Annotated in this window: 26 protein-coding genes and 6 pseudogenes (1 of these 32 cut by a window edge); 22 read left to right on the top strand and 10 right to left on the bottom strand. The window is 70.8% G+C overall.

Annotated elements, in window-relative coordinates; translation table 11 throughout:
- Positions 1 to 975 (top strand): helix-turn-helix transcriptional regulator (locus tag ACFXKZ_RS35255; RefSeq protein WP_380006085.1); only part of this gene is annotated, 975 nt, incomplete at its 5' end.
- Positions 976 to 1,405: 430 nt separating this feature from the next.
- On the opposite strand, the pseudogene ACFXKZ_RS35250 reads toward ACFXKZ_RS35255, so the two are convergent.
- Positions 1,406 to 1,608 (bottom strand): annotated as a pseudogene (locus ACFXKZ_RS35250) (CGNR zinc finger domain-containing protein); the annotation flags it as partial.
- A gap of 104 nt (positions 1,609 to 1,712) precedes the next feature.
- Positions 1,713 to 1,832: pseudogene (locus tag ACFXKZ_RS35245) on the bottom strand (transposase); the annotation flags it as partial.
- A 100-nt stretch (positions 1,833 to 1,932) separates the two neighbouring features.
- On the opposite strand from ACFXKZ_RS35245, the gene ACFXKZ_RS35240 reads away from it, so the two are divergent.
- From ACFXKZ_RS35240 to ACFXKZ_RS35210, 7 genes and pseudogenes are all read left to right on the top strand, one after another.
- Positions 1,933 to 2,610: a response regulator transcription factor gene (locus ACFXKZ_RS35240; protein ID WP_380006121.1), complete on the top strand. Its 678-nt coding sequence runs from the start codon at positions 1,933 to 1,935 to the stop codon at positions 2,608 to 2,610.
- A gap of 116 nt (positions 2,611 to 2,726) precedes the next feature.
- Positions 2,727 to 3,938, top strand: coding sequence for a sensor histidine kinase (locus ACFXKZ_RS35235; RefSeq protein WP_380006083.1), 1,212 nt, complete (start codon positions 2,727 to 2,729; stop codon positions 3,936 to 3,938).
- A 97-nt stretch (positions 3,939 to 4,035) separates the two neighbouring features.
- On the top strand, positions 4,036 to 5,670 hold the full coding sequence (locus ACFXKZ_RS35230) for a S41 family peptidase (protein ID WP_380006081.1): 1,635 nt from the start codon (positions 4,036 to 4,038) through the stop codon (positions 5,668 to 5,670).
- Between the two features lie 39 nt (positions 5,671 to 5,709).
- Positions 5,710 to 5,952, top strand: a complete 243-nt coding sequence (locus ACFXKZ_RS35225; protein ID WP_380006079.1) for a hypothetical protein — start codon at positions 5,710 to 5,712, stop codon at positions 5,950 to 5,952.
- Positions 5,953 to 5,967: 15 nt separating this feature from the next.
- Positions 5,968 to 6,042 (top strand): annotated as a pseudogene (locus tag ACFXKZ_RS35220) (hypothetical protein); the annotation flags it as partial.
- A 134-nt stretch (positions 6,043 to 6,176) separates the two neighbouring features.
- Positions 6,177 to 6,482: pseudogene (locus tag ACFXKZ_RS35215) on the top strand (DJ-1/PfpI family protein); the annotation flags it as partial.
- A pseudogene (locus ACFXKZ_RS35210) lies at positions 6,400 to 6,621 on the top strand (hypothetical protein); the annotation flags it as partial. The pseudogenes ACFXKZ_RS35215 and ACFXKZ_RS35210, both read left to right, overlap by 83 nt.
- Positions 6,622 to 6,898: 277 nt before the next feature.
- Here ACFXKZ_RS35210 and ACFXKZ_RS35205 read toward each other — a convergent pair.
- Positions 6,899 to 7,993, bottom strand: coding sequence for a Gfo/Idh/MocA family protein (locus ACFXKZ_RS35205; RefSeq protein WP_380006077.1), 1,095 nt, complete (start codon positions 7,991 to 7,993; stop codon positions 6,899 to 6,901).
- A gap of 142 nt (positions 7,994 to 8,135) precedes the next feature.
- Here ACFXKZ_RS35205 and ACFXKZ_RS35200 point away from each other — a divergent pair, with 142 nt between their 5' ends.
- The 3 genes and pseudogenes from ACFXKZ_RS35200 to ACFXKZ_RS35190 form a co-directional block, all read left to right on the top strand.
- On the top strand, positions 8,136 to 8,762 hold the full coding sequence (locus ACFXKZ_RS35200) for a TetR/AcrR family transcriptional regulator (RefSeq protein ID WP_380006075.1): 627 nt from the start codon (positions 8,136 to 8,138) through the stop codon (positions 8,760 to 8,762).
- A gap of 344 nt (positions 8,763 to 9,106) precedes the next feature.
- The gene (locus tag ACFXKZ_RS35195) at positions 9,107 to 11,140 is read left to right on the top strand and encodes a hypothetical protein (protein WP_380006073.1); all 2,034 of its coding nucleotides are present in this window, start codon (positions 9,107 to 9,109) and stop codon (positions 11,138 to 11,140) included.
- 119 nt (positions 11,141 to 11,259) lie between these two features.
- A pseudogene (locus ACFXKZ_RS35190) lies at positions 11,260 to 11,379 on the top strand (IS481 family transposase); the annotation flags it as partial.
- Between the two features lie 55 nt (positions 11,380 to 11,434).
- Here the strand turns inward: ACFXKZ_RS35190 and ACFXKZ_RS35185 are convergent.
- The 6 genes from ACFXKZ_RS35185 to ACFXKZ_RS35160 are packed head-to-tail and all read right to left on the bottom strand — an operon-like array spanning position 11,435 to position 30,253.
- A complete protein-coding gene (locus ACFXKZ_RS35185; RefSeq protein ID WP_380006071.1) occupies positions 11,435 to 13,291 on the bottom strand; it encodes a hypothetical protein in 1,857 nt (618 codons plus the stop codon).
- Positions 13,284 to 18,548 carry a hypothetical protein gene (locus ACFXKZ_RS35180; RefSeq protein WP_380006069.1) on the bottom strand — a complete coding sequence of 1,755 codons (5,265 nt, stop codon included), beginning with the start codon at positions 18,546 to 18,548 and terminating at the stop codon, positions 13,284 to 13,286. Before ACFXKZ_RS35180 ends, ACFXKZ_RS35185 begins: the two co-directional genes overlap by 8 nt.
- Positions 18,529 to 21,813 (bottom strand): hypothetical protein, encoded by a 3,285-nt coding sequence (locus ACFXKZ_RS35175; protein WP_380006067.1) that lies wholly within the window; start codon positions 21,811 to 21,813, stop codon positions 18,529 to 18,531. Before ACFXKZ_RS35175 ends, ACFXKZ_RS35180 begins: the two co-directional genes overlap by 20 nt.
- Complete coding sequence (locus ACFXKZ_RS35170; RefSeq protein ID WP_380006065.1) at positions 21,810 to 22,967, bottom strand: Kelch repeat-containing protein; 1,158 nt, start codon at positions 22,965 to 22,967, stop codon at positions 21,810 to 21,812. The genes ACFXKZ_RS35175 and ACFXKZ_RS35170 overlap by 4 nt, the downstream gene beginning before the upstream one ends.
- Positions 22,968 to 22,995: 28 nt before the next feature.
- Positions 22,996 to 27,609, bottom strand: coding sequence for a DUF6603 domain-containing protein (locus tag ACFXKZ_RS35165; protein ID WP_380006063.1), 4,614 nt, complete (start codon positions 27,607 to 27,609; stop codon positions 22,996 to 22,998).
- Position 27,610: 1 nt separating this feature from the next.
- Positions 27,611 to 30,253, bottom strand: a complete 2,643-nt coding sequence (locus ACFXKZ_RS35160; RefSeq protein ID WP_380006061.1) for a S8 family serine peptidase — start codon at positions 30,251 to 30,253, stop codon at positions 27,611 to 27,613.
- Positions 30,254 to 30,999: 746 nt separating this feature from the next.
- On the opposite strand from ACFXKZ_RS35160, the gene ACFXKZ_RS35155 reads away from it, so the two are divergent.
- Together ACFXKZ_RS35155 and ACFXKZ_RS35150 are read left to right on the top strand one after the other, a co-directional pair.
- Complete coding sequence (locus ACFXKZ_RS35155) at positions 31,000 to 32,022, top strand: helix-turn-helix domain-containing protein (protein WP_380006059.1); 1,023 nt, start codon at positions 31,000 to 31,002, stop codon at positions 32,020 to 32,022.
- A 275-nt stretch (positions 32,023 to 32,297) separates the two neighbouring features.
- Positions 32,298 to 32,837: a GNAT family N-acetyltransferase gene (locus ACFXKZ_RS35150; protein ID WP_380006057.1), complete on the top strand. Its 540-nt coding sequence runs from the start codon at positions 32,298 to 32,300 to the stop codon at positions 32,835 to 32,837.
- Here ACFXKZ_RS35150 and ACFXKZ_RS35145 read toward each other — a convergent pair.
- The gene (locus ACFXKZ_RS35145; protein ID WP_380006055.1) at positions 32,831 to 33,478 is read right to left on the bottom strand and encodes a helix-turn-helix domain-containing protein; all 648 of its coding nucleotides are present in this window, start codon (positions 33,476 to 33,478) and stop codon (positions 32,831 to 32,833) included. The genes ACFXKZ_RS35150 and ACFXKZ_RS35145 overlap by 7 nt on opposite strands.
- A 548-nt stretch (positions 33,479 to 34,026) precedes the next feature.
- Between ACFXKZ_RS35145 and ACFXKZ_RS35140 the strand changes: the two genes are divergently transcribed.
- The 9 genes from ACFXKZ_RS35140 to ACFXKZ_RS35100 all read left to right on the top strand — a co-directional run.
- Positions 34,027 to 34,662: a hypothetical protein gene (locus ACFXKZ_RS35140; RefSeq protein WP_380006053.1), complete on the top strand. Its 636-nt coding sequence runs from the start codon at positions 34,027 to 34,029 to the stop codon at positions 34,660 to 34,662.
- 1,015 nt (positions 34,663 to 35,677) lie between these two features.
- Positions 35,678 to 40,945: a type I polyketide synthase gene (locus tag ACFXKZ_RS35135; RefSeq protein WP_380006051.1), complete on the top strand. Its 5,268-nt coding sequence runs from the start codon at positions 35,678 to 35,680 to the stop codon at positions 40,943 to 40,945.
- Positions 40,946 to 41,168: 223 nt separating this feature from the next.
- Complete coding sequence (locus tag ACFXKZ_RS35130) at positions 41,169 to 42,101, top strand: hypothetical protein (protein ID WP_380006049.1); 933 nt, start codon at positions 41,169 to 41,171, stop codon at positions 42,099 to 42,101.
- Positions 42,076 to 43,425: an NAD(P)/FAD-dependent oxidoreductase gene (locus tag ACFXKZ_RS35125; RefSeq protein WP_380006047.1), complete on the top strand. Its 1,350-nt coding sequence runs from the start codon at positions 42,076 to 42,078 to the stop codon at positions 43,423 to 43,425. Before ACFXKZ_RS35130 ends, ACFXKZ_RS35125 begins: the two co-directional genes overlap by 26 nt.
- Positions 43,426 to 43,698: 273 nt before the next feature.
- Positions 43,699 to 44,019, top strand: a complete 321-nt coding sequence (locus tag ACFXKZ_RS35120; protein WP_380006045.1) for a hypothetical protein — start codon at positions 43,699 to 43,701, stop codon at positions 44,017 to 44,019.
- A gap of 460 nt (positions 44,020 to 44,479) precedes the next feature.
- The gene (locus tag ACFXKZ_RS35115) at positions 44,480 to 44,839 is read left to right on the top strand and encodes a hypothetical protein (protein ID WP_380006043.1); all 360 of its coding nucleotides are present in this window, start codon (positions 44,480 to 44,482) and stop codon (positions 44,837 to 44,839) included.
- Entirely contained in the window at positions 44,836 to 44,970 is a 135-nt protein-coding gene (locus tag ACFXKZ_RS35110) for a hypothetical protein (protein WP_380006041.1), read from the top strand. Before ACFXKZ_RS35115 ends, ACFXKZ_RS35110 begins: the two co-directional genes overlap by 4 nt.
- Positions 44,971 to 45,149: 179 nt before the next feature.
- Positions 45,150 to 45,725 (top strand): hypothetical protein, encoded by a 576-nt coding sequence (locus ACFXKZ_RS35105; protein WP_380006039.1) that lies wholly within the window; start codon positions 45,150 to 45,152, stop codon positions 45,723 to 45,725.
- Between the two features lie 37 nt (positions 45,726 to 45,762).
- A protein-coding gene (locus ACFXKZ_RS35100; protein WP_380006037.1) for a LuxR C-terminal-related transcriptional regulator crosses the window boundary here: on the top strand, positions 45,763 to 45,893 show its beginning. The gene runs 379 nt beyond the window's last position; 131 of the gene's 510 nt are visible here — the first part of the coding sequence; the start codon lies at positions 45,763 to 45,765; its stop codon lies off the right edge, out of view.

The following is a 45,893-nucleotide window of genomic DNA, read 5'->3' as shown; positions in this document are numbered from 1 at the left end:
TCGACGACGACCTCCAGCCGGCTGCTGGCGCTGCTGTCCATGCTTCAGGCCCGCCGCGACTGGCCGGGCGGCGTGCTCGCCGAGCGGCTGGGCGTCAGCGAGCGAACCGTGCGCCGCGACGTCGACCGGCTGCGCGAGCTGGGGTACCGCGTGCAGGCGGTCAAGGGCCCCGACGGCGGCTACCGGCTCGAAGCGGGCAGCCAGGTGCCGCCGCTGCTGTTCGACGAGGAGCAGGCGGTTGCGCTGGCTGTGGCGTTGCGGATCGCCGTCGGGACGGGCGCGGGCATCGAGGAGGCGGCCGCGCGGGCGCTGGCCGGCGTGCGACAGGTGTTGCCGTCGCGGTTGCGGCAGCGAGTCGACGCCCTCGAGATCAGCGCGGCCGGGCACGGTGTCGATGCGCAGGTCGATACCGGGATCCTGCTGACGCTGAGTTCCGCGGTCCGCGCGGGGGAGGAGCTGCGGTTCGACTACCGCTCACCGGGGCGCACCGAGGATGCCGAGCCGCGCCCGCCTCGCCGGGTGCAGCCGCATCACCTGGTGGCGCGGGCCGGCCGCTGGTACGTCGTCGGCTGGGACCCCGACCGCGGCGACTGGCGGACCTTCCGGGTCGATCGGATGACACCGCGGGTTCCGCATGGGCCGCGGTTCGTTCCCCGTGAAGTGCCGGGCGGCGACGTGATCGCCTTCCTGTCGGCCCGGTTCAAGGGTTCCGAGAGCGCGGACGCCTGGCCGTGCCGTGGCGAGGTGATCCTCGGCCTGCCGGTGGCGGAGGTGGCCCCGTTCGCCGGCGACGGTGTCGTCGAGGAACTCGGCGCCGGCCGGACCAGGCTGACGACGGGATCCTGGTCCTGGGCCGCTCTCGCGGCGGCGTTGGCCCGCTTCGACACCGAGATCGAGGTGGTTGCCCCACCGGAACTGCGCGCGGCGTTCGCGGAGTTGTCCCGTCGCGCCGGCCGCGCCGCAGGGACCGGATAGCACGGCAGCCCACATGCCGGCGCACTCCACGGCCGCGAGGACGGCCGGCCTCGGGACGTTCGGCCGGACCACGACCCCGGAGACGGGTCGGCCTTCCTCTCTCCTCCCGCCGCCTCGCGCCGCCCCCACCCGTCGCCGCGCCTCAGGCGTTCGCGCAGGTCAGGGGCTGTCCTGCGCGAGCAGCCGGGTAACCACGTCGTCGAGGACGGCGAGCAGGTCCGGCAGGGGGTACGTGCAGTCGCCGAGTGCGTGGTGGAGCTCGATGCCGTCGACGGCCGCGTAGACGAACTCGCCGATGACACGCAGGCGTTCGGGATCCGGCAGCGGATGTTCGTCCGAAGTGGCGTCGCCCTGGACGGTGTCGGCGAACGCGCGGACCGTCCAGGCGTTCAGTTTGACGAGCCGGGCGCGCAACGCGTCGTCGTGGAGTCCGAGTACGGCGATGGCGGCGTGTCTTTGCGCGGTTGCCGCAGACGGCCATCGAGCACCAGCGGGCGCGGTGGGCGCGGCTGCGGTCGAGCAGGAACAGCCGGCACTCGTCGTTGGCGCAGGGGCGTAGCCGGCCGGGCAGTTGCGCTCGGTGGCGGCCCAGGCGAGAACCGCCTCGACGGCCGGCCGGACATGCGGCAGCGTCTCGACCTGGGACTGCCGGGCCACGGGCGCCGCGATCGTCCCGCCCGGACCGTCCCGTGATCCGCCTCCAGGCCGACGGCAGCGCCGTGTACACCCTCTCTGCCCTGTGGAGCCACGCCCGCGAACATGCGACCGTCCTTGGGAAAGGGCACGTCGTCGATTGCCCACGCGTTCGGACGCACCAGGGGAAGCAGCCGCTCGGCGATCCGCCGCCGCACCGGCAGTTGGCGCGAGCAGGAGGGCTCCGTGATCGGCCCGGTCGACCCGATGGCCCGGTTAGGCTGCGGGACGCTGGGTCGCCGAGTGTGGGGTGGAGGCGGGGCGTTGCGGGTGCTTGTGGTCGAGGATGACGAGGAGATGGCGCAGGTCGTGGCGGTGGGTCTGCGGCGTGCGCAGATGGCCGTCGATCTCGCGTACGACGGCGAGGCGGCGTTGGAGCGGGTGTTGGGGCCCGATCGCGACGCGTACGATGTGGTGGTCTTGGACCGGGACTTGCCCGGCACGCACGGGGACGATGTCTGTGCGGCGCTGATCGCCGCCGGTGGCCGCAGTCGCGTGCTGATGCTGACGGCCGCGGCCACGGCGGACGACATTGTGGACGGGTTGGGGCTTGGGGCCGATGACTACCTGCCGAAGCCCTTCGATTTTCCGGTGCTCGTCGCCCGGATCGCCGCGTTGGCGCGCCGCTCCCATCCGGCCGTGCCGCCTGTGGTCCGGTGCGGCGATCTGGTCGTCGACACCGGCCGGCGCACCGCCGTCCGGGGCGGTCGGCCGCTGGTGCTCACGCCGAAGGAGTTCGGCGTGCTCGAACTGCTCCTGGCCGCAAGGGGTCGCGCGGTCTCCGCCGAGGAACTGCTCGAGCGTGTCTGGGATGAGACGGCCGACCCCTTCACCAGCGCGGTGAAGATCACCGTGAGCCGGCTGCGGGCCAAGCTCGGGGCGCCGCCGGTCGTCGAAACGGTCGCCGGCCGGGGCTATCGGATGCTGGGAGAAGTCGCCTGAGCGGGATGGCGGGCCGGGCCGGCCGGCCGATCCCGCGGACGTTCCTCCGTGGGCTCGGTCGCCTCACCGCCGGGATCGTGCGCTCCGGTCGGCCCCGCGGTACCGTGCGGTTGCGGTTGACCGCCCTGTACGGCGGGCTGTTCCTGGTTTGCGGTGCGGCGCTGTTGGCGATCACCTACGCGCTGGTGGCCGGCGCCCTGGAACGTCCGCCCGCGGTGGTCAAGCGTGAGGTGAGTGCCGGCGCTCCGACCGGCGGCGCTCCGACTGTCAACGCTCCGGCGCCCGGCGACGGAGCGGGGCCGAACGCAGGGCCCGGTGACCCGGCCGCCGCGGACTCCCTTCAGCAGGAGGTCCGGCGGACCGTCGACCACCAAAAGTCGGCCATGCTGCACACCCTGATCGTCCAGTCCGGATTCGCACTGGGGCTGATGGTGGTGACATCCGTGCTGCTCGGATGGGTGGTGGCCGGTCGCATTTTGCGCCCGCTGCGGACCATCACCTCCACCGTGCGGGACATCTCCGCCACCAGCCTGCAACGGCGTCTTGCCCTGGACGGACCGCGGGACGAACTCCGGGAGCTGGGCGACACGTTCGACGCGTTGCTGGCCCGGCTCGAGGGATCATTCCAGGCGCAGCGGCAGTTCGTCGCCAACGCCTCCCACGAGCTGCGTACGCCGCTGGCCCGGCAGCGTGCGCTGGGCCAGGTCGCGCTGGCCGACCCCGAGCCGAGCATCGCGTCGCTGCGTACCGCCCACGAGCGCATACTCGTTGCGGGGGAGCAGCAGGAGCGGCTCATCGAAGCGCTGCTCACCCTCGCCCGCGGCCAAGCGGGCGTCGACGTGCGCCGCCCGGTCGACCTGGCCCGGCTCGTCGCCGAGAGCGTGGTCGGATGCGGCACGGACGCCGCGGCCCGGCTCGTCACGCTGCGCCCGTCGCTCGACGTGGCCGTCACCGCAGGTCATCGGGCGCTCGTCGAACGGCTGGTCGCCAATCTGCTCGACAACGCGATCCGTTACAACACGCCCGGCGGACACGTCGACATCGGCACCGCCACGGAGAACGGCCGCGCCGTGGTCACCGTCGCCAACACCGGGCCTGTCGTACCCGCGGACGCCGTCGAACGGATCATCCGGCCGTTCCAACGCCTCGACGCGACCCGCCCGGCCCGCAACGTGCGCACCGCCGACGCCGCGGGCCTCGGCCTGGGCTTGTCCATCGTCGCGGCAATCGCGTCCGCCCACGACGCCGCGTTCACCGCCGCCGCGCGCCCCGACGGCGGCTTGGCGGTCACCATCGCCTTCCCCGCGGCGGCGACGAAACCGCCGTGAAACCGGCCGCTCGGTAGAACTTCCGTCAGCGCGGCAGGCGCACCGACAGCGGTGCCGCCGCGTCCGCAGGACTGACGCGAGTTCGGGAGCAGCCCAGATGAGCAACGACATGCCCACCATCGACACAATCGCCCAAGCCGTTGCGGCCGAATCCGCTCCGGCAGCGCCGACCGGGATCGACGAATGTGCACCTGCGGAAGCCGAGGGCGGGCGGCGCCAGGACCCGGCGCCCGACGCCGGGCCGGTCGGCCGAGGGCGCGGGGACCGGCGCCGGGCGCTGACCCGAAAGCGGCGCCTGCCGGCAGCCACGGGCGTGACCGTACTGGTTGGCGGCCTGGTCGCCGGGGGCATCCTCGTTCCGGACTTCACCGCCTCGGCCGACTCGGCGGGCCGGCCCGCCGCCTGCGTCGCACAGGATCCGACCCGACCCCAACCGCCCGCGCAGGCACCGATCCCCACGTCCGTCGCTACCGTGCAGCAGGCGTACTACTGCCTGTTCGACAACTACTACGGCGGCTCGCGACTCGACGACCGCATACTGCTCCAGTACGCCTTCCAGGCCGTCGTCCGCGAACTACGCAAGCGCGGTTGGGACCAGCCGAACGCCGTGCTGCCCGCCCTGACCGGTCACCGCGACAAGGACTGGGCGCGCTTCGGCAAGCGCCTCCAAGAGATACTGGACGCGGTGCCGAACGACCGGGCGCTGCGCTCGTCCCTCGCCGTCGTCGCGATCCAGGGCATGCTCGCCGCCCTCCACGACAATCACGCGGGTTACCAGGCGTCCGGCGCCGTCCCGGGCCCGGGCGTTCCCCGATGGGGCCTCGGCGTCAGCCTGAACTACGCACTGCCACGCCCCGAGACCGCGCCGGACTTCACCGGACCGCTGTTCGCCACCGCGGTCGCCGCGGGCAGCCCCGCCGCCGTGGCCGGACTCGCGCCCGGCGACATCATCGAGTCGGTGAACGGCGTCCCGGCCTTCACCAGCGGCAAACTCAACCCGGGAGTCTTGGACCTGCTGCGCCCGCCCGCTCCGCAACGCACCCCGGTGACGCTGGCAATAAGCCGTCCCGCGACCGGTGAGACGCGGCAACTGACGGTCACCCCTGGCGAGTTGCCCCCACCGCCGCAACCGCGCGTGGACGCCGCGGTGTTGGACGGCGGCATAGCTCGGATCCGCTTCGACGCCTTCTACCCGGGCGTCGCCCAAGAGATCCTCAAGGCCATCGCCGATCTCCGGGCGACGACGACGCTCACCGGCGTGATCTTCGACGTACGCGGCAACCGCGGCGGCGTCGCCGACGAAGGCAACATACTGCTGGGTGCCTTCATCCACGACGCGACGGTCCTCTCCTTCTGCGACGCCAACGGCCGCTGCGACGCCCAGCGCGTCGACGACAGCACCCCGCTGCTGCACCTGCCGATGGTCACCCTCACCGACGACGGCTGCGCCTCCGCCTGCGAGGCGTTCGCGACCGGCGTCAAGGACCTGCGCCTGGGCACCCTGATCGGCACCCGCACCGCGGGCGTGAACTCCGGTCCCGCCCGGTTGTACGCGCTCGCCGACAACACGAGCGCGATCCGCTTCCCCTCGCAGCGCGCCATCGGCGCCAACGGCGAGATCGTCGACGGCATCGGCGTACCCCCCGACATCTACGCGCCGCTGACCGCCGCGGACCGCTCCACCGGCAAGGACCCGGCCCTCGCCCAGGCGATAGCGTTCCTCAAACACTAGTCACCTGGGCCGCGCGTAGCCCCCCACCGCCTGCCCGAGATGGAACGCCCAACGAACGAAGCCTTCCAACTCGCCGCCCAGACCGCCCAGTTGGTCCCGATCCAGGGCCGGCTGACGGTATGGGCAGGCGAGGTGGAAGTCGAACGCCGCCCCGACCTCCTCACCCGCCGCCACACGGCCGAACAAACCCTGCAAACCCTGCAACGCCACGGCCCCGCCTGGCAGGCCGCCCGCGCGGAACTCCTCGCCGTCCTCACCGAGGCGCGCGAGGCCACCGCGTGACCTGGGCCCGGGAGTGTGCGCGACCTCCTCATGGAATGCGGCCGGCGAGGTCCGGTCGGCGGCCGGGAGGACATGATCGGCGACATCGCGCCGGCCCTGTCCGCGTGGGCGACCCGTGCCCGCGCCGGTGCCGAATCCGTCGGGGCGGGCCGTGGCGTGATGTGTGGGTTGTCCGTCGTTGATGCCGTTCGTGCAGGTCAGGCAGCCTTGCGGGCATACGTCGGGTGGTTTTTGTGGTGTACGAGGGGTTCCAGGCGGTCGACCTGGTCGGTCCGCATGCGGTGTTCGATTACACGCGGCAGGCGGCCGGCGGCTACGACTGCCGATTGGTGGCGCCACGCGCCGGTGTGGTCCGCTTCTCCAGCGGCCTGCCGATGCTCGCCGAGTGTGGCATCGACGAGTTCGCCCCCGAGGGATTGGACACCCTTGTCGTGGTGGGAGGACCGGGTGTCGACGACGCGCGCCGCGACCCCGAACCGGTCGCGTGGATCGCCGCGGCCGGGGCCAGGCGGGTGGCGTCGGTGTGCAGCGGGGACGCTCCTGCTCGCCGCCACGGGATTCCTCACCGGGCGACGGGTCACCACGCACTGGGCCCGCGCGCGGCAACTCGCCGACGAGCATCCCGAGTCGACGGTGGACTGCGACCCGATCTTCGTCCGGGACGGTCCGGTGTGGACCTCGGCCGGGGTCGGCGCCGGCATGGACCTCGCGCTCGCCCTGGTGGAGGACGACCACGGCCCGGAACTCGCGTCGGCCGCCGCGCACGCGTGGCCGAACAGGGCCCGGCCCCATCGCAGCCGGGGTGCCGAGTGGCCGATCCCGGGATGCCTCGGTGCGGAGGGTTCGCCGTTGCCGGGCCCTCGACCGGGACACGCCTTCGAGTATCGAGGGGACGTCGAGCGGGTGGCGGCCGAACCGAATCCGGGGGCGGAATCAGCGGCCGGGATCAGGCCCGGAGGCGGGGTCGGGGTGCCTGCTCGAGGAGCGTGTGCAGTTCCCGGGCGGCGTGGAAGTCGGGTGTGGTGTGCGTGCCTTCGCGAAGGTCGGCGGCGAGCCGCTCGTACACCCGCGCGACGTTGGCCGCCTCGATCGGCAACGCGTCGGCGGGGTCCCGGTCGAGCGCGACGGGCGTCCACTCCGGCCGTTCGGCTCGGGATTCGTACAGGTCGAGTCGGCCGATCTGGATCTGCGCGGCCCACGGGTCGCGTTCGGGCGCGGAGGTCAGGAGAAGGTTCGACGCGGTGCCGGCGATCTCGACACGCGTCCCTGGAATGGCCGTGGCGCCGTCCCGCAGGTGGACGGACACGACCGCGCCGCCGTCGACTTCGGCGTGGGTGAGGAACTGGTCGGGCGCGGTGACGGTGATCGGCGCGCCGGTTTCGGCGACACGATGCCCTTCGGTACGTATGGCCGTACGCATCGATGGGTCGCGGATCGGTCCGAGCAGGAACCGCACGAGATCGAGGGCGTGTCCGCCGAGGACCTCGACCAGACCGGCGCCGTTGCGGTGGTCGTAGGTGTAGGCCGTCCAGTCGGGGACGTCGCGCGTGTTGCCCTTGGCGCGGGAGCTGTACACGGTCGCCGACTGCACGGTGCCGAGTCGGCCTTCGGCGATCGTCGCCCGCGCCCTGAGTACGGCCGGCGAGAACCGGGCCTGCAGGCCGACGGTGGCGTGGACGCCCGCCCGCCGCGCGGCGGCGGCCAGGGTGGCGGCCTCGTCGGCCGTGGTGGCCAGGGGCCATTCGCAGTACACGTGTTTGCCGGCGTCGAGCGCGGCGGTGACCAGCTCGACGTGTGCCGGCACCTTCACCGCGACCACCACGAGGTCGACGTCGGGATGCACGGCGAGCCGGCGCGCGTCGGTGAACGCGTGGCGGGCGCCGAATCGCACGCGCGCGGCCTCCGCGCTGTCCTCGCGGGTGGTGGCGACGGCCGCGAGTGTGAAGTGCGCCGACGCGGTGATCGCGGGGATGTGCGCGCGGGCGGCCCACCCTCGATCCGGGTTCGCGCCGAGGATTCCGACGCCGATCGGCTCGCGCATGCTCGTACCTCCATAATCGGGTCATGATGTTCCGTTTACTCACGATAGCAGAACCGGAACATGATGACCCGCTTGCCTGCCTCGCCCGGGTCGGACCGGACCGGACCGGACCGATCCACGGCATACGGCCTAAGCTGCGGTCGTGCACGAATCCGCAGTCACCGCGCTGCTCGCAGAGGGCGAGACCCGCCCGCGCGCGGACGCACGACGCAACGTCGAGCGCCTTGTCGCCGCGACCCGCCGGGCCTTGGACGAACAGGGACTCGCCATCACCACCCGCGACATCGCGCAACGCGCGGGCGTGGGCCTGGGCACGCTGTATCGCCGGATCCCGTCATTGGACGCCCTGCTCGCCGCCATCCTCACCGACACCATCGACGAGATGACCGAACGGGCCCGGACCGCGCTCGACGCCCCCGACGCGTGGCAGGGGTTCGTCGAGTTCGCCGAGGCGTACGTACGACTACGCACGTCGAGCTGCGGCCTGCACGACGTGTTGTCCGGCCGCGGCGAGGACCGCCTGGACCTGGAGCCGCACATCGCCCGCCTCGGAGCGGCGGTCCGTCACCTGGTCCGACGGGGCCAACGAACCCGCGTCATCCGCGACGACATCGACTGGCGCGACGTCCCCTTCGTACTCGCCACGGCCATCCCCACCGATCACACCATCGGCCTCGAACCGAGCGCCGACCAATGGCGCCGAAACCTGCGCATCATCCTGACCGGCCTGCGCGCACCGACCGACGCCGAGCCCCGCGGCACGGGGTAAGTGACCGTCGCCCGGGGAGCGTCGGCGGTGGCGAGGGTGTTCCAGTGCGGGTCGGGCCACAACGTCGCCAATACGAGAACGGGGCGACGCGCCGGGTCGGTAGCAAGCCGTCGCCGTCGTGTGGACCGGCGCTGCCGACCGGGTGATGTGGGTCGGATGACATGAATAGGGCGATACCGATTGTGCGATGCCGATTCGTTGTATGACTCGCGTCGTCGGTTTGGCCGAACATGCCCTCGGATCGAGGCTGTTCCGCGCATGATCGACGGATGCGCGCTCGTGGGGGGCGCGGCGGATGCGTCCGGTGGAGCCGTGACGGGCGTGAAGTGGGGATGGTGGGGGACATGACGGCGTGGTCGTGGGCCGCGGCGCGCGTTCGGACGGCGGTGGTGCTCGCGGTGGTTGTGGCCGTGGTCGCCGGATGCACGTCGGGCGGCGGAGGCGATGGCGACGGCAAGGGCTCCGTCGAGGCGGCCAACCCCCAAGGGGGCGTGTCCGTTTCGGCACCTGCCAAGGCGTTCAAGGGGGCTTCGCCGGTCCTGCACCTGAGTACCGTCGACGACGCGCCGCCGCCGAGCGGCCCGTACAAGCTCTTCGGCAAGCCGACCAGGATCGAGGTACGGGGCGGCGAACTCGCCAAGGGACGGGCCGTGGTGACCCTGGACTATCCGGCCGAGGCCACGCCGCAACAGGTCGAAAACCTAAGGGTGTTGCGCTACGAGGGCGACGAATGGCAGGCACTGACGCCGGAACATGTGGACACGGCACGGCATCGGGTCTCGGTGGGCACGGACCGCTTCTCGCTCTGGGGAATCGGCTGGTGGGACGTCGAAAGCGCGATCGCGACGACCGTGACCAAGGCGAGGAACCTGCTGAGCACCGACGGCGTCCTGGGCATCGGCAAGCGCGTGGCGAATCCGCCCACCGTCGAGTGCGCGTACCCGGCGCTCACCCTCGCCCTCGACGTCGAGAAGTTCGTACCGGGCGCCATCACGTGCACCGGATTCGATGTCACCGACGCGTCGCGACGAACCCTCGATCTGTACGTGAGCAATCCGCACTTCACACCCTTCCTGCTTGATCTGCCCACCGGCGTCCGGTTCGTCGAGGCCAAGCCGGACCCCGACAATCCGTATACGCTCCTGGCCCGGACCATGGCTGCGGCCCAGAACCTGCCCGTCGCGTTTCTGCCCGCCGGCGGCATGATCCGACTCAAGGTCGACCTGTCGAAGCTGACGCCCGGCGCCGCGATCACCGCAACCCTGGACGCCGCGACCCCGCTGTTGGATCTGGCCACGGCCACCTTCAAGGGCATGCTGCCCGCCGAACCGACCGATCCCGTGGTCCGGGCGGTGGCGGTGAGCCACGAGGCCGCCGAGGCGTTCGCCTGCCTGTACAAGCACGGGACGGAGATCTCCAAGCTGGCGAACCCCTCCGCCGCCGACATCACCGGTCGACTCGTCGCGGGCGCACGCGAGTGCGGTGACGCGATGCGCAAACTCGGCACCCGACTCGCCGTCGCCGTCAGCCACCAGGGCTGGAGCCCGGAACAGGTCGCATCGGCCGCCGGCAAGGAGATCGAGGAGTTGTGCGAGAAGCACTGCCCCGGGATGATCCGGGCGATCCTGGCGACATGGGAACACGAACCCCTGCTCATGGAAGTGGGGGCCTCCATCGCCGAAGGAGCGAACGGATTCAAGGTGTACCGCCTGGGACTTGCCGCCGCCGAACCGCCGTTCGCCCGCCTCGCCGAGGTGCTGCCCGACGGAAACATCCCCGGATTCACCGTGAGGCCACCGATCGTCGACAACAACAACCGCTTCGGCGGCGGCACACTGGAGACCGTGCCCAACCCCGGCACCCCGTGCGTGGACCAACTCAAAGGCAAGCACTGGGACACGTGGCTCCATCCCCAACCCCGATTCGCCGCGAAGTCCTATCTCGCCGACGACATCGCCACCACGGTCACCCTCTGGTATGTCCGCAACGACTTCCGGGACCTCACCAGGGATTACTTCGTACAACTCGTCGGCAGCGGCAAATGCACCCTCAAGCCGACGGGCAGATACCAGGAAAACGAGGAGCAGACCTCCGAGCCTTATCCGGGGCCGCGCGTCAAGGGCCTGGCCGACTTCCGCGAATTCCTCACCTACGTGCCGAACGCCGACGGCTTCCACACCCGCCCCCGCGCCGCGCTGTACGACCCCGGCACCGGCGTACTCGCACTGATCGAGGGCAAGGTGGCCGACTCCACGGCTTCGGAGGAACACATGCCCCCGACCCTGGACGCCCTCAAGCGTCGCGTCGGCAGCCAACTCGAATACCTCATCCACCGCCTCGACGACCAACTCGGTACACAGTTCGTCCCGGCGAACTGACACCACGGCCACGCGACGGGCACCGAAAAGGCGGCCGGGTGAACCACTTGCCGGCCCCGGCCGCCGCAGTGTTCTGGGAAGGGTCGGCCACCCCGGACCCGAGAGCGCGTCCTCACCGTACGGAGCGACGCGAAGCCTTCCCCGCCTGGCTCCACACCTACGATCACCACCACGGACACACCGCGCTCGGCGGCCACCCACCCGCCGGCCGCGTCACCGATCGCACGGGTGGATACACCGAGGACGCAAGCCGAGCGCGAGGCAACGGAGTTGTCGGCGAGATCGCGCTCGCGCCTACCCGCCTCCGCCGGACGGCGGTGCAGTGTCGGTGAGGAAGTCGAAGGCCAGCCCGCTGGAAGCCTCGCCGCGGCCGGGGGTGCGGTGCGCGGCGAGCCAGACCGAGACCCGGCCGTTGCGCCAACGCGTGCGGTTGTAGGCCACCGTCACCCCGGTGCCCGTCTGCGAGACCTCCTCCTCGTGGACGAAGTACGGCCGGCCCTGGTCGAACCCCTCTCGCAGCAACGACGTACGAGCGCGCACCGGCAGACCGTCGACCACCCCGGGCATGGCCGCGCGTTGCAGCCGGATCTTCCGGTTCTGGCCGGGCACGTGTACCGGAATGAACGGAATCCAGTTCTCCGGCACCGAGTTCATCGCCTCGTAGGCCACCGGCGCGACGGCCGGCGGCGGGTCGGCGGGCGGGTGCAGGCGCAGCCGGTGCGCGAGGATCTCCGCCGCCACCTCGCTGCCGCGCCGGGGCTCGCCGGTCGCCAGGCGCACGGTCTGCTCGACGCCCCACACCATGTTCGCGCTCTCGTCGCGAACCAGTGCCACCTCCTCCAGGACCGGCCCCTCGGCGATCTTGGGCACGCTCGGCGGCAGCAGCAGGTCGGTGTCCGCCGCGATGGAAGCGTCGCCGATGGTGTCCAGGGTGAACATCGACCAGCGCTGCCAGTCGGCGTCGTCACCCGAACCCGCCGGCGTGATCCACAACTTCCGGCCGAAGACGTCGGTCACCGCGAGGCCGCGGATCGAGGCCAGCGTGCCGACGGGCAGATCGCACGGCAGCCGGAACCAGTCGTTGCTGTAGACGAGCGCGAACTCCAGGAAGATCAGCCGCGCCAGGTCCGTGCTGTCCGGTCGCACGGCGGCGAAGTTGGTACGACCGTCCTCGACGGCCCACCAGCGCGGCAGCGGCATGCCGGAGAACCGCACCGGCGCGGGGAAGACGGTGCGGTTGAGCGCCGCCGGCGGCGTGGTGGTCCCGCCGAGCGGACCGGTCGGATCGACGGAGAACGCGTGCCAGTCGAGGGTGCCGCCCGGATACTCCCGCGCGGTGAGTACCTTCTCCGCGCCGCCGGGGGTGCCGGCGGCCACCGAGAATCGGTGTTCGAGGCGTGCCGGGTCCCACGTGGTGTTGCCGGTGTGGGTGGTGGGGTTCTCGGTCGGCTGATCGATCAGGGTGTCGAACCAGTCCACCAACCGCCGGCCCAGCTTGGTGAGTTCGTCCCGATGCAGACCCAACAGCCCGGAGATGCCCTCGTAGGCGGGGCGACCCCGCTTGAGGTCCAGGTAGAACTCGTACCCGTCCATCCGGCGCCCGGCGATCGCCTGCATCGTGGACCAGACCTCGGGATGCGCCACCCGGGGGGTGTCGGCGTCGACGGCGGGATCGGGCAGCGCGATCGGGTAGCGCGCGATGTACTTCTGCCGCACGTTGAGGCTGATCAGGTTGAGCAGCAGGTTGCGTCCGACGAGCTTCATCCACCGGCGGCCGATGGCCAACCTCAGGTCGAAGGAGATCCGGTCCGCGCCGAACGCGAACGGCAGCGCGCGCCGTTCGGCGATCGTCTCCAGTGGGCGGTCGGCGGGCAGCGGCTCCACCGCGCCGTCGGTGGGTCGGAACCGGGTGGGGGGCGAGGCGACGACCGAATACGTGGCGGTCACCGGCGAGCCGGCGTCCGCGCCGCGGAACTCGCCCATCTGCCACTGCCGGGTGAGCATCCACAGCGGATCGCGCACCTCCGCGCGCAGCGCGCGATCGAAGTCGGTGGTGCGGGGTCGTCCCTCGAGACGGTTCCACAGGCCGACCGTGGGTGCGGAGCGCTGTTCCAGTGCCTCGCGGAGGTTTTCGATACGGAGCTCAGTCACGGGCCTTCCAGCGCAGGTTGGCGATCGCGAGATCGGTGCTGATCGTGATCGGTTGTCGAGTCGCCGACATGACCGTGGCCGGGAGCAGTTGCGCGTAGGCGGTGTCGTCCAGGTGTTGCGGCTCCACCGCGCGGATCCGGGCCAGCTCGAACGTCTCCTCGACGGCGGCGACCAGGTCCTCCCAGGCCAAGGGGTCGGTCGCGACGGGCGGTACGACCAGGAGCATCGCCTGCGGGGGCTCGGAGTCCGGCGCGTCGAAGTGCACGGCGATCCCGGTGGTCTCCCGCTCGGCGGGGATCACCTCGGTCCACTCGTCGAACAGCAGGCCGCAGCGTCGAGGGCCGGCGAGCAGGGGCTCGGGCATGTACTGCGCGGTGAACAGCAGGCGATCCTCGACGATCGTGGTACCCGCCTTGAACTCCATCGCCAGCCAGTGGTCACCGGCGCGATAGGGGAACTGGATCGGGGTCAACTGCGGTTCCTGCCAACCCACCACGTTGCTCAGCAGCCCGCCCGGTCCGCGCAGCGCGTCCCCGAGCGCGACGGCCTTCTCCCACAGGCGGGGCTTGTCCCGCACCCGGGCGACGCCGTGCACCCAGTCGTCGACGGGGAAGTCCCGGCCGAAGTCGTCGACGAGGTGCCGGACCAGAGCGGTGCTGTCGGTGCGGGCCTTCTTCCAGTCCTGGGCCAACTGGTCCGAAGGGGTGAACTCGGGTACCACCAGGACGTCCTCGCCGAGCATCGCCACCAGCGCCTCGGTCGCGGCCCGGACCCGATCCGGGTCGGTCGCGGCCTGGTCGTACGCGGCGAGCGCCTTGTCGCCGGCGGTGAGCCGGCCGGTGACGTCGACCTGCAACGCCTGGGCCCGGCCGAGCAGATCCCGCCCCAGCGTGACGATGCGGTCCTCCAGCGGCGTCAGGTCCAGCCCGACCGCGTCGAAGGCGCTCAGCGGCAGCAGCGCGCGGACGTCGGTGAGCAGCGCGCTCAGCGTGGTCCTGGTGGTGCGGGCGATCCGCTTGAGCCCCTGCAACCGGGAGTCGAACGCCGACCTCCTGGTGCCGACGGTGGTCCGCAACTTCGCGGGGGTCGACGGGCGCGGGCTGGTCGGCGTCGTGGTGAGCAGGCGCTCGGCCGCCTCCAGCAACCGGTACCGATCCTCGGTGGGCGTGGAAGCCGGCAGCGCGTCGTAGCGGGCGATGAGCGTGTCGGCCTCGGCGAGCGAGAGCGTCATCCGGTCCGCCGCCACGTCGACGGTGTCCAACACGTCGTGGAACAGCCCCCGGCGCCACTCGATCAGCTCCGCCCAGCCGCTGCGCAGGAGACCGAACCCGCCTGCCGTCGAAGCGAGTTGGCAGTGCGTGGTGAGGAGCGCGTCGATGCGGGCCAGGATGTCCGTGCGCTGCGGTGGAGCGGGGTCGGGCGGGTACAGCGACACCAGCGCGGCGAGGTGGCCGGCCACGCCGGCGCGCAGTGCATCCAGGCCCGTGCGCACGGCCGCGGGCCGTTCTCTCGGCACCACGACCGCGTCGTCGGCCGAACGATCGACGGTGCCGGCCCCCGAGGCGGGCATCAGGTCGGTGGGACGCAGCGACCGGGAGGTGGTCACCAGCGAGCGCAGTGTCTCCACCAATTGCGACATCTCGAACACGGTGACCTTGCCGGCCACCCGCGTGGCGTATCGGATGGCCGGCGCTACGTCGGGGCGCGGCTTGTCGCGGGTGACCACGACGCCGATGATCCGGTCGTCCAGGTCGGTCATCGCGGCGTCGTCGGTCGGCCGGATCGTCCACAGCAGGTCGATGGGTTGCAGTTCGAGGTCGGCCTGGGTGACCACACTGCTGCGGGGCGTGCCGTCGAGCGGATCGGTCCAGGTAACCAGGACGGCGACGTCGGACTGCGCCGGCAGCAGGGTCGGCAGCCAGTCGTTGACGGCGGGTTCGGCCTTGGCGCGCGGGCCGTCGCCGCGGAAACGGCTCGCACCGTTGTTCGGGGCCAGTCCCGCGGTCAGTTGCACGGCGAAGCGGTGGGTGAGGGTGGTGCCGCTGCGAGGGGTCTGCACCACCGCCGGTTCGGGCGGGAAGCCCTCCTTGGCGTAGGCGTCCAGGGTCGCGGAGGCGCGTTCGGTGTTGCCGAGCATGACCTGATGGGTGCTCTCGGCCACCGCGAGGTCGGCCAGCGCGTCGTGGATGTCGAGCAGGTGTCGTACCTCGGTGTTCATCGCGGCCTGTTCGTCGGCGGAGGCGTCGGGCATGTTCTGGGCCCCGAAGGGGTACTTCGGCTCGGCCGGCGGGCGGGTGGCGCGCAGGACGAGTTCGAGCCCGTCGACGACGTTGCGCGCCTCGATCACGTCGATCTCGTTGCGCTCCCGCTCCGCGACCTCGGACAGCCGGCCCGCGCGCAGCGGGAACGCGCGACGCAACGCGGGCAGGAAGCGATCCAGTTCGATGCCCGGGTGACCGTCGTGCAGCCCGCGTTCGAACCGCTGCCCGAGCAGCGCCCCGAGTGACCGGCCCGCGCGCAGCCCGTCGAGGAGACCGAGCGCGATCCGTACCCGTTCGGAACTCAGGTTCACCGCGAACGAACCGGGGTGGGTCGGCGAGCCGTTGGCCAGGTAGCCGGCTCGCAGCACGGCGGCGGTCACCGCGTGGCTCGGCGAAGGGGTGTGCGTGTAGCCGCCGTTGCGGCGATCGTGGGTGATCGACGTGGTTCCGAACACGGTCGCGAGTTCTCCGGTCAGCGCTACCGAGGTGAGCCCTTCGGTATCGCGCGGGCGCACCTTTTCGAGGCGTCCGTAGCAGCCCAGGTGCAGCCCGCGCCGGGGGGTTCCGCCGCCGTCGGGGCCGAACCGCAGTTCGGACAGGCGTTCGTTGGCCAGTGCGAGCAGCCAGGCGTCGAGCCGGTAGGTCGCGCAGTCGAGGTGTTCGGCGAACACCCGCTCCAGTCGGGCCGTGGGCAGGTCGGCGAGGAGTGCGATGGCGCCGAGTTGTTCGGCGAGCAGCGCGGTGTCCGGATTGCCGGCGGCGAGCGCGCCGGGGATGAACCGGTGCACCACGACGTTCGGGTCGGTGCTGTGGGTGATCTCGGAGTCGGGTGTGTACAGCCGGCGGTATCGGCTCTCGCTCATCGGCGGCTGCGTCTCGCCCTGTCGCTGGGTCCTTACGTGGACGAACGGCGGGTCGGCGAGCGAGTCGGGGGGTCGGTGGGCGGAGACCGCGAGTCGGCGCCCGGTGTCCTCCCAGCCGAGCAGGACCGCGTGGCGCAGCAGCAGGTACAGCAGCGCGGCGGGTGGCCGATCGCGGGCGAAGCCCTTCTCGAGGCGGATCGTGTCCAGGTCGGTGCGGCCGTTGTCGACGAGCCAGTGCAGGTAGTTGCGCGCGTCGGGCGGCGCGGTGTAGGCCCGAACCGGGTCGGTCTCGGACAGCGGACGGTCGTCGACGAGCGGGGCGAGCAGGGGGTGTTGGGTGTCGACGAACAGGCGGTGCAGCAGCGCCGGGTCGGGGCGCTCCGGGGGATGTGCGTCGTAGCCGAGCCGCTTCAGGAGTTCGCGGATGGGGTCCGGCATGTGCAGGATGGTGTCCAGTGCCTCGGTGACCTTGGTGCCGAAGCCGCGAAGATTTTCCCGGTTGAAGATGTCCTCGACGCTCTGCGCGTGCCGCTGGTGGTACTCGGCGGAGGTGGGGTGCAGCGCCAGGATGTCCAGCAGCCGCTGATGCGGATCGGGGTTTCCGGTGTCGACGGTGGCGACCTTGGTCTTCGCGGCGGCCCGCCAGTCCGCCAGCGCGGCACGCAGCAGGGTGTTCAGGGCGATGCGGTGGGTGGATGCGGCCGGCCAGGTCATCCGGCTGAACGCGGTGGTCGGCAGGATTCCGTACGGCTGTCGACCGATGCGAACCGAGGGGATGGGTCCGCGTCCGCTGACGTTGCGGACGAAGAAGTCGCGGGTTCGGGCCACGGTCTGCTCCGGCACGATCGGATGCAGCGTGGTGCGCAGGAAGTTGCCCCAGGTCGCGGGCCACAGCGCGGCGTTCGCGGCGCGTGCGTCGCGCTGGTCGGTACGGTCGGCGTTGGGCATCCCGGTCAGGATCGCGGGGTCGATGCCCAGGAGTTCGGCGAAGCACTGGCCGTCGGTGCGTGCGGTCCAGTCTTCGGGCGCGGCCGTGGCCGCGTACCCGAGGGTCGTGCGCAGGGCGGCGTCGATCTCCTCGCGGGTGTCCTGGCCGGCGGGGGCCTGCCCGGTGTTGTTCGTGGGCGTGCCCTGGGGCAGCAGGGTGTAGCCCGCCGGGCTGCGCAGTTGCCGGGTGATCAACTCGCCCAGTTCGCGGGCGGATTGCTGGGGGTCGGTGCGTTCGCGCAGGCCCAGCACGATCAGCCGGTCGACACCGTTGCGGTTGTGCTCGTCGAGCGGGACGCGGATGCCCATACCCACGTCGACGGCCGCGGTGAAGTCGGTCAGCCAGCGCAGGGCCGGTGGTACGCGCAGCACGCCGGTGCGTTCGTCCACCCTGAGCTGTTCGCCCGTATTCGTGCCCGGGTCCGGGCCGACCGTCAACTCGTCGGGGACCGGCTTGCCGGGGACCGAGAACACCCGGGTCTCGCCGACGTATCCGAGGGCGACGAACCGGTCGGGCAGCAGGCGTGCCTTGGCGGGACGGGTCCACGAGTCGGCGGCGATTTGGGCGGGGCGCGGCAGCACCGGGAAGGCCACCACGACGTTGTCACGGGGGTCGGTGGGCGCGGCGTCGATTCCGGGCGGGGGCCTTTTGCGGATCTCCTGGGCGCGTACGGGGCCGACGGCGGTCAGCAACGCGGCGTCGGCGGAGCGCAGTCGGGTGCGGTCGCCGTGTGCCCGCCACACGGCGGTCCAGTAGGCGATCGTGGGTTGCCGGTCGGCCGCGGCCGGGGCGGTCGGGCCGATGAGCACCAGCACGACGGTGTCGGCGGGCACGTTCGCGGGTTTGTCAGCCTGGTTGGTGGGCGGGTGTTCGCCGCGCAGCCACGTCGCGCGACCGGGAGCGACCCGGGCGACGAACTCGTGCCACGCCACTCCTTCGCCGCCGGCGTCGCCGGCGGCCCGCCACACCGCGGTCCAATAGGCGCTCAACGCGGCGAACTCGGCGGCACTGGGCAGGGGTTCGAAGGTATCGACGGCCCATTCGTCCGGGAACACCCGGATCAGCAGCTCGGTGGAGGTGAAGCAGGTCTCCAGTCGGACGGGACCGAGGAGTACCGGAAGGTCGTCACTGAGCCGGTCGAGCATCGAGCAGCATCTCCTGTGCGTGTACGGCGATCAGTACCGGTGCCTGAAAGAGCATGTAGGCGACGTCCGCGGAACTCAGCCGCGAGTGCCACAGCGGCAACGCCGCGTCCTCGCGGCGCTGTTCGCGCTTTTCCTGGTCGTCCTCGGAGCCGTCGAAGGTCACGAGCGGGAACTGCACGGCCGGATCGAGGGTGACGAAGCCGCGGTCGTGCGGGTCGACGTCCCGCCAGGACACGTCGTTCCACACCTCGATCGGGGTGCCCGGGCCGTCGTCGGCGCCGAATCGGGGATCGCCCGGGCGTTCCTTGATCACGAAGAACCAGCCCGCGTCCCCGGGCGGGTTTCCCCGGGCCTGAGCGGCCGTCAGATCGAAGCCGAGCAGCGTGATGTCCGGTTCGACCTTGGCCTCGTAGATCGGCAGCTTGACCAGGTCGGGGGAGGGGTGTTCGTCGTCCGGAACCGGCGCGAGCACACGTTCCACGGTCGGGTCGACGACGCCGTCGTCGTTCGTCCCCCAGGTCGCGCGGTGCGCGTACACGGCCGCCGTCGGGTACTTCTTGAGCAACTCGCCGCGGATGACCAGGACCAGCTCCTCCTCCTGGACCAGATCACGATTGTCGTGCCCGCCCAGTACCGTCGCCGGCGTCCAGGAGTCCATGCGGGTGATGTCGTAGAGGCGTTCGCGTCGCTCGTCGGGTGTCTCGCCCGCTCGGGGCAGTTCCGCGCGCGGGTCCCAGAACTGGCGAAAGGGCGTGCCGCGTTGATCGGTCGGGTATTCGCGCCACAGCAGCTCGCGGGCCATCTCGTGGTTGAGGCCGGCCATGAAGGCCTCGATGAACTCCTGGTCGGTCGCCAGGAGGGTGATCGTGTTCGGCGGAATCAGACCCAGGTTCGGCACGAACGTGTCGACGGACATGTCCAGGAGCGTTCGGTACATCGGCAGGTCGACGACGGGATACGCCATCGCCTCGATGAATCGTTCGGCGAACGGCCGCAGCCGCGTCGGCAGGCTCACCTCGCTCAACAGCTGCCTGGGCACGGTCTCGTCGGAGCGCAGTGCGCCGAGCACCCGATTGCCGACCGGGACCACGCCCAGCGGATCGCGGGAGGGTGCGCGCCCGCCGACGGCGGCCGTGTCGAAGCCTCGATGCAGGTCCCCGATTCCGATCTTGAACCGCTCCGCCTCCTTGCTGTCCGTGCCGCCCGAGTGCGGGACCACGCCTTCGCCGGGCAGGCTGATCAGGAAATCGGCGCTGGTGGGCAGGTTGTCCAGGGGGTCCGACGATGCGAGAAGGTCCGGCGGGTACGACCGGGTGGACGCGGCCGGGGGAGGGCTCGGCGGGGGCAGTACGGCGGCCAGTTTCGCCGGGGTGACAACCGCGACGGGCGTGCTCTTCGGTGCGGCCGCGACGATCCCGGAGGCCGGGTCGTCCATCCTGGGCAACAGTGCGTCCGGCGGTGGTCGCTCGCCGTCGAACGGCAGCGTGCGCATCAACCGCGATCCCAGGCGGGTGATCCGCCGCATCGCCGGCGAAACCGGCGCGGCCGAGATCCGGCTGCCCGCCACCTTGTACTCGACGGCGACCAGCGGGCCCGCGTCGGCCGCGTCGGCTCCCGTGGTTTCGGGCGTCGTCACCCGCGAGCCGGTCGGCGTGGTCAGCCGCAATGCCCGGCCGCTGGGGACGGGGAGCGAGTCGGCGGCCGACCGCTCGGTCGGCGCGCTCGGCGACGACAGGTGCTTTTCGTGCAACACGCGGCCGACCTCGCGGACCAGTTGCGCGGCCCGGATGCGGTCGTTGGCCGCGAGTACGTCGCCCACCTGTGCCCAGGCCGCGGCCATGAACTCCTCCTGCCGCGTCTGCACCACCCGGGTGCCGAAGTTCGCGGCGATCCGAAAGCGCGGATCGAGGTTGAGCCGGTGTACCCAGTTGCGGTTCTCCGGCGCGGCGATCGGCGTGCCGTCGCGCCCGGTCAACAGCCGCGTGGTGCGCGCGTGCCAACGCCCGTACAGCGGAGGTGTGATCACCGGGTCGACCTCGGCGATGGCGACCGCGGTCGGCGGGCCCGGTGCGATGGCCGACCGGGCGTGCGCGAGCGCGGGCGCGTGTTCGAGGTAGTCGTCGGCCAGGTTGACCAGCTTGGCGAGCGCCTGCTGGAACGGGTGCGGATAGGGCAGGGGAACCGGTGGCGGGGGCAGCGGTGAAGGCGGGGGCGGTGGAGGGGGAAACCGACCATCCCAGTTGTCCCACAGGTCCTGCTTGCGGTCGGGGACGCGCAGCGCCCCACCGAGTTTGAGGACGCCGCCGAGTTCGGCGGGCGTGGTGATCCCGGGCAGCCCGGGACCCGGCGGGCGCCGCACGTCGACGTCGCGCCGCCCCACGCGCTCGTCGGCGTGCCCGGGTTGCAGCAGGCGGACCAGGTACTCGAAGTCGCCCGCGCTGCCGGTGCCGAAGAACCACCGGTGGTAATAGGGCAGTTGTCCGGATGACTGGCGGTGGGGATAGTCCGTTCCCCAGGCGGGGTGGGCCGCCGTCGGCGCGGCCGACGGGTCCAGGCCCAGTCCGGCCAGGCGTCCGGTCTCGAACGCGGGCACCAGGAAGGCGTGGTATCCGGTGTTCGGCAGCAGGTGGCGCGGACAGATCAGGCGGGAGCAGGCCCGGTCCGGCCGGGTGCCGAGCACCCCGCGTAGCGCGGACAGCGCCGCGGACATGTTCTCCGAGACGATCGGAGCGTCGAGCTCGCCGTCGACGTGCACGTGTGCCCACGCCCCGAGTTGCTCGGGCGGCGGCAGGGTGCCGGCCGGGTCGGCGACCGTGACGAACGGCAGCGGCCGGCCGGGGAGCGCGCCCTCGGTGAACTCGCCCGCCTCACCCGAGTCCGTCGGTCCGGCCAGCACGATCAGCGCGAGCCACGGCCGCAGCCGTCCGGTGTCCGCCTCGGGGGCCAGCGGGCTGTACTGCCAGGGGAAGTCCTCGTCGTAGAACTCGATGTGCGCCAGGTAGTTGGGTTCGGCGTTGGTGACCCACGCGCGCGGCTCGGTCCGCGAGACGACCCGTGGATCGATGCCGACGATGTCACCGGGCCCGTACAGCTGGACCTTCTGCTCGACGAAGCGCTCGGGCGGTTGCCCGCCGATCGGCTCGGCGGTCAGGTGCAGCTTGACCGGGATCTCGGCGCGGGTGACCGGGCCGGTGGGATCGGCGGCGATCCGGGTGGCGATCCCGCCGCGCAGCCACGGCAGGAAGGAATACGCGTTCGCCGTCACGAACCGCTCCCGAACACCTCGGTGGTCGCGGTGAGTTCGCCGACACTCGGGTCGGCGGCGGCCAGTCCGGCGCGCACGGTCCCACCGGTGATCAGGACCCGGCCGTCGGACAGCGCGGTGGCGGCGAACGCCCAGCGGCCGATCGCCGGTCCGGTCGCGGCGCTCCAGGTCCGGGCCGCGTCGTCGAAGATCAACGCGCTGCGATAGCCGACGCCGTCGCGCACCTCGGCGGTGCCGCCGACGAGCAGGAATTTGCGCGAACCCAGCGGCACCACGCGGTGGAAGCCGCGACCGCCGGGTGTGTCGGGCATGGCCGTCCACTTCCCCGTCGCCAGGTCGAAGCGCTCGGTGGTCAGGGTGGGGAACGGATCGAACGTGCCGTCGCCGGGGATGCCCGGAGTGGCGCCGCCGAAGGCCAGCACGGTCGTGTCGGTCGCCGCGACGGCCTGATGGCGGCTCCTGGGCCGGAGCATGCTCCCGGTGGGCGCCCAGCCCTGGGCGGGGGTGAACAACTCGCAGAACGCCAACGACGCGTCGTCGGCTCCGGAGATCGGCGCGGTGCCGCCGCAGACCAGCACCTGACCACCCTTGAGCAGCACCGCCGAGTGGCCGGATCGGGCGTCGGCCATCGGCCCGGCGTCGGTCCATGTGTCGGCGTGCGGATCGTAGATCTCCGCCGAGCGCACAGCCTTGAGCGAGTCCCCGGAGCGGATCGCCACACCACCCGCCACCAGCACCGTCTTGTCCGCCAACAAAACGGCGCTGTGTCCCCAGCGGGCCTCGCGCATGTCGGCGACGGCCTTCCAGGTGCCGTCGCCGACGTTGTAGATCTCGGCGGCGGCCAGGCCGGGGGACAGCCGCGAGGATCCGCTGGTGCCGCCGGCGACCAGGACGTTGCCGTCGTCGAGCCGGGTCACGGTGTGCTGCCGGCGCGGGAAGCGCAGCGGGACCGCGGCCGTCCAGGTTGCGGCCGTCGGTTCGTAGACCGCGGTCCTGGTGAGCACGACCGACGCGGCGTCGATGCCGCCGACCAGCAACACCTTGTCGTTCTTCAACAGCACGGCGTTGTCGTACTGTCCGTACCAGGCGGCCGACACCGGCAGATCGCCGGTCTTCGTCCACGTTCCGACGGCCGCGGCTGCGGGACTGGTCATGGGGTCGAACCCTTCGTGGTGGCCGGGGTCATGGCGTGAGGATCTCGGTGCCGGCGGTGACGACGGCGGTTTCGGCGGGTGCGGCCGGCCCGGCCAGCACCACACCGCCCGCGGCCAGCACCCGCCCGTCCGCCAGTTCGATCGCCGCGAAGTCGGTACGGCCGCCGCCCAACCCCCCGGTGGAGGTCCAGGTGCGATTGACGGGGTCGTACAGGATCGTGTTGCGCAGACCCGCGGCGACGGTCGGCCCGGCGCTGCCGCCCGACACCAGGACCCGGCCCGAACGCAGCAGCAGCGCTCGATGACCGCTGCGCCCACCCCCGGGCATGTTCGCCGCCGGAGCCCAGGTGTTGGTGCCCGGGTCATAGCGCTCCGCCGACGCGAGCGGGGCGAGCGTGAACCGGCCGGCCGCGGGGACCTCGGTCGCATCGCCCCCGGTCACCAGCACGGACCCGTCGGCCAGGGCCGTGGCCTGGTGCCCCTTGCGCGGGGTGTTCAGGCTCGCGGCCACCGACCAGGTGCCCGCGACCGGATCGTACAGCTCGCAGAACGCGAGCCCCCTCGGCCGGCCGCCGGTGGCCGTCGCGCCGCCGACGACCAGGACCCGGCCACCGGACAGCACCGCGGCCCGGTGGCCGGAACGGGCGTCGGTCATCGGCTTCGCCGGGGACCACCCGCCGGTGCGCGGGTCGAACAGCTCCGCCGAGTACAACGCGCGGCTTTCGGTGCCCCGGGCCCCGGTGCCGCCGGCCACGAGCACCGAGCCGGTGCTCAGCAGCGTCGCCGAGTGCCGCGCCCGGGCGGTCTTGGGGCCCGTTCCGGCCGGGCTCCAGGTGCCGGCGATCGGATCGAAGATCTCGGCCGACGCGAGCAGCGCCCCGTCCGCACCCCATCCGCCGACCACCAGGACCCGGCCGTCGTCGAGCACGGTGGTCGAGTGCCCCCGGCGGGCCTCGGCCAGATCCGCGGCGGCTTTCCAGCTCTTGTGGGCCGGATCGAACAGGGCCGCCGCCTTGATCGCCCGACCGCCGCCGTCGGCGCCGCCGGCCACGAACACGGCGCCGCCGCCCGGACGCACCGCCTCCAGGCCCGACGCCGCCACCGGCAGCGCGGTCGCCTCCGTCCAGGTACCGGGAGTGGACAGCGGCGCGGCCACCTCGGACACCGGGATCACATGCAGCGTGTTCGCCAGGCTCGGGTCGGCGTGGACCCAGTCCGCGAGCGCGTCGGACGCGCTCGCGAGGCTGCGGAAACTCGTCGCCCCCCGGTCGACGTCGGAGGTCGGCGGGAACGCCTGGAGGTTGTCGCGCCGGTAGGCGACGGCGTACCGCTGCCCCGTGATGCGGACCGTGTCCTCGGCCGCGAAGGGTTGGCGCTGCTGGGCCTCGCGCCGGGACAGCGACGAGCGACTGGTGCTGTTGCCCTCCAGGAGCCGGTCGTAGATCGCGCTGCCGACGTTGTGGAAGCGCTCGCGGCGGGTGGATCCCGGCGCGGCGGCGGTGCGCTGCGCCCGCACTGCGGCGGCACCGCTTTTTCGACTGTCGAAGATGTGCAGTTCGTAGCGGGTGCTGCGGCGGACGACCCGGGCGGAGGCGAGCGCCCCGCGCTCCGCGCTCAACTCCAGACCGGCGTCCTGGTCCTGATACGACGCGGCGGACAACTTTGCCGCGTCGTCCATGTCCTGGAACTGGGCCATCGCGAACTTGTCGTCGGGGACCGACAGTTGCACGAGACCGCTGTCCGACGCCGGGGCGATCGTGAAACGTTTGCCGTCGCTCGGCCGCTGCGAACCCACGCGGTCGATCCGCACGTTCAGCGGGATGGCCCGCTGCTGCACGAACAACGTACCGCGCGGGTGCAGCACGAGCCGGTCGGTGTCGGGCAGCGTGCGCAGTGTGACCCGGGTGTCGCCGCCGCCCGGGGGCAGTACGGTCCGCCAGCCCTCGACCTTGGTGATCTCGCTCGCCAGGAGCGGCAGCACCGCGATCGGCGGCAGCGTCGTGTTGCGTTCCTCGCCCCAGGCGATGTCGAAGTCGGCCGAGATCTCCAGGAGCAGCAGGGAGATCGAACCGCGACCGCGGGCCCGCCACGGCGACGGCCCCTCCAGGCGGAACCGCAGGTCGATCCCGAAGACCCCGACCCCGAACGCCTTCAGCGAGACACCGGCGCCGATCTCGATGACGAACGCGAACGGCGAGAACCGGAACAGCGCGTCGAACGCGAGATGCCCCTCGATCCCGAAGTCCGAGAAACCGAACCGTAGTTCGGCGGCGGCACCGAACTGGGCGGTGTTGCTGGTGAGGGCGAAGTAGCCGGATACCCGGATCAGGCCGCCGGGCCGGTTGAGGATGTCGATCGACAGCCGTTTGGGCACCGGGAACGGCAGTGGCGGCGGCTTGAACGCGGGGTGGAAGCCGCCGACGGTCAACACCAGATCGGGGTTGTCGCCCCAGGCGACGAGCAGGCCCATGCCGCCGTCGAGGGTCATGGTGAGAATGCGTGATTCGAAGAGTTGCGCGAAGAACCACAACCGCGACTTGTCGAACTCGAACGCGCCGATGAACGCGACCTTCAGGACCAGGAGCGCGAGCTCCTCGGTGGGCAGCGCGCACTCGAGCACACCCAGGACCGCCAGGTTGCCCGGGATCTCGATCACGACGCCTAGCGAGACGCTCACCAGCGTCGGTGTGCCCCAGCCGATCTTCGCCATCGGCCCGATCAGGAACGTGCCCTGCTCCGGCGGGAAGAAGGCGCGCAGATCGCTGAGGATGCGCGGGGCGTTGGCCACCACGTCCTTGGGGAACATCACCGATTCGACCCGGCCGGTGCGCACGCCCTCGGCGAGCGCGGTGAGGTTCATGCCGCGGTTGAGCCCGATCAGGCCGCCGACGGCGAGCAGGGTGAAGCCGTACCCCAGTTGCAGGCCGCCGGCACCGAACTCGGTGGTGATCACGATCAGCATCGAGAACCCGTCGGAGCCGTCCGGCATCCGGGTGCTGATCAGGCCGATCGCCTTGAGGTCGAGGAAACCGGCGAACTTCAGTTCGAGCGCGCCGGAATACTCCCCTCGCGCGGAGTCGACGGACAGGAAACCCCCTCCGGCGACGACCCCCGCGTCGACGGAGAGCCCGATGCCGGTGGGCGGCTTGAACGCGAAGCCGATGTCCAGGGGACCGAGATTGCCGCCGTCGCGAAAGCGCGCGGAGACGATGACGCCGACCCGGTCGACCGTCGCCTTGATCGGGCCCAGCTGCGCCGTGAACCCGGTGGAGATCTCCAGCGGCAGCGAACCGTCGGCACCCACGCCCACGCTCAGGTACAAGGTGGTGACCTCGACCGGGCCCAGTTCGAGGTGGGTGGGGATGGCCAGGTCGAGGGAGCCGCTGCCCTCCAGACGCAGGCCGTCCGAAGGCGACCACAGGGCGCGCAGCGTGAAGTCGGATTCGACGCGTCCGCCGCCGGTGATCGTGCCGATGAAGCCGTCACCCTCGGCGAGGTCGATCAGGACGTGACCGTCCACGAAGTCGATGTGCGCGGTGGGTTCGACGGTTGTGGCGGCGCCGGGCGCGGCCTGTGCCTTCAGGCCGAGCGCCGCGGTGAGCCGGCGGACCTCCAGCCGGGAGCCGCCCGACTTGCCCAGCAGCACGATGGGCTTGCCGTCGGCGCGCTCCGCTGTCGTGCCGAGACCGGCATCGAGGGTCAAACCCCCGGTTGCCGGCCGGAGTTCGATGCTCAAGGGCGGCCGGATGTGCCCTTCGAGCCCCGGCTCGAAACGGGTGCGCGCCTCCACGGCCAACTTCCACAGCGGGCTCGGGGTGTACGACCGGAGGTAGTCCTCGGTCGCCGCCACGTCCACGCGCGCGGTCAGCGCCGGCGGGGTACCGCTCGGGTCGACGGCCAACCGCAGCACATAGGCGTCCAGTGCCTTCGGCCCACCGGCCGGCGCCTCGTAGGTGAAGTCGCGGTCGTGGGCGACGAGATGCTCGGCGATCAGCCGGAACAACTCCCTGCCGTCGAACGACGGTTCACCGAAATCGAAGACGTCGCCGAAGAGATCGCCCGGGGCGGTGAACAGGGTGGGCAGGCGGTCCAGCCGCAGGGTGCGACGTCGGACCTGCAACACGGTGGGGTCCCGGGGGTCGACGGCCCCCGGCACGTCCGTGACGATTCCGAGCAGCGAGAGCACGTCGAGCGCGTTGCGACTGCGGCCCTGGATGTGGGTCAGGAGCGCGTGGTCGAGCAACCGGCGAGGCACCTGACGCACTTCGGCGCGCAGCCGTACCCGCTGTGCGTCGCTCAGCCCGACCCCGCCGACCACCGCGGTGTCCAGGGCGGGCGTCAGCGCGGTGATCGCGTCGAGGACCTGCCGCACCGCCCCCAGGAGGCTGACGCCCTCCAGGGTGATCCGTGCCCCGACATCGGCCGCGATCGCCGCGTCAAGGCGCGCGACGATCGATCCCAGGCCGCCGGACTGGATGGCCACCGTGCCGATCGCCCCCGAGGCGGCACCCAGACCGCCCGGCAGCCACAGACCCAACTCGATGAAGAACGCCTCCCGCCGGTCCGCGGCGAGCCACTGCTCCAGCGGACGCAACGCGTTGGCGAGCTCCCGGGCGAGCAACTCCAGTGTGCCGGCGGCCATGTCAGCTCAACCCCGCTCGTTCGTCGAGATCGGACAGCCGTGCTCCGGGCAGTTCGAGCAGGAAGTCGCGGTGCTCGGTGATCGCCTCGCGCAACGCGGGCGACCCGACCCGGGCGAGTTCGTCGAGGAGGCGGGCCAACCCGTCGCCCACCGACTGCCCGCCGAGGGTGCGCGGTACCGGCTCTTCGTGGGCGAGATCGCTGAGCAGCATCCGGCGCAGCAGCAGCGGACCGTGCATGCGATGCCAGGCCACGAGGACACGCCGGTCGTCCTCGACGAGCAGTCGCACCTCCTCGTGGTGCGTGGCGGCCAATTCGGCGACCCGGCGGCCCGTCGGGGTGGTGGCCAGCCGATCGAGGACCTCGTGTACGCGCGTGACCACGGGCACGTGCGCGGCGGGATAGGCGGCGGAGGGCAGGACGAGCGGTTCCCCCGCGGCGGCGTGCTCCTTCGCGAGCGTGGTCGGCATCGCGGCCAGGATCGCTTTCTCGGCGTTGACCCGACCGTGGCCCCAACCGCTGTCCAACTGTGTGGGAGGCGTCGGGGGGACCGGCTCGTCGCGGGTCTCGATCAGGTGTTTGACGATGGTGAGATGGTCGAGGTTGTTGTTCGCCTCGAACATCAGCGCGATGACGCCGGTGACGTACGGTGCGGCGGCGCTCGTCCCGTCGACCGCTTTGAGCAGGTTCGGCGGCTGGGCTTCGGCGTTGGCCGAGATGATGCCCTTTCCGGGAGCGCACACTTCCGGCTTGAGCCGGAGATCGGCGGTCGGTCCGCGGCTCGAGAATTTCGCGAGTGTGTTGTCCGTGGGGTCGTACGCCCCCACGGTGAGGGGAAGTCGGGCGCTGCCCGGACTCAAAATGGTTCGGGTGGGGTTTTGATCCCCGAAGGTGAAACGCGCGGGTGTGTCCGCGATGGTCTGGATGATCCAGCAGTCGAACGGTGTTTCGGTGCCCTGGGTTTCGCGCAATGTGATCAGCCAGGGCCCCTGGGTGATCGGCCCGTTGGCGGGCGGGTTGATGGTGACCGAGATATGCCGTTTGCCGCTGAGTTCATCTCTCAGAACGGAGTTGACGGACACGCGGTGCGCCGTCGTTCCCGTCCCGAGGGTTGCCACCACGCTGGATCCGGGATTGACGGGTGTCGGCAGCGACTGCCCCACGCCGGGCTGGGGTCCGCCACCGGCCAGAGGCGACGCGGTCAGGTTGAAACTGAGTCGACCGGGGCCGGAGTACCAGATGTGGAGGTCGTCGGCGACACGATCGTTGGGTTCGATGTCGAGTGTCAGTGCCACCGGGGCACCCGTCGGGCCCGCGGGTACCGAGCCCATCGCGTGCAGCCCGCTGCCGTCGAACGTCGTCGGCGCCGGCACCGGTGGTGGTGCGCCGGGGGGCGGCGGAAGATGCAGTTCTCCGTCGTTCCCGGCGGCGACCACGAACGACCTCTTCGTCGAGCCGGCGAGCGCGTCGTCGAGCACCGTGTCGAAGTTGGCGGTGCCGTCGTGCGCGGTGTCACCGGTGCCGAAGCTCATGTTCACCACCACAGGTCTGAGGGGGGCTCCGTCGGGACGCCACCGCTGTTCGAGGATGTGGTTGATGCCCTGGATGTTCTCCGCATCGCCGAAGGGTGAACGGACAACGACGAGGTCGGCGTCGTACGCGATGCCGACGGTCCGTTTCGGACTGCAACAGCCGGGCAGGCCGAATCCCGCCGCGATGCCCGCCGTGATGGTTCCGTGCTTCGCCCAGTCACGGGAGACGAAAGGCGCGGGCGGGGTCGCGGCCAAGGCGGTGTTGATCTGATCCCTGGTGAAGATCCGGCCGCGCTTGACGACGAGCTTGGGCTTGGTTCCTCCGGTGAGCGCCGTCCCGATGCGGATCGCCTGGATCTGCGTGGTGTCGAAGATCGTGCCGTCGTACCGCCCGCCGAAGTCGATCTCGATCGGGGTCGCCGGGAGCGGACCGCCGGTGATGGTGACATCGCCGGGGTTGATCCCGGCGAACCCGTTGAAGGCGGTCTGCAGGGTGGCGGCGGTCAGCGGAAGGGAAAGGATCGCAGTCTTTTGATCCGGCACCGTGCCCGGCGGCTTCCACGCCAGGATGAGCGTGCCTCCCGTCGGGTTTCCCTCCGCCGCCAGTGTTTGATGGAGTGTCAGGTCCAGCAGCGAGGCGATTCGAGTGGTCCCGTCGAGCCGGCGAAAGGCCGGATGAAAGATGTCGATGCCCGAGTCGATGATGCCGACGACCACACCCCGGCCGGTGAGCGTCGGCGCGAAGGCGTGCACCGGGTCGGCCGGGTCGACCAGGTCGTCCCCCGGGATCGATTCGCCCGTGGGTCTCAGCGGTCGCGACTGCCGATTGCTCTGGATCGCGACGACGTTGGCGAGCGCGGCCACCCGCGCCAGATCGCCGGCGGCGATCGTGCCGATCGCGACCCGCTCGGACCGGAACTCGGTCCACAGGCCCGCGTTCTCGATCATCGCGAGGTCCCCATTGAAGCGGACGGAGACCTTGATGCGCTCCAGCCGGGCGAACTCCGTGTCCGGGTCCAGGCCCGCGTCCGCCCCCTCCCGGCCGTGCGAAGCGGCGTACTCCAGCGCGCGCACCCGTGCCGACAGCGGTTCGTCCAGCTTCGTGCTCACCATTCGGCCCTCACACCCGATCATCGACGTTCGCGGTGACGGTGCGGCAGGCATGCCGAACTCACGCTTGCTGGACGAGAGGTTCGAAACCGGCCGGCGACAATCCCAACTTGGCGGATGGCCCTCAGCATGAGTCGCGGGAAAATCCGCTGTCAACCATCCGAATCCCCGGCGTGGCGCCCGCGCGACGCGCCGACCCCGCCAACTTCGCACCCCCGCAGGGGAAACGGACCCCTACCGCGCGACACCACATCTCACCCGTCCGGACCAGCCGGTGCGCCCGGAACCATACGCGACGGCGCGAAGGCGTGGACACACGAGGGACCGGCCCGCCCCGATCGACCGGGAGGCCGCCGCCATCCCGCGTGCCGGTACACGCACGACCGAGCGGTCGGGACGCACCGTGCCACCACGAGCGAATTGCCGACCGTGGTCAGTCGACCGGTACGCGTGGGCCGGTTCCCTCACGCCCGGAAGCCCCCAGCGCATTACGTACGACGCGGGCGACCCGGGCCGTGTTCGGCGGCGCGGTGAACTCGGCCCGGCCCGCGGGTGTGGACCGGGTGGTCCGCCAAGCGCCGCCCTGTACCGGCGCGTCCACGGTCGCAGAGTGCGCTTTCGTACAAGGCGACCGCTCAGCGGCCACTCCAAAATGGGCACGCGGCGCCCGCAAGCTGCTCCGGGAGAGCAACGTAGCGCCCTGAAAGGGACGTTGCGCCGAGAAAAACGGCGGACCGAATGGAGAGGTGATGATCGAAGTTACATTCACGACCGATGTTTTACCGAGGCAGGACCGCTGGGCAAGTTGGTACGACACCGGAACCAAGTCTCATCTGCCGACGTTGATTCACACCGACCATCAGGACGACTTCCGGGGCTCGATACGCCTTCTCGATCTCGGCTCCGTGCAGATATCGACACTGACGTACAGTCCGCTGCACGTGACGCGGACCTCGAAACTGATCCGACGGTCGGACCCGGGCATCTATTACTTCGTGTTCCCTCGGCTCGGACAAATAGGAATCGCTCAGGCGGGTCGTGAGACAGTGCTGACCTCGAAGACGTTGGTCTACTACGACACCTCGCGACCCTTTACCGCCTGGGCGACCGCCGGAGACGGGACGGTCGCCGGCTGCCTGATCCTGCAGGTACCCAGAAAGCTGTTCCCCGTCCGAGCGGAGGCTCTCGGCCCGCTCCTCGCAGCTCCCGTGGCGAGTCGGGACGGGCTCGGCGCGCTACTCGCCGGCCATCTCGACCAGCTCGTCGCGAACGCTGCCGGCTATACCCCCGCGGACGCCGCTCGCCTGGCGGCCATCACCATCGACCTGTCCGCCGCTCTGTGCGCACACGAGCTGGAATCCAAGGACACCTTGCCGCCGGAGACACATCGAAGGGCGATACAAGCACAGGTTCACGCGTTCATTCGGGTACACCTCGGCGACCCCGACCTCTCGCCGGACACCATTGCCGCAGCTCACCAAATTTCCACGCGCTACCTCTACAAGCTCTTTCAGGATCAGGGCCTCACGGTGGCCGATTGGATCCGCAGGAGTCGGCTCGAGCGCTGCAGGCGCGATCTGGCCGACCCCGCCCTGCGTTCCCGTCCGGTCCTGGCCATCGCGACCCAGTGGGGTTTCACGGACGGAGCCAACTTCAGCCGCGTCTTTCGATCCGCGTACGGCATGCCCCCCGGAGAGTACCGAAGCCATCATCACGGCGAGGCCGTGCGAGAACGGACAAGAACCGTGCAGGCCACGACAAGGACTTCCTGACTACGTCTCGACAAGCTGGTTCCCGACAGGCGGGGAATCCATGAAGATTCATTCCATCCCGCCCCCCGACCCCCCGACCGGAGCGATCGTGCGGCAGGGCACGATCTGGAATACCGCCGGTCGGGACGCGGGCCGGCGGTACGTCAACAAGTCGTTCCCGGATAACCAACCCGGGGTGACCCTCAAGACGGTGAGCTTCCGCACCTGCTCCGGTAATTACCCCTCGGACAGCATTTCAGAGGTCCCAACGATGAGGCTCGACAAAGGAGTTCTCGATGCTGCGGCCCGCAAGCCCCAACGATGTGGAAAGGATCGCGGAGATCTGGCAACGAGGGTGGCGCGATGGCCACCTGGGACACGTTCCCGAGGCTCTCGTCGCCGTCCGCAGCGCGTCGTCGTTCAGGACACGGGCGCTCGAACGTATGGACGCCACGATGGTCGTCGACATCGATGAAGCGGTTGGGGGTTTCGTGACGGTGATCGACGACGAGGTGGAACAGGTCTACGTATCGAAGCAGCACCGCGGCACGGGGGTGGGGGACCTACTGCTTGCGCAAGCCGAGCGCCTCGTCGGCGCCGGCGGCCATCGTCGGGCGTGGTTGGCCGTCGTGAGCGGCAATGCCCGGGCCCGCAGGTTCTACGCACGCAACGGCTGGGTGGACGAAGGCCTGTTCGACTATCCGGCCGACGCCGTGACGGGTTCCGTCCTCGTCCCTTGCCATCGGTACATCAAGCCTGTCGCGAGAACACTCGACGGGCGGCCGACCTTCACTCCTTCGGCGAGTTCGGGCCCCGCTGGGTGGCGGTATCAGTGATCGAAGACGTCCGCCAACCGTCCCTCGAGGGGAGCTTGGCCACGAGGGGCGGCACGGTCCGCGAGAAGGCGCAGCCGTGCGGGGGTGAGTCCGGCCAGGTCACGGAAGTCGCGGTTCATGTGTGCCTGGTCGTGATAGCCGCACGCGGCTGCCCGGTCGGCCAGTGACCGGCACGCGTCCGAGGGCAGAGTCAGCGCCCGTTGGAACCGCAGGATCCGGCTGACGGATTGCGGCGGGAGCCCGATCTGCTCGCGAAAAAGCACCTGAAGCCGCCGCGGACTCCGGCCTGTCACCGCGGCCAGATCCTGGACGGACAACCGCCCGTGAGATGCACGCAGCCGACTCCACGCTTCCGCAACGATCGGCGACGGCGACGGCGCCTCCACCATCCGCCGCGCCAAGGCGTTTTCGAGGACCGCCCAGCGCCCTTCCCAATCCGGCACCGCGAGGAGTTGCTCGGTGAGCCCGGCCGACCAGCCGGCGCCCAGCACCGCATCCGGGTGTACGTGATGGTGGGCCAGGTGGTGCAGCGGCAAACCCAGGCACATGTACGCGCCGAGCGGAGTGAACTCCACCTCGATCGCCTCCGCGACGCCTTCGTATCCGCCCCTGATCGACGACAGCTGCAGACCGGCGAGCATCGCATGCCACGTCGTTCGCACCGCCGGCGCGCTCGGGGCCTCATGGACCAAGTGAAGGGGATTTCCCCACCCCAGGATCAACGTCACGGTGGCCGAGGGAAGAGTGAGCCTGAGCGGTCCCCGACCCGTGGTGCGATGACCCCTGAACATCACCACATGGTCGCGTAACCGTCCGGAGGGGCACCGCTCCGCGTATTCGCCCCCACCCCTCGAATCCGTGGACATTCCAACCTCCGTTACGACCATCGACTCGGCCCGCGACGCCTGCCGCTGCGCGCGTCGGTCGACGACTTCGGCGCGAGAGTGCGCCTTCGTACACGACGACCGCCCAAGCTCCGCAGCAGTCTTGATGCCGCCCGCGTCGAACCCAGCCGCTCGAGGGGCAACGACCGCAACACCGTTGTGGAGAGATGAATCGATCATGCCGTGATCACCGACGACTGACAACGGTTCGGTTCCGCCCGGTTGCGGTCCGAACATTGAGCAAGACCTCGTGCGTCGCGGCGGCACGTCGCCGTGGACGCATACGAATGAACACGGGAGTGCGAATGTTGGCGCGAGAATACGGATACCAGGTGTCGTCGCAGGCGGCGATCCACACCCCGGGCATCCAGGACGAGTTGGTCCGCGGTCGGCGCACCACACTCATCGTCTACGCGGGGATAGCGGGACCTCTTGTAATCCTCGCGTTGACGATGGTGCTGATGTTCACCGTCGGCCTCGACACGCGGATCCACTACACCGCGATGGCCGTCTGCCTGGTGGTCGCTTTCGTGGCGGCGATGTTCAAAGGGCGGGCGGATCGGGTCGGTACAGGCGCGGTCGTGCTACGCAGCCAAGCCTGGCAGGTGTGGCCATGCCGCGTGGATGACATCGAAGGAAAGCTCACCGAGCGACGACTGTCACTGCTCGCACCCGATGGCAGCGCGCCGGCGACGTTTCGGACAAAGATGCCACGAAGCGTGTGGTCGGCGATGACCGACGGTCGCGGTGTCCTGTGGTGCGCCGGCGACCTGCGCTTCGCCCTGATCGTCGCCGCACCCGGCGGAAGCCCGTTCTGGGTCGCCACACCGGAGACACCACAGCAACGAAACGAACAACGCCCCCGCGACCTCGAGAGCTCCTCGCTCGACGTGCTGATCAGGGAGGCCAGGAGCAACGTCGTTTGGAACCTGTTCGGATAGCCGCCGCCCCCGCCCACCACCGCCGCCCCACCGCAACCCCGGGCAACCCACCAGCCCCCCCGACGGGCCCACCCACGATCCGGCGGCATCGATCGCCGGCCCGGTGCCGATCGGGTAGTGGCGGGGCGGGGTCGGAGGCCGAAGTCCACGACGCGGACCGTCTGTCCGGTCCGAGTGGCAGCGAATGGGCGGTTGTACCGCGACGCGGAAACGACGAAGCCGGCCCCGAACCGCCCGGTCGACCGGTCCGGTTCGTACCGCCCGCTCAGGTCATGTCCCGGTGCCGCCACGTCTCGGCCGCTCACAAGGCGTTGTTCGCCCTGTGCGGCCGGCTTGGTGGGAAGTCACCTGGCTGCGGCCGGCGCCGCGGACAGCGCGACGGCGTCCTTCGGGCGGCGGAGACTCCGGCGACGGTGGCCGCGGACAGCCCGGCGGCGGAGGTGGTGCCGTGCTGTCCTTGCCCAGACCTGCCCGACTGTATCCGGGCAGCCGACCCGGAACCGGCCGGGGGCGGGGATGTTCGTGGTTCGCGGGCATCTGCGGACGCGTCATGTGTCAGGCCGCCGACGGCGTCGCCGAGGAGTCCGGTGACCAGGACGAGGAAGAGGGCGGCCATTCCGACCTGCCGGGCAGGACCCCGTTTCCACAAGCACCTGAGCGATCGGAGTCCGCGCCCCAAGTGCGCCTTTTCGTGCGCCCTTTCGTGCGCCCTGCCGAAGGGTTTCTACTGGCGGTGCGCGAGCCTCGTCATCGGCAACGTGGTGGTGCTGTACATCCGCGCGCCACCCGGTAGAGGCAGGAAGTGCCCGCGGCTTCCGCGAGGACGATCCCACCCGACCGGTGACGGCAGGCCGAGGGTATCGCGCGTCCCGGCATGGATCGGGACCTCATAGCACAGGCGTCACGAAATCTCGAGACGAAGCCGGCAAGCGGAAGGCCGGGGACGACCGGGCCCCGCCCGGTCCGTTGCTCACGCCACGGCACGGCGATCGCCGAGTGGAGAGCAGGAGCAACCATGTCAGCTTCCAGTGCCGAACCGATCGCGATCATCGGCATCGGTTGTCGTTTCCCCGGTCACGTGGAGAGCGCCGCGGGGTTGTGGGCCTTGGCGGCGCAAGGCCGACGCACGGTGGGCCCGGTGCCGGCCGGCCGGTGGGACGCATCGCGCCTTGCGGCCCTGCACGCGCCCGAACTGGCCGAACGGGCGGGGCGCGGCTGTTTCGTGGACGGGGACGTGTGGGCGTGGGATCCGGAGGCGTTCTCGGTCGCACCGATGGAACAGCGCTGGGTCGATCCGCAGTTCCGGATGCTGATGGAGGTGGCCTGGCAGGCCGTGGAGCACGCCGGGATTCCCATGGAGGCGATCCGCGGCTCGCGGACCGGTGTCTACATGGGCACGTACGCCCCGGACAACCTTTTCCGCGAGGCGCGGCCGGTCGAAGACGCCCCCAACAGCGCCTACCTGTTCGGGAACTTCACCGCCGGCGCGGCGGGCCGAGTGGCGTTCGCGATGGATTTGCGCGGCCCGGTGATGGTCGTCAGTACCCACTGTTCCTCCGGGTTGGTCGCCCTGGACACCGCGTGCGGGGCGCTCACCCTGGGCGAGTGCGACACGGCGTTGGCCGGGGCGGTGTTGCTGATGATCTCGCCCGAGACGCACTACTACGAAGCGCCGTTGTTGTTGTCACGGCGCGGGGGCTGCTACGCGTTCGACTCCCGTGCCGACGGCTACGTGCGGGGCGAGGGCGCGGGTGTTTTGGTCCTGAAGCGGATGGCCGACGCACGGCGTGACGGAGACCGGGTGCTCGCCGTCATCCGGGGCAGCGCGGTCAACAACGACGGCCAGGCCACCCGCTTGACTGCGCCGTCCACGCGGTTGCAACAGCAGTTGTTCCGCGAGGCGGTCGCCAAGGCGGGTATCGATCCGGGCGAGGTGGGGCTGGTGGAGGCCCACGGCCCCGGCACCGCGGTGGGCGATCCCGTCGAGTTCACGTCCATCGACGCGGTCTACGGACACGGCCGGGGTCGGTGTGCCCTGGGGTCGATCAAGACGAACATCGGGCATTCCGAGCCGGTGTCCGGCATCGCGGGCACCATCAAGGCGGTGGAGTCCCTGCGCCAAGGCGCCGTCCCGCCCAACGCCGGCTTCCGGCAGTGGAACCCCGCCATCGCGCGGGACGAGAATTCACGGCTGTTCGTGCCGACCGAACTCACCGCGTGGCCGGTGGACGGCGAGACACGACTGGCCACCGTCTGCTCCTACGGCGTGACCGGTACCAACGCCCACGTGGTCCTGGAGTCCGCGCCCGTGCCCGTACGGCGGCGACGGCTCGCAGCCCCCGGCAGCGGTGACGTGCGGTTGTTCGTCCTGTCGGGTTCCTCCCCGCAGTCCCTGGCACCCGCCGCCGCGCGTCTGGCGCAGTGGGCCCAACGGGAGGGAGTGACGACCGCGCTGGAGGATGTGGCGCACACGCTCGCGGTACGCCGCTCGCACGGGGACTGCCGACTGGGCATCGTCGCCCGCGATCGCGGTGAACTCGCGTCCCGGGCTGCGGCGTTCGCGAGCGGACGGGTATGCGACGGTGTCGTGTCCGGGTCGCCGGTGCTGCCGCCCGGACACGCGGGCCCGGTGTTCGTGTTCACGGGACAGGGCTCCCAGCGCCCGGGGATGTGCCGCGACCTGCTGGCGGTCGACCCGGTGTTCGCCGCGGCCATCGACGGGATGGAGCCGCTGATCGGCGCCGAGGCCGGGTTCTCGCTCCGCGAGATGATCGAGCACCCCGGCCGTCTGGTCGGCCTCGAGCGGATCCAGCCGGTGCTGTTCGGTGTCCAGGTCGCGCTTGCGGCCGTGTGGCGGTCGTGGGGCATCGAACCCGCCGCGGTCATCGGACAGTCCCTCGGTGAGATAGCCGCGGCCGTGGTCGCCGGCGGACTCCGCCTGCAGGACGGCGTGAGGGTGATCTGCCGCCGCTCCGCGCTCCTGGCCACCATCACCGGCGGCGCCATGGCCTCCGTCATGCTCCCCGCCGACCAGGCGCAGGCGGCGATCGACGCCGCCGGTGCGCGCGGCGTGACGCTCGGTGTGCTCACCTCACCCGGGATCACCGTCGTCTCGGGTGACGCCGCCGGGGTCGCCGCGCTGGTCGAGCAGTGGTCGAGCGACGGCGTGGCGGCCCGGCTCATCGACGTCGAGGTGGCCTCGCACTCCCCACAGGTCGATTCGATCCTCCCGCGTTTGTACACGGCCTTGGCAGACCTGCCCGAGGCTCGGCCCGGAATTCCCTTCTACTCCACCGTCACCCCCGACCCGACAGCCCCGGTGACCTTGGACGGCGCGTACTGGGTACGCAATCAGCGCGAACCGGTGCGCTTCCGGACCGCTGTGTCGGCCGCCCTCGCCCACGGGCACCGGCTGTTCATCGAATGCACTCCCCACCCACTGGCCGTCCGGCCCGTCCTGGACACCGCCCGACACGACGACGCGCCCGACACCGTCGCGGTCGGCAGCCTGCGTCAGGGGACACCGGATCAGGAAGCCTTTCTGGCCCACCTCGCCGCCGTACACACCGCCGGCGGCGACGTGATCGACTGGAGTACGCACTACGGTGCCGGGCACCTGGTCGACGTGCCCGGTACCACCTGGCACCGCACCCGCCACGGCGGAGACGAACAGCCGTACCAACTGGTCGCCCCCTCCCTGCCCGGAAGCGGCCAACACCCCCTCCTGGGCGGTCACGTGCACGACCCCGACCACCCCGGGCGCCATCTGTGGCAGACCCCGGTCGGCCCTCGACGACTGCCCTGGCTCGCCGACCACCGGGTCGCCGACGTCCCCGTGCTGCCCGGCACGGCGGCCGTCGAAATGATGCTCGCCGCCGCAGCCCGGGTCTTCGACACCCGCCATGTCACCGTCCGCGACGTGAGTGTGCTCAAGCCACTGATCCTGGAGCCGGAACCAACCGTCACCAGCCGACTCCTGCGCGACGGCGACACCGCCCTCGTCGAAATCGTCTCCATCACGTCGCACACCACAACCGTGCACGCGCGCGGCACCGTGCACGCGGCGCCGGCCGACGAGCGGCCCGCGCCGCTCACCCCGGCCGAACGTGCCCCCAACGGCTGGCTCGACAGCGCACCCTCCGCCCTGCACCGCACGTTCCGCGAGCGCCACGACGTTTTCCACGGCCCGGCATTCACCGCCATCGACCGCATCCGGATCCACCCCGAACACGACCTTGCCCTCGCGGCGATGCACACCCACGAATCCGCGCGGGTGTCCGCCTGGACCATGTCACTGCACCCCGCACTCGCCGACCAGGCGGTCCAGATCGCAGTCTCGGCCTGGTTGGCCCACCATCGGCTCGCCCCGGGCCCCGTCGTCGTCACCTCCTTCGACGAGGTCACCGTCCACGGCAACACCGCCCACACCCGGCTCGCCGCCATCCGCGTCCACCACGCCGACGACCTCGGCTGCACCGCATCGGCCCGCCTCGCCACCGCCGACGGCACCGTGGTCGCCGAGATCCGCGGACTGCACGTCGCCAACATCACCCCACCCGCGAAACGGTTCACCGACCGCCTCTCCCACCTGCAATGGACGCCCCAGCCCCCACCGACGGGCCGCGACCGCGCGCGAGCCGGCACGGTGACACTGCTCGACGCCGGCGCGGGCGACACCTGGCCCGCACACCTGGCCCTGGAACTGGACAACCACACCGCAGGCTGTCACCTGAGGCCACTGGCCACCGCACTCACGAACCCCACCGCGGACGGAGCCGACACCGTCGTCCTCGCCCTCGGCGACGAGGACGCCCCCAACGACCCGGCGGCTCCCACCGCCCGTCCCGGACCCGCGCAAGCCGCCCACGACCTCGTCGGACACACCATCGCCCTCATCGATCACCTGGCCCACCGACCCCACGCACCCAGACTGTGGGTGATCACCCGCTCCCACGGCCCCACCGCGACAGCCGTACGCGGAGCCCTCCGCGCCGCCGCCTACGAACACCCCGAACTCGCCCCCAGCTTCCTGCGATTCACCTCCGACACCCCATACGGACAGGTCCTGGACGAACTCCTCGACACCCACCGACCCCTCACCGAGATCGCGCTCCGACCCGACGGACGGCACATCGCCCGCATACTCCCCGGCCCCGACACCGGCACGCCCTCCACCACCGAACCGGCCTCACCGGTGCACCCCCGGGCGTCATACCTGGTCACCGGCGGCCTGGGCGGCCTGGGCCTGCTCACCGTGCAATGGCTCGCCAGACGCCGCGCCGCCCGGATCGTGATCAACGGCCGCTCCGAGCCCACACGACAGACACACGCCGCCCTCGCCACGCTTCGCGCCGCAGGCACCGACATCCGGATCGTCCGCGGCGACATCGCCGACCCCGCCGTCGCCACCGAGGCGGTGTCCACGGCCCAGGCCGACGGGCTCCCCCTACGCGGGGTACTGCATGCCGCCGGCGTCGTCGAGGACGCCACCATCGCGCGCCTGGACCAAGACCTTCTCGCCCGCGTCTGGCGAGGCAAGGCGGACGGTGCCTGGACACTGCACCGAGCCACCCGGGACCTGGAACTCGACTTCTTCGTCCTCTACTCCTCCGTCGCCTCCCTCATCGGCTCGCCCGGCCAGACCGCCTACGCCGCCGCAAACGCCTTCCTGGACGGCCTCGTCACCCTGCGCCTGACACAAGGACTGCCGGCCACCGGCATCCACTGGGGCCCCTGGAGCGACGTCGGCCGCGGCCGACACCTGGCCGAACGCGGCTTCGCCACCATCACCCCGACCGACGGGATCGACGCCCTCGAACGCATCCTCGACGCCGGCCACCACCGGGTCGCCTATTCCCCGCTCGACGTCGCCCAGTGGATCGCGCCCTACCCGGCGCTGCGCACCTCCACCCTGTTCACCGCACTACCCACGACCACGGACGACGAGCACGACAACGCGCCGCTACGCGACCGACTCCTGACCGCCCCAAGCCCGTCGGCACGCCGCAACCTCCTGGAAGCCTTCATCATCGACACCGTCCGCGACCTCCTCGGCGCCACCACGCGCCACATCGGTCCCGACACCAGCCTGGTCATCCTCGGACTGGACTCCCTCGGCGCCGTCCAACTCCAACAACGCATCCAATACGCGCTGAAAACCGAGATGAAACCCGGCGTCATTTGGGTCAAACCCAACGCGGCCGCCCTGTGCGAATGGCTCCTGGCACACCTGGGCCTCGACGAGACCACACCCCCCGCGCCCGCCACCCAAGGCTCCGCATGACGAGCAACATGCCCGACGCCGAGCCCCCTTCCACCCGGAAAGGGCCGCCCACGCCGCCCGCACACAACCCACCCGTCGGATCCGGCGGCACCGCACGCCGAAACACTCCCACGGCTTCGACCCGCACCAAGGCCCGCGCCTCTGCGCCCGCCGGGGGCGGCCGACCGAAACGTGCCCGCACCCCGACCATCCGAAAAGGCGACGTCGAACGAGGAGAGTCACGATGCCCCCACACGACACCGACGCGGTAAACCTGGCGAGCGAGATCCTGATCGGCACCACCCGACAAAACGTCGGCAACCTCGCCGTGGCCCTTGTCGGCCTCGCCTCGACCGTCGTGATCATCGTGTGGGCCGCACGCGAGTACCGCACGAAACACAGGCCGCAACTGTGGATCCTGTTGGCGGCATCCCTTCTGGGGTGGCTCGCGGACTCCGGAGCCAGGATGCTGATCGGCCTGCAGGCAGACCCCGGTGCCAACGGCCTCATCCTCTACCGGGCCTTCGGCATCGACATGGCGATCTGGATGGGCTTCATGTTCCCGCCCTACATCTGTTTCATCGGCTACTCCACGTTCCTGGCCTTCGAAGAAGGCTGGACGCGGCGCGCATTCCGCCTGATCCTCCCGGTCGCCGTCACGATCGACACGGCGGGCGAGTACGTCATGATCCACGGAGCCCACCTGTACTCCTACACCGGCCGACAACCCCTGGACCTCTTCGGACTTCCCCTGGTGTGGCCGTGCGCGATCGTGACCACGCCGATGCTCACCGGCGCCACGGTCGCGCTGTTGTCCCGACACGTACACGGCAGGACATGGCTTCTCACCCTGCCCCTACTGGGCAGCGGATACATCGCCTACCTCGCCGCCGTCTCCTGGCCCAGCATGGTGGCCCGGAGCACCGACGCGAGCAGCACCGCGCTCACGATCATCGGCATCGCCACACTCGGGGGTCTGCTGGCCACCGTTCATCTCCTCGGCCTCTTCCTACCCGAAGGCCCACCGCGACCGCGTACAAAACGCCCGCCCGAACCCGACCGCCTCCCGGCCGCGAGCGACACCGACCGATCCCCGGCCCCCGCCTGCGCACCGCACCCACCACACACCGGAGCGGGCTCTCGGAGAACCCATGACCCCCGCCCTTCCCCCCTGTGAAGAGCGTGCCGCCGTCATCGGCGCCGGCATCGCCGGTCTGCTCGCCGCACGCGTACTCGCCGACCACTACCCCCAAGTCGTCATCCTCGAGCGAGACCGGATCCCCGAAACACCCCAACCACGCACCGGCGTTCCGCAAGGACACCATGTCCACGCCCTCTTCGGCCGAGGCATCCTCGCCATGGAAGAACTCCTGCCCGGATTCGGCGACGCGCTGTGCGCTCGAGGCGGTCAGCGCATCGACGCGGGCAAGGACCTCGTCATCGCCACACGCCACGGCCACGGACGACGATTCGCCTCCGACCTCCAGGCCCTCGGCGCAAGCCGACCCCTGATCGAAGAAGTCATCAGAGAACACGTCCTGGCACTGCCCTCCGTACACCTGCTCCAACGCCACCGGATCGACACCCTTACCGGCACATCCCGACACGTCACCGGCGTCACGGCCACCGAACACCACACCGGCCACGCCTTCCGCCTCCCCGCACAACTGGTCGTCGACGCCGCCGGGCGCGGCTCCCCCCTCCCGCGCTGGCTGGCCGAACTCCGCTGCCCGCCCGTCCCGGAAACGACAGTCAACGCGCACGTCGGCTACGCCACCCGTACCTACCGCCGCGCCCGCACAAGCCACCCGCCACCCTGGCGTGCCTGCTACAGCCCGCCCCAAGGCCCCACACTCACCCGCGGAGGGGTACTGGCCCCCCTCGAAAACGACCGATGGATCGCCACCCTCACCGGCATCGGAGCCGACCGCCCCACCTCGTCGGACACCGAATTCCTCCCCTTCGCCCGCACCCTCGCCACCCCACTCATCGCCGACGTCCTCACCGACTCCGCACCCCTGACCCCCGTGATACGCAGCAACTCCACCGCGAATCGACGCCGTTTCCTGCACCGGGCGACCCACCTGCCCGACAACCTGCTCGTCATCGGCGACTCCGCATGCGCGTTCGACCCCATCTACGCCCAAGGAATCACCGTGGCGGCACTCGACGCGACGACACTGCGCGCCTGCCTGACCGGCCCCGGCGCCCCCCGACACTCACTCGCCGGCCGGTACCACCGCAGGCTCAACGCCCTGCACACCCCACCCTGGCTCCTCGCGACCACCGCCGACCTGCGCTTCCCCGACACCCAGGGACAACTCCGCGCCCACCACCGCATACTCGGCCGCTACCTGGACCTGGTCCTCGCCGCCGGCACCCGCGACCGCAACGCCCAAGCCGCCTTCCTGAACGTACTCACCATGGTCCGCCACCCGGCCTTCCTCCTGACTCCCCGAGTCCTCCTCGGCGCGGTGGCCTCCCTACGCCACGACGATTGACGAGTAGCGACGAGTCGGTCCGCGCCCTGGCCGGCGGGTCGACGGCCACTCGTCAAAGGTGACGGCGGGGCGGCGCCAGGCGCATCCGCCGAACCTGCCGTGCCGTCATTCACATGCGTCGGCGAGCACCGTCGCCACAGCGCCGTGACCATGGCTGCCCGTCGAATGTGAACGCGCCGTGTGCGGCCCTTCGGCGCGCCGCAGGGGCGCGTCGGCGTCGTCCCGCAGGGCCACCCCGGCGACATCGCACGGGCAGGGTGAGAGCAGAACGCCATGGCGTTCCGATCACGCACAACCACGGGAACGGGTGCACTTCTGATTGCCGCAACGACGGTCCTGGCCGGCCTCGTCGGCACGACGCCGGCACAGGCCGCCTCCGGCGGAACCGCGCCCGCCTGCATCGATCGCAGCGACGTCACCAACATTCCCGACGGTGGTATTTCCGGCTACCTCTACAACTCCTGCGGCAAGACGATGCGGGTCAAAGTCATCGTCAAGCACTGGCGGGACACCTCCTGCTACACCATCAAGAACAAGCACAGCCAGTACGTGCACACCCTCGGCGGACAGTACGGACGAACCGTGGTCTGCTGACCGAACGCTCGTCCTGCGCAGGGCCCGACGGCAACCCGTCGCGGGGCGCCGTACAGCCCCGAATCGCGCGGGCGAATCGAATCCCGGGGCAAACCCCGGCTTCGTCCGCATGTCCGCCCATGCGGGGCGGACATGCGGGTGCCCCCGCCTGTTTAAGGAACCGGGGCCACGTCGGCGGCCACCGGGTGCAACAACACGAACCATCTCACCGGGTCCACGACGCGGCCCGATACCAACGAAAAGTGCCGACACGCATCGATCGGACATTGCCGGGCCCGGCGTGTCGTGCTCCGTTCCAGCCGTCAATGGATCACCCGCCGCTCGTTGCGCCGACGCACCCAACTCACCGGCGGCGTGTCGCGTGGCGCCGTCGGCGTTGGCGAGGCTCCCAGGGGGACAGCGTCGGGGACTCCCGCTGTAAGACCAATGCACATTCCAGCGGCGGCATTTCGCAGCGCGGGTGCTGATCGCGCCGGTCGACAACACCGCGATGAAGACCGGGCCCGACCTGGTCGCGGTTGTCAGCGACTCGAACCAGCGGGGTTCCAGGCACGGTCCGGAACTCTTCACGCTCGATGCGGCCGGTCGGCAGATCGGCGCGCAGCCGACGCCCGTCGACGGCCCGTCGGAGGACACCGACGCGGAGATCGTGACCCTGCATCCGCTGACGCTGCTCTTCCCGCAGGCCCTCGGGACGACTTCGCGCCGCAGATCGTCCGCTTCGACCGCGATGGCACCCGGATCGGCGCCTTCTCCCTCGCAAGCCCGCAGGGACCGGTCGATTCCCTGGGTGCGCGGACTCTCCACGACCACAAGGTGACGCCGTTCCAGGTCGTGGGGGACACGCTGTACGCGGTAACCGCGAAGGACCTCGACACCCGCGTCGGCGGACCGGGCGTCGTCGCGTTCGACCCGACCTCCGGCAAGCCGGCGTCACGGACGCGATGGTGAGGAAGACGGCGGCGACCCCGGCGAACGTTTTGCCAAGAATCGACTGTGCGCCCGAACTCCTTTTCCTCGTCGCACCGTTCCACCACACTTGGCGCCTTGCGACGAGAGTCGGCGGACGATCCGCCCCGCACCACACCCTGCCGAGGCGGAAACAGCCCATCCGATGGAAAGGGAAGCAAGTGACGACGAGCCACGAGTGGAACGACCACACGATCGTGCGCATCGACGCGGAGGACGACCGCGTCCGGACCGCCGACGGATTCGGGTACGACGCGTACCTGCGGAGTAACCTGCCCGAGTTGGACGACACGGTCGACGACGTGGGCGAGTTCGTCGCCTGGGCATGGCGCGTGGCGACCGAGCCGATCATGGAGCCGGGGTACGTCAGGCTCCGCCCCGATATCGCGCAGATCCGCATCGAGGTCGACTACGAGGAGGGCGGACCGATCGCCGTGGCCGTGCTGCCGATCCGTCACCAGGCGCTGGCCCGCAGGCCCCGCGCCGGAGACTGGGCCGTCGACGTGCACGACGCCGGAGCCGGGCCATATCGGGCGGTCGGCGAACCGAGCCGCAAGAGCCCGGTGGTGGTGGCGACCGCGACCGTCGTCGTCCCCGCGGGCGGCTGGGAACTGCCGAGGCTCCCCCGAAAAGAGGATCCCGGTGTGTACAGCCGGGCCCGCGAGGCGATCGACGCCCTGGTTCGAGGAATCAACACCGATCTGGCCCCGCTGATCGCCGACCTGTACGCCCCCTGACGACGAACACCCACCCCGCCACTCGTAGTTGCGCCGTGTGTTCGCCCGGGCCGTCGCCGCCGAGCCCACGTCGAACCCGCACGACCCGCAGGATGCGCGAGAGCCGGCCGAGGGGAGGTGGCTGACCAAACGCGAGATCGAGGTGCTCACCCTGGTGGGCCACGGCCT

This window comes from Embleya sp. NPDC059237 (assembly GCF_042754105.1).
In the GTDB taxonomy this organism is placed as follows: domain Bacteria; phylum Actinomycetota; class Actinomycetes; order Streptomycetales; family Streptomycetaceae; genus Embleya.
This window is presented reverse-complemented; position numbering and strand designations above follow the sequence as displayed.

Excerpts from the sequence above, each read along its gene's own strand:
- ACFXKZ_RS35230 (WP_380006081.1), top strand. The coding sequence starts at position 4,036 with ATGAGCAACGACATGCCCACCATCGACACAATCGCCCAAGCCGTTGCG.
- ACFXKZ_RS35225 (WP_380006079.1), top strand. The coding sequence starts at position 5,710 with ATGGAACGCCCAACGAACGAAGCCTTCCAACTCGCCGCCCAGACCGCC.
- ACFXKZ_RS35205 (WP_380006077.1), bottom strand. The coding sequence starts at position 7,993 with ATGCGCGAGCCGATCGGCGTCGGAATCCTCGGCGCGAACCCGGATCGA.
- ACFXKZ_RS35195 (WP_380006073.1), top strand. The coding sequence starts at position 9,107 with ATGACGGCGTGGTCGTGGGCCGCGGCGCGCGTTCGGACGGCGGTGGTG.
- ACFXKZ_RS35180 (WP_380006069.1), bottom strand. The coding sequence starts at position 18,548 with ATGCTCGACCGGCTCAGTGACGACCTTCCGGTACTCCTCGGTCCCGTC.
- ACFXKZ_RS35170 (WP_380006065.1), bottom strand. The coding sequence starts at position 22,967 with ATGACCAGTCCCGCAGCCGCGGCCGTCGGAACGTGGACGAAGACCGGC.
- ACFXKZ_RS35165 (WP_380006063.1), bottom strand. The coding sequence starts at position 27,609 with ATGGCCGCCGGCACACTGGAGTTGCTCGCCCGGGAGCTCGCCAACGCG.
- ACFXKZ_RS35160 (WP_380006061.1), bottom strand. The coding sequence starts at position 30,253 with ATGGTGAGCACGAAGCTGGACGAACCGCTGTCGGCACGGGTGCGCGCG.
- ACFXKZ_RS35155 (WP_380006059.1), top strand. The coding sequence starts at position 31,000 with ATGATCGAAGTTACATTCACGACCGATGTTTTACCGAGGCAGGACCGC.
- ACFXKZ_RS35150 (WP_380006057.1), top strand. The coding sequence starts at position 32,298 with ATGCTGCGGCCCGCAAGCCCCAACGATGTGGAAAGGATCGCGGAGATC.
- ACFXKZ_RS35145 (WP_380006055.1), bottom strand. The coding sequence starts at position 33,478 with ATGCTCGCCGGTCTGCAGCTGTCGTCGATCAGGGGCGGATACGAAGGC.
- ACFXKZ_RS35140 (WP_380006053.1), top strand. The coding sequence starts at position 34,027 with ATGTTGGCGCGAGAATACGGATACCAGGTGTCGTCGCAGGCGGCGATC.
- ACFXKZ_RS35135 (WP_380006051.1), top strand. The coding sequence starts at position 35,678 with ATGTCAGCTTCCAGTGCCGAACCGATCGCGATCATCGGCATCGGTTGT.
- ACFXKZ_RS35130 (WP_380006049.1), top strand. The coding sequence starts at position 41,169 with ATGCCCCCACACGACACCGACGCGGTAAACCTGGCGAGCGAGATCCTG.
- ACFXKZ_RS35125 (WP_380006047.1), top strand. The coding sequence starts at position 42,076 with ATGACCCCCGCCCTTCCCCCCTGTGAAGAGCGTGCCGCCGTCATCGGC.
- ACFXKZ_RS35120 (WP_380006045.1), top strand. The coding sequence starts at position 43,699 with ATGGCGTTCCGATCACGCACAACCACGGGAACGGGTGCACTTCTGATT.